We start from the raw sequence: 57,671 nt of genomic DNA, 5'->3' as shown, positions 1-57,671 counted from the left end.
ACGTCCCGCATCACCGGCTCTTGCTGCTTCAATGGCGGCATTTAGGGCTAGTAGGTTGGTTTGATCAGAAAACTCTTCCACCATTTTTAAAATGCTACGAATGTTTTCACTGTTTTCTTTTAAGCCCGAAATAGTTGCCGAGAAGCCGGTTAGCATATCGGTTATTAATTTTACTTGTTGCACTAAGGCCGACAACTCTGTTGCCGAAAGCTTAACAAAATTTAAATGCTCATTATTTACTTTATGCACGCTGTCGGTATTACTTACTATATTTTGTAAGCTCTGCGCTATTTGGTTGCTGGCATTTATAATTGTATGGCTTAAATGTATTTGTTGTCCGCTTAGTTGCTCAGTATGTTGCATAGACTGAGTTACTTGCTCGGTACTTTGCACGCCTGCTTGGGCGCTATTGTAGGTTGTGTTTAGTAGCTGATTTAAATGATCAGTAAAAAGATTGTATTGCTCGCTTAGCTCACGAAACTCATCATAAGTAAAATGGGGTAACTTTGCCGATAAGTCAGCATCTTGCTGGTTTATCTTTATCAGCGTGTCGCGCATTGCCTTTACTGGGCGCACCATTAAAAATCGCATATAAAATAGGGTAAAAATAAAGCCAGCCACAATCACTAAAGCTAATGCCCAAAATACCCCAGTACTTTGTTGGTTCAGGGTTAAGCTTTCATACAACCAAAATAAAGTAATAGCTTGAAATAAAAATACAAAACTTAAATTACCCACAATCTTGCGCGTTAAGGTAAAAAAAAGTGTTTTTTCTAAAAAATTATAAATTCGCATATAGCTACTCATTATGTACAGACCATTTGATTCTTATTAATCACCTAAGTAAGCTTTAGTTTGTGCCGGATAATTTGTAAAAATACCATCCACACCTAAATCTAGCATCAGCTTTATATCTTGTTGTTTGTCTACAGTGTACGCATAAATTATTAAACCACGTTGTTTTGCATCATCTACAAAGGCTTTATTTATAAAGTTTTTATCTACATGAACACTGTACGCGCCTAAGTCTTCAGCAAACTTTGCATAATTAATTGGTATAGATGACGTTAGTGCACCCATTTTTAGCCAAGGTAAACGTTTTTTTAACCAAGCTAGTTGATGATGATCGAACGACGACACTAAAATGTTATCTGCTGATATGCGTTTTTCTGTAATGTTTTTTTCAACTTGAGCAGCAAACTGTTCAAGATTAAAAGTATGTTTTAGCTCTAAATTTAAGAGTGTTTGATTATTATTCCAGTTAAAAAGTTGCTGTAAAGTCGGTACTTTTTCGCCATTACCAGCATTGAGTTGCATAATATGAGCAGCAGTAAAGTTACACACTTTACCTAGGCCGTCAGTGGTTCTATCAAGCCAAGTGTCGTGAATGATCATGTAATCATCAAGCGCGCTTTGTACATCTACTTCAATGCCATCAACGCCTATTTGTAAGGCCGCCATAATGGCGCTTTGAGTGTTCTCTGGAAAGTGCCCACTGGCACCACGATGGGCAAATACTTTCATTGGCGTGATTTCCGTGCAATAGACCAAGTTTCAAAACAAGCAGCGCTAACAATTAATGCACCACCTATAAAAGTGGCGATAGAAGGGCGCTCATGCAAAATAATAATAGCTAATAATGTGCCGTAAAGTGGCTGAAGGCAAGCAATTAGCCCCGCGGTTGCCGCTGATAAATGCTTTAAACTGGCAGCAAATAATGAGTGTGGAGCAGCGGTAAATATAACTCCCGCCACTAAAATGAGTGCCAAATCGTGATTAGTGGTTGAATAAATAGGCACTTCAATAAACGCGCAAAGCATTAGGCTGGCAACCAAGGTTTGATAAAACATGGTTTGCGGGCCACCGTATTGATTAAAATAGCGCTTATGAATGATATTACGAATGGCAAAAAAGAAGGCCGAAATAACCCCAGTGATCACCCCAAGTGTTACATCATTACCTAAATTAGCATTCGGTATTAATAAATAAATGCCAAGTAACACTACCGCCGCACTAATAATGTCTTTTGCTTTGGGCTTACTTTTATGAAAAAACGGCTCTAAAAACACGGTTATTACCGGATAGCTAAAAAAAGCCAACATACCAATGGTGATCCCAGCAAGTTGCATTCCCGCAAAATAAGTAACCCAATGTATGCCTACTGCTACACCGAGTAATAGGGCAATTAAGTAATCTTTACCTTGGTTTAGCTTAATCGGCTTTTTTTGCATGCTGAGCAAAATAAAAATAGCGATGCCGGCTATAGCTGCACGATACACGGTAATGTCGAGTGCATTTAAACCAATTAACTTTGCAAATAGCGCGGTGCCACCAAATAGTAATACGGCAATGTGTAGGTAAATTAAACTTTGCTGTTGCGACTGCATTACGTTTCCTTGTGGTTTTTTTTGCATCTTAGCATTACTGCCAAACCCTTAAGATGAAAATTTTTAATCTATGACAAATGTCAGCAAAGTTAATGACACATTACACTCTTATAACTGATTGAGAGCTGACATAGTTAAGCTAAGCAAATGGAGAGCCACTATGAATAGTTTAATTTTAATCAGTTTAACAATTAGCGAATTTTTTGAAATACACAGCTTTAGTATTTCAAGTGTAAGTTACTTTATGCTGTTAGGTGTTTTTGTGTTATTTAATAAAAAAATAACTATAACTAAAACAATATGCCAGAGGTCTTAGTATGAATTCACTCAACACGGTTTCGAAACAGATAAATAAAGACTTTTGGAAATATGGGCATTTAATTTTTACTAGTTTTTATTTACTGCCGTTAATCATTGATTTTGCAAACTTGACTGCGTCCACCATTATTATGTCTTTAGCCTTGTATATTGCTTTTATTTTGCTCTATGTAAAAGCAATCAATTGCGAAAATACAGGCACAAATAGCGGCACTACTAAGTTAGTAATCGCCATGCTACTGATTTGTTTTAGTGCGACGTTTTATACCACTGGTACACCGACCTTATTTGGCTTTATTGCTTATATTATCGGTTATGCTTATCACCTGCAGAGGCGTGTTTACTTAGCGTTAGTGCTCATTTTAACTGTGTTGTTAAGTACCTATTTGGCAGATGTTGGCAAAGCGGAGTATTTTTTAGCGGTATCATTAATTTTGACGGCGACCTTATTTAGTTACGGCATTGCCGCAAAAAGAGAGCAGCGCTATAAAGCGCGAGAACAACAAAGTGCGACACAACTAGAGCAGCTCTCGGCGATTGCTGAGCGCGAACGCATTGCACGCGATTTACATGATATTTTAGGTCACTCGCTTTCATCTATTGCGTTAAAAGCCGAGTTGGCGAATAAATTAAACCACAGTGAACGTTACACACAAGCAAATAGCGAAATAGCGCAGGTTGCAGAGCTTGCAAGGCAGCTGTTAAGTGATGTAAGGAATGCGGTGAGTAATTTAAAACAGCTTAATCTTTCTAGTCAAATATCTCAATTAAAACAAAGGTTAATCGAGCAAGGCTTTGAGGTTGAATGTAACGTAAGTTTAGCAACATTACCGGCTAAAGTAGAGGGTATAGCAAGCCTAATAATCACAGAAGCGGTGACTAATTTACTGCGCCATAGTGGTACAAAGAAATGTGTCGTTAATATAGCGCAAAGTCAGCAGCAATTACTAATAACCGTGATTGATACTAGCTCATGCAGTACATTAAAGCAGGGCAATGGTCTAAATGGTATTAAAGAACGAGCAGAGCAATTAAATGGCACGGCAACATTCAGCTGTGAGGATAACTTTAGTTTAAATGTAATGCTGCCATTAACTACTAAGGATTTAACATGATCACCGTGTATTTAGTTGAAGATCAGGCACTGGTAGGTGATGCAATCGCAGCATTGCTAGGCTTAGATTTCAATATAGAGGTTATTGGTCAAGCAAGTAACGGCCAAGATGCACTAGCAGCGGTAAGCATGCTTGAAAGTAATGCCCTGCCCGATATTATTTTAACTGATATCGAAATGCCGCACATGAACGGCATCGAGCTGAGTGAGCAAATAGCTGTAAAATACCCAGCTATAAAAATGGTTATTATGACCACTTTCTCACGTGCCGGTTACATTAGGCGTTCTTTAAGTGCTGGCGTAAAGGGTTTTATTTTAAAAGAAGCGCCGAGTGATGAATTAATAACAGCCCTTAAAAAAGTAATGCTGGGGCAAAAGGTAATTGATGCAGAGCTTGCTATTAATGCACTAAATGACTCAGATCCACTGACCGATAAAGAACGTAAGGCGTTAAAGCTTGCAAGCGACGGGCTTAAAACCAGTGAAATAGCCAAACAGTTATTTATAAGCGAAGGGACCACGCGGAATTACCTCTGTGATGCGATAGCAAAATTAAATGCCACAAATCGCATTGATGCGGCACGCATAGCTAAGCAAAAGGGGTGGTTATAAGCCAAAGCCCGAGTTTAAAGCAAAGTGACTTAGCTGCAGCGATGTTTAAAACAGTGAAAACGTAATAGTGGGTTTATAAATTTTATACAAGGTATTAGTATGCTACTGATAATCATAAAAGTAATGAAAATCGCTAAAAAAGCATCTAAAACACTCAGTGAGGGAATAAATGACACGTTTTATAGCAATAAAAACCGAAGAACACACGGCCGTTTTAACCATGAACACCACCGAAAATCGCCATAATCCAGGTTTTTTGGCCGAGCTTAATCAGCATCTAGATCAAATAGAAGCCGATAAAAATATTAAGTCGGTGGTGCTTACATCCAACAGTGAAAAAAATTGGTCGTTGGGAATTGACCTAGAGTGGATGGCTAATACGAGTAATACCCCAGAAATAATTGCGAGCTTTATGAGTGATGTAACCGCGTTATTAAAACGTATTGTTACGTTTCCTATGCCCATTATTGCCGCGTTAAATGGTCACACTTATGGTAATGGTGCGGTATTAGCCTGCGCTTGTGATTTTAGGCTAATGAAATCTGATAAGGGATTTTTTTGTTTTCCTGAAGTCGATGTGATGGTGCCATTTTTTCCATCAATGTTTCCTATTATTAATAAAGCTATTCCACAAAGCTTTTTTAACCGTTTAGCTATGTCGGGTATGCGAGTGGGGGCACAAGAGTTATTAGATAACAAAGTAGTAGAAGCTATTTTTGCTGATGAAGCTCAATTACAAGCAGGTGCCCTGGGCTTTGCACAACAATTTAATAAAAACCGTTGGATTTACGCTCAAAATAAAACCCAAATGAATAAACAAATAGTGTTAACCATGGAAGCAGAAGATCCGATCTTTATCGATAATATCAGTAAATTGCTATGGAAAAATTTACAGCAAAAATAATACTAACTTAGTGCTGAATAGGCTTTGATGAGTTTGTTTGAGCTACTAATTTTAACTTATAGTAGACTAAACCCGCCACAAAATTAAGGGCGGGTTAAGCCCTATTAGGCTAAGTTTTAAAACACAAAAAGTAAGGTGAAAGTGCTTTCTTAAAAGTTTAATAGCTTTTACCTGTCTCATTTTAGCTATATGGGTTAAAATACCTACATAACCAAACTAACAAGATAGTGAATGTCAAACCAAGATCCAAATCTCAGTCGAGAACAAGAAAAGTACGAAAACCCAGTCCCTAGCCGTGAGTTTATACTTACTCACCTTCAAGAGCGTTCAAAACCTGCTAACTATGCACAGTTATGTGAAGAACTAGCGGTAAACGATGAAGAACGGCAAATTGCATTTAAACGCCGCCTTCGTGCTATGGAACGTGACGGCCAGCTGTATTTTAATAAGCATAAATGTTACGCCCTAATTGACGAAGCCGGTTTAACTAAAGGCAAAGTAGTAGGCCACAGAGACGGTTTTGGCTTTTTAGAAGTTGAAGGCGAGAATAAAGATTGGTTTATTGCTAAACACCAAATGAACATGGTGTTACACGGCGACATTGTACTTGCTAAAGGCACTAAACGTGGCTCTGGCTCAAAATGCGATGCACGTATTATAAAGGTGCTTACTAACGAGCGCGCGCCCATTGTTGGCCGCTATTTTGTTGAACATGGTATTGCTGTTGTAGTTGCCGAAGATCCGCGTATTACCCAAGACATAATGATTTTACCGGGAAGCGAAAACGGCGCGCGTCATAACCAAATGGTGCAAGTTAAAATAACGCAAAACCCCACCCGAAATATGAACGCGGTAGGTAAAGTAATTGACGTACTTGGCGAGCATTTAGCCCCAGGTATGGAAATAGAAGTTGCCTTGCGTAACCACGATATTCCGCACGTTTGGCCTGAAGAAGTTGAAGCGCAAGTAGCCCACCTTGGCGAATTTGTTGACGAGGCTGACAAGCAAAACCGCGTAGATTTACGCGACCTACCATTAGTAACCATAGATGGCGAAGACGCACGCGACTTTGATGATGCCGTTTATTGTGAGCCTAAAAAGTCAGGTGGTTGGCGTTTATGGGTTGCCATTGCCGATGTGTCGCATTACGTAGGTATGAACACCCCGCTAAACAAAGAAGCGATAGAGCGCGGTAACTCAGTGTATTTTCCTGAGCAAGTAATTCCTATGCTGCCTAAAGTATTGTCTAACGGCTTATGTTCGCTTAACCCTGAAGTAGATCGCTTATGTATGGTTGCCGAAATGACAGTGTCAGATTCGGGCAAGCTTTCGGGTTATAAGTTTTACGAAGCGATAATGAATTCGCATGCACGTTTAACTTACACCAAAGTAAATGCCATTTTACAAAACGATGAAAAACTACGTAAAGAATATGCGCATGTAGTGCCACATTTAACTGATTTACAGCAAATGTATTTAGCGCTTAAATCGGCTCGCCAAGAGCGTGGTGCAATTGAGTTTGAAACACTCGAAACCCGTTTTGTATTTAACGCACAGCGTAAAATAGAATCGATAGTGCCGGTTATTCGTAACGATGCGCACAAACTTATTGAAGAATGTATGATTTTAGCCAACGTATCGGCGGCTAAATTACTTGAAAAACACGAAGCCAGCGCGCTATTTCGTGTGCATGACGAGCCAGATAGCGAAAAACTAGGTAACTTTACTAAGTTTTTAGGCGAACTTGGCATTGAAAGCACGCTAAGCGACGAGCCAACACCCAAAGAAATTACTCAAGTGCTAGCTCGTTTAGGCGATCGCCCAGAAGCAGAGCTTATTCAAACCATGCTGCTGCGCTCAATGAAGCAAGCTGTGTATCAACCAGATAACATAGGCCACTTTGGCTTAGCCTTATCTGCTTATGCGCACTTTACTTCACCAATTCGTCGTTATCCCGACTTAGTAGTGCATCGTGCAATTAAAGCGGTACTTAAAGCACAAGGCCAACATACTTCAGGCGAATACGCATACACAGATGACGAAGTAGATAAGTTAGGTGAGCAGTGTTCTACCACAGAGCGCCGCGCCGACGATGCTACTCGCGAAGTAGCCGATTGGTTAAAATGTGAGTTTATGCAAGATCACGTTGGCACTGAGTTTGACGGTGTTATTTCATCGGTAACCAATTTTGGTTTATTTATTCGTTTAGATGATTTGCAAATTGATGGCCTTATTCATGTTGCCAACTTAGGCAACGAGTATTTTGCCCATGACGCCGCAAAGCATTGTTTAATAGGCGAGCAAACGCACAAAGTATATCGCCTTGGCGATAAAGTAACGGTAAGTGTTGCATCGGTTAGCTTAGAAGACAGACGTATAAACTTAACCCTTAAAGGCGATAAAGCGCAAGATCGATACGCGCGCCGCCGTGGGCCAAAAGGCGCTGATAAATCTGAGCATGCACCTGCGAGCGTGCGCTCACAGTTAAAAGCAGGCAAAGTACCGGGTAAAAAATCGCATGGCGATGAAAAACCTAAAGGTAAAAAAAGGCCAGCAAGTAAAGATAAAGGCAAACCTGCAAATAAGTCGGCAACTAAACCAGCTGACAAAAAAGCAGTAGATGCCACAGCAAATAAAAAACCGAAAAAAAAGGCCGTTAAAAAGCCTAAAAGAGTAGGCAAAAATGCCCGCAAACGTAATACCCCAGGAGCAGAAAATACGTGAGTAATGAATTAATTTTTGGTTTTCATTCTGTTGAAGCGATTTTAGCAAGCGAACCAGAGCGTTTTGTAGAAATTTACGCGCTTAAAGGGCGTGACGATAAACGCTCAACCCCGATTATTGATGAAGCACTTAAATTTGGTATTTCAGTACAGTACATGCAACGCAAAGCCCTTGATAGCAAATCAAAAGGCGAGCAGCATCAAGGTATTATTGCCAACGTAAAAGCAGCACCAACGTTTAACGAAAAAGATCTTGATGCGATTATTGCGCGTGAAGATACCCCATTTTTGTTAGTGCTTGATGGCATAACTGATCCGCATAATTTAGGTGCATGTTTACGTAGTGCCGACGCCGCTGGCGTACATGCTGTAATAGTACCTAAAGATCGCTCAGCTAAGCTTAACGGCACAGCGCGTAAAGTTGCCTGTGGCGCAGCCGAAACAGTACCGCTTATTCAGGTTACTAACCTTGCACGTACATTGCGCGAAATTAAAGACGCTGGCGTTTGGGTTGTAGGCACTGCAGGCGAAACAGATAACCACGTATTTGATGCCAGCTTAACAGGGCCAATGGCTATTGTTATGGGTGCCGAAGGCGAGGGCATGCGCCGTTTAACCCGCGAGCATTGCGACTTATTAGTTAAAATACCTATGGCGGGAACGGTTTCAAGCTTAAACGTATCGGTAGCCACTGGTATTTGTTTGTTTGAAGTATTACGCCAACGTAGCGTTAATAACTAAGTTATTAACAGGCTCGTTTAAGCAATAAAAAAACCGAGATTGAAAATTCAACCTCGGTTTTTTTGTGTTCATAATTTAGTGCAATTGTTATAAACGGTTCAATAACAAGGCAATAATTTAGATATGTAGTACTTTCTACATAAAAATTATTAACGCTGTTAGTGAGCCGTTTAACCAGCTTTCAACCTAGAATGAGTAGCTGTAGCCCAACTGTAGGGTACGAGGCTTACCTGGTTGAATACCGCCATTAGCACGATTAGCAATGTAGGTTTTATCAAACAGGTTATCAACGCTTAAGTATACTTTTTGATTGTCGTCGATGCGGTATTTAGCGGCTAAATCCCATACTACACGGCTATTAATCGCATTTAAGCCAGAGTCAGTTAAATCAGCATGTGAGTCAGATACATAGCGCAGTTGGCTGTGTACAACAAACGCTGATAATTCTGCACCCATAGAGAGTGCTACTTGGTTTTTTGGTACGTAAGGCATAGCGTCACCTTTTTCTACTGTGCCCCAAATTTCTGAATCAAAAGTGTTTTTAAATTCAGAATCTGTGTAGGTGTAAGTTAGCTTAACCGGGAACATCACAGTATCTGCGTTAAAAGTATGGCCTGCACTAAATTCAACGCCAGAAACAGCTACTTCACCATAGTTATATTGATCGCCAATGTTCTCATCGCTACACCCTACAGCGGCAGTACAATTACCGTGCATGTTGTCGTAATCAGAATAAAACGCAATAATTTCACCATTAATACCGCTTACGTTATAGCGTGAACCAAACTCAATATTTACACTTTTTTCTTCTTCTTGGTCGGCATTACCCGGCGCGGCTGGTGCATAACCTTGTTGAATACCAGCAAGTAGAGTGATGTTGTCGTTTACTGTGTAAGTTGCACCGAGTGATGGCACTAAAATTTCGGTGTCGTTCGACACACTTTTAGTTAAACCATTGCTACGTGTAGGATCCGACTTTGCCCACTCTTCACGGGTAATCGTAATGTCTTCGAAGCGCAGGCCAGCACTGATCACTAATGCATCTAGCGTCCATTCGTCTTGAATAAATAAAGTACGTGCAGTGGCACTATCTACGCGGTTACTGTCTGAACCCGGAACTCCGCGCTCTGTTAGTGTCATGCTTAAATCTTGATTAAGCGTGTACTTGTCTTGCCACTGAAAGCGATCCATTTCGTCTTCATGGTAACGCATACCTAAAGTTATATAGTGATTGCCAGCAGGAATATGTAGCTCAGACTGAATCCCTTTAGCTTGGTAGTCGCGGTTATTTGCTTTTATAGCAATGCCTTCAATACCTTGTGCAGTAGGGTTGGCTTCAAATTCACTGTATTGCTCAAGGTAGCTTTCGCTTACTTTACTGGCTTTATACCAGTTACGATGAAAGTCGTTTAAATATGCCGTAGCAAGTAGTTCGTAACCGGCACCAAAGCGATATGCATAGTTAAGTTGATAAGCATTGTGACGGGTATTCATTTCATCATTTTGCGATGCCGCATAACGACGGTATGGCGTTGCTTGGTAATCGGCATCGGTTAAGCCCATGTAAGTTTCGTCTGATGTTTCGTCTGAATACTTAATTTTTAGCTCAAGGTTATGCGCGTCATTTTTACCAAATGTATGGCCTAACTTTAATAGTAAGTCAGTTTTTTCAAAGCCAGTGTTGTCATCGCCAACTGGCAGGTCTTTAAATCCATCTGCGCCGTAGGTAAATACTTCAATTAAACCCGCGGTATTGTTTTTTTCTTTGGCAAAATAAGCATGGCCTTTATAGTAGCCATCGCTACCTAGGGCAGCATCAAGCATGCCTGTTGAGCTATTAGGCTCGGTTGGTAAGCTGCGCGATAGTAAGTTTAAAACACCACCTGTGGTACGTGGGCCATATTTAACCGATGCAGCACCTTTTAATACTTCAATAGACTCCATACGCCCCATAGTAGGGAAGTAATAAGCCGAAGGAGCCGAGTAAGGCGCAGGTGCTACAAGTACACCATCTTCCATTACTGATATTTTGTCGTTACGACCAGTGCCAGTTCCGCGCATACCTATATTAGGGCGCAGGCCGTAGCCATCTTCTTCTTGTACGTAAACACCCGGTACAGAGGCTAAAACACGAGAAATGTCGGTAAATTCAAACTTTTGCAGCTCAGCATCCGAAATAAACGCTGCAGAGCCCGGAATATCGTTAATAGCTTGTTGTGAGCCTATAACTGTAATTTGTTCAAAGTTACGCTCTACCTTACCCATATCTTTTGCCATTGCAGTTGCACTAATAGACAAGGCAACCGCAGTTGCAAGGGTAGATACTAAAAACTTATGTGCCATTGAGACTATCCTAAATTGGGTCAATTAACTAAATTGGCGCAATTTAAACACGTTAACGAATGAGAATCAATGTTATTCAGAGTTTGCGTATGTAAGTTTTTATAACTAAAAATCTTTATATATATAACTTTTAATATATGAAGGTTTGTTAGCTAGTATGTATATAAAGCAGGTTAGCCTAAGCGAAGCTTAATAAATTCGGCCAATTTAAAAACGGCGTTTTCTGGCTCACTGGCCGTTTTTACTAAGCTAATGCCAATATCACCCAAGGATGGTAAAAATTTGGTTTTAAGTTGATAATTTAGCTCGTTAGGTACAGTGCTTTTAGCTAGCACTGTAATGCCTAAGCCTTCTTTTAGCGCAGCAATAAGCCCGGTTAAATCGGCGTTGCTATACACAATACGATACTTTATTCCCGACCTTTCTAGCGCCTCAATAGCTCGGCGTCTGTAAATACACCCCTCGGGAGCGGTGACCAAAGTAACAGTGTCGTTTTGTGCTAGCGACAAGTCGCCCACCCATACCAGCTGATCTTGCTTAAAAATAGGAAATTGCTCCGAGTCGAGCTGCTCGTTGAGTGCCAGTACTAAATCAAACTGATCTTGGCGTTCTTGCGATAATAAATGCTTACTTAAACGCGATTTAACTTCCAGCGATACCTCAGGATATAAAGCTACAAAGTCGCCAATAATAGAGGGCAGAATACGCGCTGCAAATTCGCTTGGAATACCCAAACGAACTCGGCCGGTAATACTTTCTGAGGTAAATAGCTGCAAAATGGCATCGTTGTGTTGCATCATTTGTTTAGCCATTGGCAATAATAGTTCGCCATATTGATTAAGCACTTGGCGTTGGCCTTGTTTTTTAAATAATTTATAACCAAGCAAATCTTCTAAGCGCTTTATTTGAAGGCTAACCGCAGGTTGCGATAAGCCAAGTAAATCGCCGGCTTTAGCAAAACCGCTGGCCTCTACTACCATTACAAAAGTGCGTAAACTATCTGTTGAAATGTTTTTCATATTTAAAATCACAATTAATATCGCCATATATATAAGCATTATTTATCAATTGATTAATAATTACAATTTGTTGTTGTACAGCGGGAGCAATATACTTTTGATATTATAAGTTTGATAGGTGTTTGTTATGACTTTTAGCCCCATTATGTTTGCCCGCCATAGCAAAGCTAACAGCGCGGTTATTAATTCTTTGCAGGCCAGCAACAACCACGTTGTAATAGACTTTAGCGGCACCGAAGCATCGGTATTTTTAAGTAATATACTAGGCCACGATTTAACTAAATTAACGGCCAGTGGCTTGGGCTTAATTGGCACCCTTGATGGCGACTTTAACTCTGATTATAGTTATGCCGTTTACTGCTTTAGCGAAACCGCCTTTAGATTTATATTACCGCACTGCGCCAGCCAGCAATTACAAGCACTTATAAACGAGCAACAACTGCGTTATGACATTGATTATGTTATGCGTACCGACCTAGCAAGCTTTATTTTAAGCGGCAGTAATGCCTTTGACTCAATTGTAGAAGCCTTTAAATTAACGCCGGGTTTACGTCTTTCAGATGCGCAATTATGTTACGGTACGCAAAGCGGTGACGTATTTATCACAGCCATAAATAAAAACGACCAGCAACAATTTGTGCTGGTGGCTAAAACCCCTGAGCTGCAAAAGTGGCAAGAGTATATGCAAGCCCAAGGCTTTGCCCTTATTCAAGGCGCCGCAGCGTAAAATATTCACCCTAACTTGGGTGCTCACAGCTTAGTATTAATATTTGGCTGTGTTTAATTACAATTTGGCAGGCGTTAAACGCAAGCCATATTATTCCCCCTCATTAAATTGAGGCCACGCCCAAATAACTGGGTTAATTTAAAAGTGAAGGAATATCATGACTTCTAAAACAGTACTTTATGCTAAGCACCTTGAAGCGGGCGCTAAAATGGTTGATTTTCATGGCTGGGAAATGCCTATTAACTATGGCTCGCAAATAGAAGAGCACAATGCAGTACGCAATGATGCCGGTATGTTTGACGTGTCGCACATGACCATTGTTGATATACAAGGCGAGCAAGCACAAGCATTTTTACAAAAACTAGTAGCAAACGATGTTGCTAAACTTACCGTACCTGGTAAAGCGTTATATACCCCAATGCTAAATGAGCAAGGCGGCGTAATTGACGACTTAATAATTTATTTTTTCAGTGACACCTCTTACCGCCTAGTTGTTAATTCAGCAACTCGCGAAAAAGACTTAGCTCACCTTGCTAAAATATCAGCCGATTTTGCTGTTACCGTTACAGAGCGTAACGAATTTGGCATGATTGCAGTGCAAGGCCCTAACGCTAAAGCTAAAACTGCCACATTATTAACTGCTGAGCAAAATGCAGCAATAGAGGGTATGAAACCGTTTTTTGGTGTGCAAACAGGTGATTTATTTATTGCCACAACGGGTTATACTGGCGAAGACGGTTACGAAATTGTAGTGCCAAAAGAGCAGGCTGCCGATTTATGGCAACAACTGTTAGACGCAGGAGTTGCACCAGCAGGTTTAGGCGCACGCGACACGCTACGTTTAGAAGCAGGCATGAACCTTTATGGCCTAGATATGGACGAAAGTGTTTCGCCACTAGCGGCTAACATGGCTTGGACTATTGCATGGGAACCACAAAGCCGTGACTTTATTGGTCGTGATGTACTAGTACAACAACGCGCCGACCAAAGCACTGATAAACAAGTAGGCCTAGTGTTAGAAGAAAAAGGTATCTTGCGCAGTGGCTCTAAAGTAATTGTTGATGGTGGCGAAGGTGTTATTACTTCTGGCACTTTTTCACCAACACTGGGTTACAGTGTAGCGCTTGCACGTGTACCACGTTCAACGGGCGACACCGCTCAGGTAGAAATGCGTAAAAAATTAGTTACCGTAAAAGTAGTAAAGCCTGGCTTCGTACGTAACGGTAAATCAATACTTTAAAGTATAAATAAATTTAATTTTGGTGCTATCACCCAATATAAACCAAAGGACAAAACAAAATGAGCAATATCCCTAGCGAGTTAAAGTATGCCTCTTCACACGAGTGGGTTCGCAACGAAGGTGACGGTACGTTTACTGTTGGTATTACTGAACATGCACAAGAGTTACTTGGCGACATGGTATTCGTAGAACTTCCAGAAGTAGGCGACGAAGTAGATGCAGGCGAAGAGTGTGCAGTAGCAGAATCGGTAAAAGCAGCATCAGACATTTACGCACCAATTGGTGGCGAAATTGTTGCAATTAACGAAGAGCTAGAAGACGCACCAGAAACAGTTAACACTGACGCGTTTGGTGACGGCTGGTTATTTCGCATTAAAGCATCAGACGAGTCTGAGCTTGAAAACCTACTAAATGCAGAAGACTACGCAAACACTATTGACGAAGATTAATCTTTAGTGAGTAAAAAGCCCCATTATTTAAAACATTGGGGCTTTTATGATTTTGCTGCTTACCTTTCCATACACTGTAAGTTATTAAATCATATTAATTTTAAGTTATTGCTGGTTACCCATTAGTAATAATCACATTTTTTGGATCATAGGAATCTGGACACATGTCAAACGCCAAATCTCTTGAGCAGTTAGAGCAAACGCAAGATTTTATTCGCCGCCATATTGGGCCAAGCCCAGCGCAAGTAAGCGATATGCTTAGCGCGCTTGAAGTATCGAGTGTTGAAGAGCTGATCGGTCAAACTGTACCTGCAGGTATTCGCCTTGAGCAGCCTTTAACCGTGGGCGAAAGCCGCACCGAAGTTGAAACACTAAGCTACTTAAAATCAGTAGCAAGCAAAAATAAAGTTTTCAAATCGTATATTGGCCAAGGCTACCACCCAACACATGTACCGCACGTAATTTTACGTAATGTACTAGAAAACCCAGGTTGGTATACTGCGTACACTCCATATCAGCCAGAGATAGCGCAAGGGCGTTTAGAGTCGTTACTTAACTTTCAAACTATGACCCTAGATTTAACCGGCCTAGATTTAGCAAGTGCATCGTTACTTGACGAATCAACCGCTGCTGCAGAGGCTATGGGTCTTGCAAAGCGTGTGTCTAAAGCGAAAAAAGCCAATGCATTTTTTATTGCCGACGACGTACACACACAAACAATTGACGTAGTAAGCACTCGCGCCGAGCAGTTTGGTTTTGAAATAATTGTAGGCAAAGCTGCCGACGCTGTTAACCATGAGATTTTTGGCGCGTTATTTCAATACCCATCAACAACTGGTGAAGTGGTAGACATTACCGACCTAATTGCTGGCGTACAAAGCAAAAAGGCAATTGCTTGTGTTGCTGCCGACATTATGAGTTTATTACTATTAAAAGCACCGGGTAAATTAGGCGCAGACGTAGTATTAGGTTCGGCGCAGCGTTTTGGTGTACCTATGGGTTACGGTGGCCCACATGCTGCATTTTTTGCAACACGTGACGCGTACAAACGTTCATTACCAGGTCGTATTATTGGTGTATCTAAAGACCGTTTAGGTAACGACGCACTGCGTATGGCAATGCAAACGCGTGAGCAACACATTCGCCGCGACAAAGCCAACTCAAACATTTGTACCGCGCAAGTATTACTGGCCAACATGGCAGCGTTTTACGCTGTGTACCATGGCCCACAAGGCTTAAAAACCATTGCTCAGCGCATTCATCGCTTTGCCGATATTTTAGCAGCAGGCTTACAAGCTAAAGGCGTGAGCCTTAAACACAACACTTGGTTTGATACCCTAACGGTAGTAAGCGATAGCAAAGCCGACGTTATTGCGCGTGCACTGGCAAGCGGTGTTAACTTTGCCACTAACCGCGATGGCGAATACTCAATTGCCGTATCAGAAACCACCACACGTGCAGACGTAGCGCAGTTATTTGATATTGTATTAGGCGAAGGCCATGGCCTAAGTGTTGATGCAATTGCAGCCGATATTGAAAACAATGGCAGCACGTCAATTCCAGCAAGCTTAGAGCGTGATGATGAAGTATTAACGCACCCTAACTTTAATTCGTACCACAGCGAAACTGAAATGCTGCGTTATATTAAGCGCCTAGAAAACAAAGATTTAGCGCTTAACCACTCAATGATCTCGTTAGGTTCATGTACCATGAAACTAAACGCGACCGCTGAGATGATCCCAATTACTTGGCCTGAATTTTCAAACTTGCACCCATTTTGTCCGCTAGATCAAGCACAGGGCTATCAAATTATGATGGGCGAACTGCATGATTGGTTGGTAAATATTACCGGTTACGATGCGGTTTCATTGCAACCTAACTCAGGTGCTCAAGGTGAATACGCAGGCTTAATCGCCATTCGTAAATACCACGAGTCACGCGGGGATGCACACCGTAACGTATGTTTAATTCCAAGTTCAGCGCATGGTACTAACCCAGCGTCGGCACAAATGGCCAGCATGAAAATTGTGGTTGTTGATTGTGATAAAAACGGTAACGTAGACATGGCCGATCTTAAAGCGAAAGCAGAAGCAGTAGCCGAAAACTTATCGTGTATTATGATCACTTACCCATCTACACACGGCGTATACGAAGAAACAATTCGTGAAATTTGCGACATTATTCATCAGCACGGCGGCCAAGTTTACATGGACGGCGCAAACATGAACGCGCAAGTTGGCGTAACTAGCCCAGGCTTTATTGGCTCAGACGTATCGCACTTAAACTTGCATAAAACCTTTTGTATTCCACACGGTGGCGGTGGCCCAGGTGTTGGCCCAATTGGTGTTAAATCGCACCTTGCGCCATTTATGCCTAACCACAGCATTATTAACGTACCAGGTACTAACGAAGGTAACGGAGCGGTATCGGCAGCGCCATATGGTTCAGCGTCTATTTTACCTATTTCGTGGGCTTACATTACCATGATGGGCTCAGAGGGCTTAAAACAAGCCACTGAAATGGCAATTGTAAATGCTAACTACTTAACGCATGAGCTAAGCAAGCACTTCCCAATTTTATACCGTGGCCGTAACAACCGCGTTGCGCACGAATGTATTGTTGACTTGCGTCCGCTTAAAGAGTTGTCGGGCATTACTGAAATGGACGTAGCTAAACGCCTACAAGACTACGGCTTCCATTCACCTACTATGTCGTTCCCAGTAGCGGGCACGTTAATGATAGAGCCTACCGAGTCTGAGTCTAAGGTTGAGATCGACCGCTTCATTGAAGCAATGGTGTCAATTAAGAGCGAAATCGACAAAGTAATCTCTGGCGAATGGTCAATCGAAAACAACCCGTTAGTGTTTGCACCGCACACCCAAGGCGACGTGTTAGGTAACGAATGGGATCGTGCATACGACCGTTTTTACGCTGCATTCCCAGTGCCTGCAGTGGCTAAAAACAAGTTTTGGCCAACCGTAACACGTATTGACGACGTATACGGCGACCGCAACTTAGTGTGTGCTTGCCCACCGGTTGAGACATACCGCGATTAAGAGCAGATGTCAACTTTCAATTAAGTTTGTGACTCTTGCAATAGAGCTTGTGAATTGAATTAAGTTTGTGACTCAGAATTGACTAAAAGGTGAGCTAAATGCTCACCTTTTTTGTATCTGATATAAAGTTTTTTCTTTAACGTTGTTTGTAAGATTGTTTTAACTTTATAATCTTAAGTATTACTCAAATTTGAAGTTCCTCATATACCAGCATTTATGCTCAAGGATAGAGACTCATGGTAAAGCAAGATAAGCGAATTATAGTTTTAAGCTTCTTTCGGGATAAAGAAAGAAAAAAACTTTCTTTTACATATGCTGAAGCAGCGCTAGCAACTGGCAATAAAGTCAATTACATTCAAAAATTGGTAAGTGAGAGCTTAAAAGGTAAATATATTTTTCAAGACAAAAGACCAAATTGGTATTGCAAAGGTCTATTGGCTATTAGTGATAATGATTTTATTAGGATTACCTCGCAAAGTACACAAGCTAAAATATTAACAGATGACGAAAAACTGTATTACAAACTTATCAAGAGAAGTTTGAATGCATTTACTGTTGCTTTAGAGGTATACAACAGACCAAGTTTGGAAAATAGGGTCGAAGCATTCGCCATTATGATGACTAATGCTTGGGAGCTTTTATTAAAATCACAAATTTTGAAAGCTAAGGGGTTTGACTCATTAATAGACCAAGATGGCAAAAGCATACCTTTAAGCGAAGCTGTTAATTTTAAATATCCAAATGATAGTGCAGATAAAGATAATTTAAATCAGCTAATATCTTTAAGAAATGATGCTATTCATCTTCTATTACCTGAGATTCAGCCCCAGTTATCTAGGCTATTTCAAACCACTGTTTTGCTTTATCAAGAAGAGTTTGCTCATCAAGAAGGTTATGCTCCATTGGCAGATCAAAACGTAGGGATGTTGAGTTTGGTTATTGATGGCCCAGAACCAGACATTGCATTGGTTAAAGAAGAGTACGGAAAGAAAACAGCCAGCCAAGTAAATGAATTTTTAAAAAAATTCAAAAAACTTGAACAAAAACATAACTCTAATCGTTTTGCTATTCATATTGAGTATAAGTTGGCACTTACTAAAAAACCAGGATCTGAAGATTTGACTTTTGGCACTGGTCCTGATGGTAAACATACTGTTTTTGTTGATCGTCCGAAGAACTTAAAGATTACGCATCCTTTTTATGAAACTACTGCAATAAAAGAAATCAACGAGAGACAAGCAGACTGCATTATTAATAATTATTCTTTTAGAGCTGTTGTTAAAAAACACAAAATAAAGAATAAAGCAGAATATTTTGATTTAACTGATAGACCAAGATATTCAGTTGCTTTCATTGAATGGTTTATTGAAAGGTTAAAGCAGCCAAATTGGTTACAAAAAGCGTTACCTAATAACATGAAGAAAAATAAATGACAGCTTTATTTCTAGGAGCTGGATTTTCTAAATGGGCATTTGAACTACCATTGGTAAATCAGCTTTTCGATTTTAATATCAACACTATAAATAACTCTGAGCAAAGGAAGCTAGAGCTACTGAAGTCTGATTGGGTTAATTGGCTAAAAGATAACTTAGACAACTCCCCTGAACGTTTTATTTATTGGTGTATGAATAAATCTTCCCATAGGCGAAGCAGAGTTATTTGGTATGTTAATAGAAGGCTTACAGAGCCATTCATGACAAGAATTAGTGGCTCATATACTTCCGCTATGTTTGATGAGAGAGCGGTAAGAGAAAACGATAAAATAATTAAACTAAATCAGTTTTTATTGTCATTAAACCAATACGGCTTAAAAGGGATTATTACTTGTAATTACGATACATTAGTGGAGTGTGCTTTAGGTACTTCAGGCTTTAATTATGGGGTCGTTGGCGAGCAACTGTATGGAAGAGGGTTAAACCCCCAATTTCCATGGCAAAACGCACATGTTCACGTAACAGGTAAAATTCCATTAGCTAAATTGCACGGGTCTCTTTCTTGGGAAAGAGACATTAAATATACAAGCGGAAAGCCTGGTCGAGCTGGTAAATCTTTAATTATTCCACCAGTTCCAGAAAAAACACCACCAACTGAACTTGAAGACGTCTGGTCTCTTGGTGGGGAAATACTGTTAGATAGCAAAAGTTTAATTTTATTTGGGTTTGCTTTTAATCAATATGATAAAGCCTTGCTTGAATTCTTAAAAATAAAAGGTAAGAACATAACTCGTATTTTTTTAATTGATCCCTTTCCCAATATAAATGCAGCAAAAGAACTTTGGCCAGATACCAACATATATACTATTGACCCTAGAAAGAAGTTTGATTTATCTAACTATCTAAGTAAAAGGAAATAAATCAGATTGTATAGTAGTTCGTACTTAATGGTAGAAAAGTACTCAACTACGAACTAACTCTAAAAATCAGATTTATCATCACGAAAATAGGAGAATTTAGCCGTTTCTTATGTTTTCTTCCTAAAAAACAAAAATAATTAAATTTATTTTCAAAGCTCAAAAAGACCACTCCAGCATAGTAACAATAATTTACCTTAAAATATCTCCAAAAATATTTGAATAAAACTGCCCTAAATATCAATGAGTTCCAATTCTAAAAATTAATAAATATTATAATATCTATATATTTTAATGTGCATTAATTCCTTTTAAATCAGTGGTTTGCCTCTAGAGCGTTCTTGATTTTTTAATTTTTATAGCTAATAATTTTTTAATGAACTCTAAATTAGCTAGGTTAAAATGAAATCAAATCAACGTAAGATAAATTTAAAACTGAAAGCTGAGTCGTTTTCAACCATCAAAGGGTTTTGCATTGACGCATTAAACTCTCACTGCTTAGTTGTAAAGTACATATCAATACCGAAATTGGCTAGCAGAGGGGGAATATCAGTATTAGCTAATAAGCTTGAGACATTAGTTCACATCAACAATGTGGGGTATATAGTCATCCCAGCAAGCGCTACAAAGTATCCCGCACTAATAAAAATCCTATCATTGTTGCACCATTTATCTATACAAGCTCGTTTCGATCCTAAACTCACACCGAAACAAGCTTCCCGACTTCCACTCACTTTATTACGCTCAATCATTGGTGATTAAGATGAAACAGCCAGTAATTACCGAAGAAGTTATAGCAAAAATTGAAAAGTGGAACGAAGCACTTGCTGCTAGCGAGGATATTCATATTCCTTGGGTCACTGTTAAACAGGTTAACAAGGTAGGTAGACGTCACTTACATAAATGTCCTAAACAAAAACGAAAAGTTCATTTGCTCAGTGATGGTGAAAGGCGAGCGTATAAAATATTGATGTGGCGTCCTGAAACTATTCAAATTGATGAGCAAGTACCATTAGACCTTAACGAAAATCTAGCAATAGCGGAAGAGCTTGGCTACATCCACCCTCGAAATTGGGAGACTAATACTGCTCATGTTATGTCGAGCGACTTGGTTGCTCATACAGTTGATTTTAGTACTGGAGAAGTTACGAAATCAACTTATTCATTTAAGTATTCGGATCAAATATGGGTAGTCGATGAAGATGGCAGCCAACAGGAAAAACACTATCGAGTTTGGCAAAAATTTCATATAGAACAAGTTTACAGTGAAGAGCATGTTGGCGATTATTCTGTAATTACTGAGCAAGATGCCACCAAAGAACTTGCTTGGAATATAGATTGGTTTACTACTGAGGCTACTGCCATTGTTTCAGATAGTGAAAAACTTGAGTTTGTTGAAATATTTGAAGATTTCTGGGTAGGAAATCCTTTCGCATCATTGAAAAAGCACATCTTAAATACTGGCAAAGTAATGTCATTAGACTTTAAACGTAGTCAAACCATATTCAAGCATGTTGCTTTACACCGCATATTAAAACTCGATTTGTCTCAAAAACTATTCCTTTTGTAGTGGTCAATAAAATTTGGCCACAGTTTTAGAATCTTTGTATCTAATCTCAGATTCATTTGGTGCTAAACCTGCATTATAATGATGCGGCCTAACGTTGTTGTAATATCCGTTGATATAATCACTAACGCTATATTTAGCATCTATAAAATTTCCATATCCAACCTTTGGCATCCATTCCGTCTTAAAGCTTCTAAAAAATCGCTCCATTGGCGCATTATCCCAACAGTTTCCACGCCTACTCATGCTTTGCGTAATTTTATAGCGCCATAAACGTTGGCGAAATTTTAAGCTTGTATAATGACTACCTTGGTCTGAATGGAACATCAGTCCTGTCGGTTTTCCTCTGCTTTCATACGCGAGTTCAAGCGCTTTTAGCGTTAAATTAGTATCTGGCGACAACGACATTGCCCAACCAACGACTTTACGCGCAAATAAATCGATAACGACCGCTAAATAAGCCCAGCGATTGCCTGTCCAAAGATACGTCACATCACCACACCACACAGTATTCGGTTCAACAACATCAAACTGCCTATCTAGCAAATTTGGGATTTCAAGATGCTCATTACCACCACGTTTATATTGATGTTGTGGTACTTGGCAGCTCTCTAATTTTAGTTTAACCATCAGCTTAGCGGCACGATAACGGCTTAATTCAAAGTCATTATTCGTTGCTATTGTAGCGATTGTCCTTGCACCTGCCGAGCCTCCACTCATTCTATGTATGGCTTTAACCTCTGCTTCTAACCTTACTTGCTCAGGTGTAGGCGTTGTATCCCGTATAGCCCAATATTTATAGCTGCTGCGATGCACATTGAATACGTTGCATAACACGCTAATAGGGTAGCGCTCTCGTTGATTTAATTTCTCGATTAACGAGAATTGTTCAGGGAGTCGGACATCAAGAGAGCGGTAGCCTTTTTTAATATATCCTTTTCTAATTCAATGCGTTGGATTTGCTTTTTAAGTTCACGAATTTCAATCTGTTCGGGCGTCATTGGTGAAGCGGATGGTGCTTGGCCATTCCGTTCTTGCTTTAATTGAGTAACCCACTTACTTACAGTTGATTTACCAACACCCATAGCCTTGGCTGCATCTTCTTGCGTGTAACCTTGGTCGACTACAAGCTGAGCTGTTTCTAATTTGATTGCCGCAGAATATGTTGCACGTTTTAATTTCTTCATTTTTTCACCCAAATTTGTATGCTTATTAGCATAACATTTCTTTCTTAATGGGTGGCCAAAATCACTGTACCACTACAACCCGAATATATTCTCGCAGGTTTGAAACGACCATTTGAAATAGGGAGTTTGGAAGAGTTAGAATCAATAGGGTTTGTGGCTAATGTAATTCATGAGTGGGAACAAAATAATTCACTTAATTCAGATAGCGCATTATTAGAAATAAAAAAATTTCTGAAGTCTAAAGTTGTAGACTTTAAAATTACTAATAGAGATTCATTTAAACAGGTCCAAATAAAGAAAATAGCCAGTTTCTTATGTAACGGACCAAATGGAAAAATAATGAGGTTGCCAAACTCTACTAGAGAGAGATGTTGGTTTCTTTTAAATTTATTTAAGAATAGATCGTTTGAAGAGTTATTAAGTATTCCTGAAGTTATAAACACTAATGCAAGTAATCAAAAAGAGCTGATAGAAAAATATGTTACAGAAAAAATAAAAAAATACAATGGAGCCTGTGAACGATTATTTATAGGCATGGGGGATGAACGGAAGGTTAAACAATCAATATATATATTAGCTTGTTTTGATAAGATATCTGAATCTGAGTGGTATTACCTTGATGAAGAGAGGGTAGAGCCTTTTGAAAAACTAGCGAAACGAGGGACGATGCTTTATGTCATAACAGATGAACACCAGGAGCGTTATTTAGTATTAAAAGATCATGTTAAATCTTTAGTATCTGAATCAGATGATTTATACAAAATTATACGGAATGATCTAGAAGTAATATATAGGCATGTAAAACCGATATTGTCGACATGTGAGAATAATGAAAGCAATAGTCATTTATTTATGAGAAATATTTCACTAGCTTTAGATTGTTTTAAAAGTGCAGCTTATCTTAGAGAATTTGATGTTGGATATTGGTCAGTTAGTGAAATTACTGGATTATTAAATTGGATTAATAAAACAAAGCTTTTAGATAAAAATGAATGCTTGGAATTCGATAGTATTAACAAGAAGTCCTTTGAAATTTTTTTACTGTTTTTTATAAGGCAGACAAATGAGAAACCTACTTATATAAGAGATATGGTTGGAGCTGATAATTTAAATGAATTGATACGTGGGCTTGCCAATATAGTCGAATACTTTTCTGTTTTTGGTAACATTAGGTATATTGATTTAAAAGTTAGAGCCGCTTTATCTGATATTCGTTCACGATTAAAGACAGAAATAAATAAATACCGATATGCATATTCTTACAATGATGAATTAGGACTGTTTTCAGATATACCGCATAACAAAAATGTGCCTTTAAACTTAAGCCTAATAGTTGAAGTCTTTAATAGTGTTACCTCTTTAAACGATAGATTACAAAAGTGGAATGTTATAAGTGACAATACTCAATCTAATCGTATTGTCACTATAGATAAAAATGAAAAAATAGAGCTACACTCCATCGTATTTCATGAATTATCTAGACTATATTCAAATAGGAACCTTATTGATTTAGAAGAGTTAAACATTAAATGGCACAGTTTATTACAAACTCTCAATTCGTATCAATTCTCTGATACTAAAGAGTATATTCAAGTTGCAAAGGTGCTAAGAAAGCTATCTAGCTCACTTGCGTCCAAGAATTTTCAAGTCGCGCCAAATACAATAACCATTCAAAAGTGTGAGGGCGAGATTCTTCAGCCTTTCCTTGATTTATTGTCAAAAAAAAATATAGCAGATGATAATGAATTTAATGGAGTTATAGCTTGGTATAAAGCAAGAACTCTTACCTATTGGATTTTAAATATAAGGTCTAATCACTTTAATTTAAGTGATAGCAATTTAATTGAGGAGTGGAGGAGTTCTCTTAAACTTACAGGAAGATTCATAAACTATCTTGGAGATGGAGAGTTTAATAAAGTGATTTCTACACTGGATGTGATTCAAGAAATAGACCCTAGTGAGGTCAATAATATTGTCATAATAATTAAAGAAATGCCTTTAGCTGAACTTAAATGGCCAACTTGTCTCATAACTCTTACTAATATGGCTAAGTATGTTAAGGAGTTGGCTAATACAAGCATTAGTGATGAAGTTTACTTACTATTTTCAAATTACTTATTGTCTATAATTTCATATATTGATACTCAAAATATAAATGATAAATTAAAATCCCATCGAAAAATTCGAGTTCTGTTTAGTGGTCTAGCATTTTGTAAAAGTGTACCTAAATCCCACCTTTGTACCGAAATATCAAATAAAATTAAAAGAAAGTATATTCTTGAAGTAATTGAAAACTTAAATAATAAAATATTATCAAACCAAAATAAAAGGGAAGTGTTAGATTCTCAAAATGATTTAATCCGTAACGCGGTTGAGAAATTTAGTCTTAATGTTTTTGAAGGAGATGATGAAATTTTTCAAGAAATACTGCAAGTGCTATCTTTATTCAATTTAGATAATAGCTCATGCGTTACAGGAGACTTTGTTGTAGTTCAAGTAACTGAAGTTGATAGTTCAGGTGTGAAATTATTTATTCCAAATTCAAATTTAGAAGTGAAAATTGCTAATAATTTGTTACCAATACAATTGTATAATGCAGTTACCTCTGAAGATGGCAGCCCTAATTTTAGAGACTACTGGAAAGGTAGGTTCTTATTAGTCAGCATCTTATATGATCGCAATCAATCCCCAAAAATAAGAAAAGCTACAGCTAGAGGTGCACATTATATTGGGGACTGTATGCATTTGTTTTTTCCAACGTCTAAAAATTGGAAAGATACCAATCCTCGCTCATCACGTATCGATACTGTGCATGAAGACCAGAAGATTGAATGGGATGGTGATTTATGGTTAGGAGCTTCAAATAGTTGGGCCGTGATGCGCTCTTCAGCAATAAATAAGTCTTTATTATTATCAAATAATGGGACATTAGTTAAGGAATTGCAGAATAATGTTTACTTGAGACGAATAACAATATTTGAAAAGTCAAAGATTGTAGAAGATATAGATATTAGATATTTTGAACAACGAGAGATAATTCAATTTACAAACGATGCATACTCAGACTTAGATATATTTTTTGGTGAGAATGATGAGGTAATCTTTTGTAATTCAAAATTATTTGATAGTGACCCAAGGAAAAATAGAACATTTTTATCTATGTTTAATAAAATATTTGATTTACCAGCCTCTATATATGGAACTGAGGAAAAAGTCTAAGTTACTACAGTCCTTATATAAATAAACCTATTTTTAGGGGGACTATCTAGCTTTATTTTTGTAGCCAGTTTTTGATGTTGTTCTTTAAAAGCTTCAAGCTTGTTCCGACAAAAATTTCGATATTAAGCTCGTTTGCCCTTGCTAGTTCACTTTTGTTTAATGGAAAAAAAGTGACAAGGGCTGCCTTGCATTTTAATCCCCCTAAACGTTCAGCTAGCGAGTCTATTTTATATAGCATGTTGGAGCCTTCTCCATTTTTAAATTTTTTAGTTTTACATTCAATAACATGAAGCTTGTTGTTTACTAGCGCAACAACATCTAATTCATTTTTAATTGTTTTTCCATTGATTGAACGTTCAATTTCAACACTATGGCCATTATCTTGTAGCTCAGGTATTTCACTACTTAAACTACGGATATAGCTAAATGTGATTTCTTCAAGCCAACCACCGTTAGCAAAAAAACGCGTTTTTTCATTTTGAAAGTGTACAGATTTACCATCAACTTTAATTAGATCTAAAATTTCTAAATCATTAAGTAACCACTGTAATGATTCATCATTTAGCATTGCAATATCTTGCTCCTTGCCTATAAAAGTATCGCCATGGGTAAATTGTGCAAGGTAATTAAGTTTAGCTAGTCCTGTTTGTAGTTTATCTGCTTGCTTTAGCCAGTTTTCGCCTATTGCTCTTAGGTCGAGAGATACTCCATTCTTATTTTGTTGTGATGTTAAAGTAAAGCCATTAACAGAAAGGAATTCATGTAATTTAATTTTATCAGCAACGGGTGTCATTTCTCTATTTTCAGGTGAGAGCCAACATAGTGCATCGTATTTTGGTTCAACAATATAAATTTTGGAATCATACGCTCTTGCGACCTCATATGCGGCCAGTATTTGATAGCGAGAACCATTGCTCGCATTTAGCCAAGTATCACTTGGGTGAGTGTTCTCTTGTTCAAATAGTTGCATGAAATTTAATTTAATTTCTTCAGTATTAAATGTTGTTGGTAATAACCATTTATCAACTTTATAACCTCTGGTTTGAATCACTTTTTTAAGTTGTTCAACTTGCTCTTGTTGATGCTTCTCATGAGCAATGATGACTCTATCACTAGGGATATCTTTATCAATAATGGGCGTGAGATTAGCTGTTGGATCTTCTCCAATTAAACAAATGTGTGTCACTTGCTTTGTATTAGTTTTCATTTTATTCGCTATATTTTTGAATTATTACTATGAATTTTAATATGATATTTTTAAGATATGGTGAGGTAATCAATAATAACTCAACATTTAAAAATAACTCTTTATTTTTGAAATATATAAAATGATAAATACAGCGGAAAAGATGTACATAAATAAGAAAAATCCGCTGGTAGTGTCATTATTCTTACCAAATCTATCTTCGTAGTACAGAAAATCGGGTATGTCGCTTGCTGGCCTAAGTAGTGTTAAACAACTAGGAATAACTAGAATTGCTGCGGTTATAAAAGCGGGTTGAAGTGAACTCATTGATGCTTCTACTGAGTCAGAAAAACTCAGTTTTTTTGTAGTTAATCCAAGTAACCCCATAAATAGGCTTAAAATTACACCAAACAAAGTACAAACTAGACCTATTAATGCAAAACCTAAAAATAAACTTAAAAATGAAATCATTACTTAAATCCTTTTATTGAGCTTATACATTTGTATGAAATTTAATCATAAAGTATTTAGGCTAACATTCAAGCAATTAGAAAATATAACTTGAATTTTAATACGGTGAATTAGTCACAAACTTAATTAAAATTAAGAAGAACAAATTGAGTGGAGTTTACTTTCTAGTCACAAACTTAATTGAAATATTGTTTTGTTGTAGCTCTTTGTTTTTAAAGGCCGATTCACAAACTTAATTAGAGCATGACAGCAGAGATTAATAATTTTTAATCTTTGATGGTAAGTAAGTCCCGTTATAGTTTGGGAATTTATAAAAATTTAAAAAGCCGTTGCATTGCTGCAACGGCTTTTTTGTGTGTATGTTTTTCGTAATTTTAATGCTTACGTAGGTTGGGTTGAGTGAAACGAAACCCAACAAATCCCAAATATACTTACTCGCTTAAAAGCCAAGAGTATGTATTATTTATTGTAGGCGTTTAGCTTGCTGCCGCGTTGATTGTTAAATCAAAATTCGGTATCCCTTAAATAAAATTGCACGCATGTAGCCTTTGGGCTACAATTGTTTTATGAAATATCGTATTAAGAAAACCGACGAGTTCGATAAATGGCTTAAAAAGCTCAAAGATCGTCAAGCTTTTATGGCAATAGCTAAACGTATTACACGTGCTATAAATGGTAACTTTGGCGATAGTGAATCTGTTGGTGGTGGCATATTTGAAATGCGAATTTTCGTAGGGAAAGGCTATCGTGTTTATTACATAATTAGAGGCGGTGAAGTTATTTTACTACTCAATGGTGGACACAAAGGCACACAAGGCAAAGACATTACCAAAGCAAAAGCCCTTTTAAGTGAATTGGAGTAATTATTATGGCGCTACAAACATCAGATTTTAATCCGTTTGATTATATGGAAACACAGCAAGAAATTAATACATTTTTAGAAGAGTGTTTAGCTGATGATGATCCAAATACCTTTATTGAAGCACTTGGCTTATTAGTTAAAAAGCATGGCGTGAGTGATATTGCTAAAGCAACAGGGTTAAACCGTGAAAGCTTATATAAAGCAGTTAATGGTAAAACCAAACCACGTTGGGAAACTATTTTTAAAGTGATGAAAGCACTTAACTTTCGCCTTACAACGCAAATAGCGTAGGTCGGATAAGCGGCGCAGTCGCGCCATCCGACAGTTCACATAATTGCTTTAATAAGCTTAAGTTAGCTTACGCTTCAACCCCCAGTAAACCATCAATATAAACGAGTTCTTCGCTAAAAATACCATTAATGAATGCACTTTGTTCGCTAATTACAGTGTCATGAGATTGGGCTTTATAGTCTTGTTGGCACCTTACAAGTTCGGTGGCTAACCATTGGCATGTGTTGTTTGCTGTATTTATGGCTGTTTTTAAAAAAGATGACCATTTTATTTTTTGTAGATTAAAGCGGTATAGCGCGACAGCAATTAAGCTATAGGCTTGTTGCTTGGGCGATGGTGCGTTATTACTCTTTAATGTATAACTGTTTAGAAGCTTGGTGCTGATAAGGGCTTGTTGCAGTGCGACTTGCTGTAATTGGCTTAAAAAAGTAGTTGTCATAACGTGTTGTGCCTCTGTGAGCTTAATAACCTGAGCTTCGGATAATAAACTTATCTCAAGCAGCTATTTTCAGCGCTAACTGCGTTGAGTTTTCTTGCAATAGGCCAGCTATTGACGCGTAAATTAGCCTTGTTTTCACTGAAAACCTCTGGCTAGAGAAAATAAAATTAAATATAAATATGATTCAATACGTAAGTGAATCTCTTAACCAGAGTTCAGGTTTAATAGTTAAGGTTAAGCAAGGCGTTTTATGACTCATGCAGTACCGAAAAATACAGCAACATTGATAGCAAAATAAGGCTGACTCTTTACTGAATTAATCAAACACAATTGTAATTGGATAGGGGGAGCAGGTTTGTAGTTGTCTTTTTTATGGGGAGCGCAGGAGCCTGTGTTTTATTGCTGAAAAAATCACGAACTAAAATATTACTTCCTTGAAGCTTAAAGCCTTTCACTTTTCCTTTGTATGAATTTCATCTACAACTGCGTTATTATCTAAACGGTATTAACCAAATCTGAGAACACGTTGAATTATTTAGCTCATCTTTATTTAGCACAGCCTACGGCCGATTCGCACTTTGGTAATTTGCTGGGCGACTTTGGTGGTCAGCGGCATTTAAACCAGGTACCTATAACGGTAAAAAATGCGCTCGATAATCACTATTTGGTAGATAAATTTACTGACTCTCACCCTATAGTTAAAGAGGCTAAACAGTATTTTTCACCTAAGCGTAGGCGTTTTGCAGGGGTGGCTATTGATGTGGTGTTTGATCACTTTTTAATTATGCATTGGCAAAAATATAATCTACAGCCATTAAACGACTTTAAACAAACTAGCTTTGCGCTTTTAGATAAGCGTATGCCTGTAATGCCGCCGCGAATGCAGCATGTTGTAAAACACATGACCGATAACGATTGGTTTAAAGAGTACGAAACCCTTGATGGGGTGGGCCTAGCACTTGATAATATAGCCAAACGCATTCGCTTTACTAACACCTTTACTGGCGCTGTTGATGATATAGCAAAGCATTATGATGAATTAAATGCTGTGTTTTTAGCATTTTTTCCAGAGCTGATTGAGCATGTAAATCAGTTTAATCTTGAAAACGCTAAAAACACCCGTGGGCTTTATACTTTATAGCCGGGGGATTTAATCCCCGAATCTACTTTTTATTTTTATCCTCGGTAATAAACCTGATTTAGCTATCGGGTGCTTCTAATGTAAATACTAAATGTTTACGCATATCTTTTAAAATAACGCCTTTTTTAAGCATGGCTGCGCTTAAGCGTTTTTGCCATTTTAGTAACTCTGGTTTTGCTGCAGCTAAGGCTTGCTCGCTGTCAAATTGAAAGCACAGTAGTAAGGAGCCAGGGAATAAGTGATATTGAACGTCAAACCAGCATTGCAGCATACCAGGGAGCTCTGCTAGGCCTTGTTTTTCGAGTGTATCGGCAATATTAAGGACAAGCGCTTGCTGTTTTATTTGCACTGCAGAGAGTTTTTTCATTGTTTTATCCAAGTTGTAGGCTAACAAATACAGCCATAAGTGCTCATTATACCCAAGCTTTTAGGTGAGCAACAACAGGGTTAAAATAAAAGGCGCTATTCAAAGTGATTTTTAAAGGCTAATCTGGGCTTATTGTAAAAAGACGGTAGTAATAAGTTAATGAGTAAAACCACGAGTGGTATGCAGGCTTATCAGCGGCAAGAAGAAGGTTATCGAATTAAAGCGTTAAGATTGTACCCTTGGGTATGTGGGCGCTGTGCTCGTGAGTTTGAGTATTCTAATTTACGAGAGTTAACGGTGCATCATATTGATCATGACCATAATAATAACCCTGATGATGGTAGTAACTGGGAGTTATTGTGTATTTATTGCCATGATAATGAGCATAATAAATATCACGAATATGTGTTGTACGGCGGTACTACAGAGCAAAAAGTGGTGGCGGCTACACATAATCCGTTTGCCGATTTAAAGGCGCTGCTAAACAAAGATAAATAATGGGTAAAGCCGCACTTAGCCAAGTGGTTAGTTTGGCTTACTTATTTCAAAGTTTGAATCTTTACTAAATACGGCGCAGTCGCGGCCTTGTTCTTTTGCTTGATACATAGCATCGTCTGCGCGTTTAAACCAGCTAGCAACTGTGGTGCCCGGTACCCAAGCTGCAACACCAAAAGATACAGTAACTGAGTTACCTGCAGGTGTTTTTAACTCGTTTTTTATTGTTTCGCGTAGCTTGTTTATAAAGCTAACTTGCTCTTTGGGCGGGATTTCGGGAATTATTAACACAAACTCTTCGCCACCAAAGCGGTATAGCTTATCTGATTCTCTTATATGTGAATTGGTAATTGACACTAACTGCTTTAGTACTCTGTCTCCTTCGGCGTGGCCGAAATCGTCGTTTACCTTTTTGAAAAAGTCTAAGTCTAAAAACGCTAATAAATAAGTGCTGTTATAACGCTCTGCTCGCGAAATGGCGGCTAGTGTATCGTCGTTAAGCGCACGGCGATTTAATGCCCCAGTTAAAGGATCTGTACTGTTTAGTTCTGCAAGTAAAGCAAGCTGCTTGTTGCCAAAAGAGGCATATACAAAAGCACAGGCAGCTAGCATTAAGTTGGTTGTAAAGTAAGAGTTTAGCGGTATAACATCGAATAAATTAGGTATGCTCGCAATAATTGCCACATTGCTTAGGGTGAGTATGAGTGCTTCTATTGGCTTTACTAAAAAAAACGTAACGGCTACTACCGGATAAATCCATAGCATGCTGTTAATGCCGTTGGTAATTATAATAGCGATAACGCTAATATTAACAAGCAATGCAATAACGGCGCTAATAACACGCGGCTTTTTAGTGTAATGGGCATAACCGACCAAGGTTAAAATACCGCTTACAATGGCTAAGTCAATTAGCGCTGCGACTATGTTATTTTCTATAAAACGAATAATAATAAATGGCGTAATACCAAATACAGACACAATACTGAGTATAAGCAGTATAGAAAGCTGATGTTTTTCTTGTAGTTGCTTGAACATAAATGCCTCAAGGTAATAAGTATAATAATGCCAAACCTAAACTAGTGATAGCTTAAGCAAGCGGTGCGCTTTTAAGTTTTTATTTACTACTTTGTAGGTTGGCACAGCGCAACGTGTTACAAGTTATAGCGTTGCGCTATAAAATAGTCAACTAAGTTAGAAGTTTAGCCTAAAGTAAAGTTAACTGAGGCAAAACAAAACTGCAGGAAGAACTAGCTTGAACTGCAGAGCACTTTAGCTAGTTTTTAATAAGGTGTATTTACGCGGGGCCAACTAATTGCATTGTCACAATAGATAAAATAAGTACGGCTAAACCAAAACAAACAACCCAGTTTAATTTATGACCAAACAACAACCAAGTTGCCAGCGCAGTGCCGCTAATTGAAAGGGCTCCCCAGGTGGCGTAGGCAATAAACAGTGGGATGCCTTGCACAGCAAGGGTAAGCAAGGCAAACGCGGCCATAATAAAAACAATGGCAAGTATGCCAAAACGTTTGTGCTTAAACCCGTGCGACATTTCTAAAAATACGTTGGCGGCAATGTCAAAAATTACTGATCCAAGAATATAAAGCCAATACACTGTCATTGTTTTTGCTCTTGATTTTGCATAGCGTGGCCGCTGTTAATTATAACAATGCCGATAATAGCTAATAAAAGTGCAAACATTTGCCCAATAGAAATAGCTTCGCCTAAAAATACAAATGACACAGATGCAATTAATATCATGCCCAAACCTTCCCAGAAGGCGTTAGCAAGTGCGATAGGAATTTTGCTGGTGGCCTGGCTAAGAGCAAGGTAAGCTAAGCCAACCATTAAAGTTACAAATAAGCTACCTAATAGTAACTGGTCTTCGTTTACCAGCCACTTCATTACTGTTGTACCTATAACTTCAAGAGTTACAGCTATTATTAAATATATCCAATGCATTTTTCCTGCTCTTAATACTAAAACATTGTGCGTATAATACTGCTTATTATTTTTATACTATAATTACTCAGAGTCAAAAAAATTGACACTAAGGGGGCTTGATGAAGTTAGAGTCGCTACAGTACTTTGTGATGATTGCACAAACTGGCTCTATTGCTAAGGCAGCAGCGCGCTTGTCGGTTAATCGTAGCACTATGAGTATGGCGCTATCGACACTAGAGGATCAGTTGGGTACTGCGCTATTTATTCGTACTGGCAATAGTATGCAATTGGCCCCCGCGGGTGAAAAAATTATAGACGATAGCATTCGCTTAATTAACCTTGCTGAGAGCATTAAGCACCGCTGCTTGCACGATGACGAGCAACTGCCACACCGCTTGGTTATTGGCCGTGATGACGCTTTACCCGAAGCCTTTTGGCGCGAAATAATTCGCAGTATTCGCAAGCGCTACCCTGGTATATCGTTAGAAATGCACTATGCCAGTGCAAATGCGTTGCAACAAATGGTTGAAGAGGGCTTTATGGACTTAGCTTGCTGTTTAGATCAGAGCTTGTATGCAAATACTCAGCTACCTTTACAGGTTTTGGGCTGGGTGGCATTGCATATGGTTATTGCCAAAGATCATCCGTTAACGCAAATGCGTTATGTAAGTAATGAAGACTTAGCCAGTGTGCCGCAAATTGCTTATTTAGATTTAAGCCAAAGTGACATTCAAACTAATGTATCTGAGCGTTACGATATTGCGTTAAGTAGCTTTGAGTTAATTAGAGATGCAATACGCGACAAGCTAGGTTGGGGTTATGTGCCAGAGCCGTTATTAAAAGGGTTTCAACCACAAGAAGTGGCGCGCATTGCTCATGGCTATAATGTTTCGTGGCATGGTTATGTGGCTATATCGCAGCAAGTAGTTGAAAACGAGCAGCCAATAATTCGTGACATTCGCCGCCTTATTAGCGATCAGATGGTGGCTTTACCTGGTATTGATATGAGTTTGCCGGCCTAATAAATGGGCTGTTTGTGTACTTATACACAAAAAATAATAGCTCTCTTTCAGCTTTTTAATCAATACAAAAACGACAAGCTAGAATGGCGAAGGTATTGCGAGTATTATAGCCTTTGGCAGTAGCGAAGAGGTGCTCTTTTCGTCTTAGCAATAATATATTAATGGAAGTAACGAATGACAACCAGTGGTCAAAATAACAGTAAAGGTAAAAAAAACAATCCATTATTTGAGGTCGTTTTTAATATTATAGTGCCTTCAATTATTTTAATGAAGTTTTCGGGGCCTGAGTATTTAGGAACTGTTGTAGGGTTAATTGTCGCGCTTATATTTCCTGTGGGTTACGGTATTTATGATTTTATTAAAGCACGCTCGTTAAATTTTATTTCATTATTAGGTTTTTTAAGTACTTTATTAACGGGTGGCATAGCGCTGTTTGAGCTTAATGTGGAGTGGTTGGCAATAAAAGAAGCGGCTATACCGGGTATTATTGGCCTTACTGTTTTAATGTCGGGCTTTTTTGGTAAGCCATTGCTGGCAAAAGTGCTGTTAAACTCGATTTTATTTAAGTTAGATGTAATTTACGATACGTTAGATGCGCGCGGTAATACCCAGCGTTTTAAACAGCAAATTACCAAGGCTAATTATATTTTAGCGCTTACTTTTGCTTTTTCATCAACCATGAATTACGTACTTGCTAAGTGGATAGTGACCAGCCCTGCGGGTACGGTTGAGTTTAACGAGCAACTTGGCGAAATGACCTTGCTCAGTTACCCTATAATTGCTATTCCGTCTATGTTGGCAATGATTGGTATTTTCTTTTATGTGATTAAAGTAATTACTAAATTAACCGGCATGAAGTTTGAACAAATGGTTCATTCACAGTAATTTAAGTTACTAAGTTTTTAGTATAAAAAGGCTTACAACTATGTGTTGTAAGCCTTTTTGTGTTTATAGCGGCTCGGGTTTTGCCTCATTGGTATGAGCTTCAAATAAGGCGACTTCGTCGGTAGGCTGGCTTACGCTATTTTTTTGTAGCGCAACATAGAGATCGGAGTGAACATAAATACCATTTTTACCCGATACCATTCCGGCAATTTCAAACCAGGATAAGAGCTGGCGTTTTCTGCCGGCTAGCTCAAGGCTAATGCCGCGCTTTTTAAATATAACGTTTAAATCGGCAAGCATGGCCATAACGCTTAAATCTAAATGGGTAAAGCAAGGTACGGCATCAATAATAACGCATTGGGTATCGTCTTTTTGTTTTGCGTATTGCTCAAGTAATCTGCGTTTAAAGTAACTGGCATTAAAGTAAGTTAATGGCGAATTAAAGCGGTAAATAAATACCCCTTGCACGGCTTTTGCCTTATCGGTGGCGTCTAAGCTTCTTACCACGCCTTTTATATCTACGCCTAATATATTGTCGGTAGGGCGCATTACGGTGCGAATAAATTGAAACAAACCCAGTAATACAGCAAGTGTAATCCCCGGAATAACACCTATAAACAGCACTGCAAACAAGGTGGCTAAGGCAAGGTAAAAGGCCTGTTTATCTTTAAACTTTAGTTGCCATACCGCTTTTAAATCTAACAAATGCACAGAGGCAATAATAAGTACCACACCGAGTGCTGCACTAGGTATAAACTCTAGCGGGGCAGTTAAAAAAATAGCAATTATAGCAATAATAGTGGCGGCTATAATCGACACTAATTGCGTTTTACCGCCATTAGCGTCGTTAACCGCGGTGCGAGAGTCGGCGCCACTAACGGCAAAGCCTTGCGACAATGCAGAGGCGAAATTGGCAATACCTAGGGCTCTAAATTCTTTATCGGCATCTATGTCGTAGCCATTTTTTGCGGCAAAACTACGCGCGGTTAGCATCATACTTACAAAGCTCACTATGGCTAAGTTAAGTGCCGGTACAACTAGTTCACGAATAATACCAATATCAAATACTGGGGTGTTAAATACCGGCAGCCCACCGGTTACTGTGCCTATGGTTTTAATATTAAATTGCTCTAAATTAAAAAGCCACACTGATATTGCGCCCAAGGTAATGGCAAACATTGATGCCGGCCACGTAGGCTTTAGTCGCTTCATAACAAAGTAAATAACCACAGTAAATAAGGCCATCAATAAGGTGGGAATATGGGTTTGTGATAAATAAGTAGGCACACCACCTAAGCGTTCAAGTAGGTATCTTTCATCAAAGGTAAAACCAAATACTTTAGAAAACTGACCCACAATAATAGTAATGGCTACGCCGTTTAATAAACCCATTAAAATTGGTTTAGATAAAAAGTCTGCTAATACGCCTAATTTAAATTTACTGGCTATAAAACACCAAAAGCCGGTCATGGCGGTCATGGTGACAACTAGCTGCCAGTGCTTAAAACTGTCGCCTGCGGCAAGCGGGGTTACTACTGCTGCTATAACCGCACAGGTTGCGGCATCGGGGCCAACTATTAATTGTTTTGAGGTGCCAAAAAGCGCATATAGCATCATAGGTAGTATGCAAGAATACAGCCCTACAGCAGCATTAACGCCGGTTAACTGTGCATAAGCAATAGCAACGGGTAGCGCTACGGCGGCAACCGATAATGCCGCTCTTAAATCATCAGCAAACCATTGTCGTTCATAATGAAGTAAAGTATTTAAACCAGGCATAAAATTATATAAACGCGACAGCACTACCTTTCCTTATTAATAGTAATTGCTCTTTGATATTAAGTTTTATATTAAGATAAGTATAGCTAGGGAGAGGGTTTTTTATGCAATATAAAGCTACTTTTGTATAGGCATAAAAAAGCCTGCATAAAAGCAGGCTTTAGTTTCCAGGGAAAATTAAAATTTAGCGCGAATGCCTAAGCTATAACGGCGATCCGCCTCAGTGTACTTCCAAGCACCACCTAGTTCAGATAGGTAGATTGAAGGTTCACCGGTTAAGTTTGTTGCGTTACCTACTAGGGTAACATTTTCGTTAATGTCCCAACTTGCAGAAAAGTCTAACTGGCCTCTGTCATCACGGTAGTTATTACCATAAACAGTGCCGTCTTGTGAAAATGCACCATTATATAAATGGTTTGCTAAATCAACACCGCTACTTGCTTCAAACGTCGATTTTTTCGATTGAACGTAATGTGAACTCTGAGTCAGGTCTTATGCTTTCTGGCGATACAACTTCACCAGAAATTTTGATGCGTTCGGTAAGGTTGCATTTTGCACCAAGTGCATTTGAAAACGAGTCAATGTCACGAAAGTTACTGTATGTTTTAGAAATACGAAATTCGTTAGTTAACTTATAGTTGTTTACGCTGTTTGGGTAATTGTGTTGATGATGTGCTTTGGTTTGCCAATTTTTAGGTACTTTATTTTTAATTCGTTTGCTGAGCGCGCCATTATTTAGTGGCTACTTGGGGGGGAAACTTTTTAAGAGCAAAATGCAGATATTTTGCTACGTAGACGTGTAATTAGCTTAGAAGGTTATTATTTTATTAAGTTATTAGCACTTAAAAAGCCCGCATTATTAAATAATGCGGGCTTTTCTTAATTTTAAATTATCAACTAACAATAAATATTTAGTTATTTATGCCAGTTATAACAGTGGATCTACTTTTGTAGTTCACCTGTTGATGATTCAAGATGAGCACGAATAAACCATTGAAATTGCTCTAGCTCGGCTAATTGGCTGGTGATCATGTCCTCAGAAACCGGATCAAGATCAGCAAGCGTATCTATGGCTTTACGATGATCGCTATTAATACCGCTATACACATTATCGAGTGCACTTAAATGCTCGGTAACGAGGGCTTTACCAATTGAGTACTCATCCCATGTACGGCGATCAACAATTGATTTTGGCGTACCAACAGGTACGCCACCTAGCGTTGCAATACGCTCTGCGATGGTGTCTGTCATTTCGCGTACAACCGCAACTTGTGGGTCTAGCATTTCATGCACGCCAATAAAATTAGGACCAACCACGTTCCAGTGAATATGTTTAAGGGTAAGTTGTAAGTCAATTAGCGCAACCATACGGTTGTCGAGCGTAGCGATAGTTTTTTCTGCTGAATCGTTACTCATACCTGGAGCGGTAAATTTAGCTGTTTTGTTACTATTACTCATAATTTCTCCTACTTAATTATTTTGCCCATTAATTACTATATGAACATACTTTACTTTATTTAAAGCAATCGCCATGCCGAGAAGTAAATAAAAATAAAGTTGTTTATATACAAATAGATAGAGGTTTTAATTTGAGGGGGAAGTGATGTTAAGTATTACATATTTGAAAACTGTGCACTTTTTTGTAAATTATGCACAGTGTAATAAATATAATAGTTAAAGGGCTTAACTATTATATTTAATTGCTAAGCCCTACAAAGTGCTGTTTATTAATTTTACGAGTTACTCAATTCGCAGTGCCATACAGTCACTATGGCCATTAATAATCATGCTTTTATCGACTCGCACACCCGCACCAGAATATTTACCTGCTGTGGTAAAACTGCATATTTGTACAAAGTAATCGTCTACTTTTGGTAGCGCAAATAATTGCTGATATATTTGCTCTTGGGATGCAAAGTGTCCGGCGGTTTCCTCAATGGTTTGTTGTTGCTGATCGACTAGTTGAATATTTGCTCCACAGCGGCCAACAATGGGTTTTACTACATAGCCGGTTTGTAATAATTCATCACTGAGCTCAAACGCGGTATTGAGCAAATATTTATGATTAGGAAATAAACTCCACAGTACAGGTAAGATTGCTTTATTACTGGGGATCAGTGTCCATAATGGTTCAAAAACCATGACATTTTTACGCAATAATACATCAGCCAACCGCGGGGTTGCGCCTGCTTGCCATTGCGGCTCAAAATTATGATTTTGAGCTTGATCAGCCTCGCATTCATCACGAATTTGCTCAAGTGCTGTTTCCCACGACCAGGTTTTCCATACGTAATTAAGTTTATTGCCATCGGCATCAATTATATTGCCAAAGTCGTCCCAAGACAGAGTACTTAAACCAATAATAATTTTGCACTCAAAGCCTGCTGCCGCAATTGTTTCTTTCATAAATAAAGCATGGTAATGCTCTTCTGGGTCGTCATCTTGAAGAATATGAACTAAACCTTTTACTTCACTTTTTCGCCATGCTTTTACTAAGTCTTTAAATAAATCTTGCCCTGCATCAATACCCGTTTTAACTCCAAAGTGCTTTGCCCACTTACCCTGAACTTTACCGCTTTCCATATAACACGAAGCGGAGTCGCAGTTGTATTCATACACTTTTAAGCCTGCAGGGGTTAGTGCAAAGTCAAAGCGACTGGTGATCAATTGGTTTAAGCGGTTATCCCACGATTGACGAATTTTATTGAGTACTACTTCAGGTAAATTAAACTTTTTTAATAGCTCAGGGTGCTGTAACACATAGTCGGTGGCATGCATAAATAAGCCATGCAGCTCATTGGTGGCGTGCTCAATAGTTTGTTGGGCTGTGTGTGAAATAGTAAAGTAGCTATGTTGATCCTCTGCATTTGAAGTAAGCTTGTGGCCTTGCATCATATCTACATAGGCGGCTTCGTCATCATTAGCAATATTTAACCATGACTTTGCTGCTTGGCCTGTATCGGCAATGTAATTAGATTTTATTGTAAATAAATCGGTGTTTATTTCAGCGGTAGGTTCTGCGTGTTCAATTTGATCAGTTTGGGTCATCCAGCCTAAAATAGTTGCATCGTTATAAGAGCATTCAATCCAATAGTCGCCATCTTTGGTTATTTTAGCTTTAAGCTCGCGGCACCAATTTTGACCTTGTGGCCATGTTTGATGGCCAACATTTTGCTCAGCAAGACGAATTTTATCAGGGTGAACTTCTACTACAATGGCAACATGGCCGGTTTCTTCAAACTCGCCGCCTTCTTCCCAAATAAGTAAACTACCAACTTGAGGGTGATGCTTTGCGCCATTTTTAAATGCTTGTAAGGGGAGTCTATTTTGGCTGTTAACGTCACGTACTGAGCGTAGCTCGAAAATATCGTAAGCCATGGCTATGTCATCAAAAATATAACCATGATTGAGATACATCCAACGCCTAGCAAATTCAACGCATTGCCATTTATAGCCCATATAAATGCCATCTAAATAACTGCGATAGGCACTGCGGTTGGGGTAAATGCTTTCGTCGGCAGAGTCGTAGTCAGACGAGTAAACAGCAACATTACCAGGTGCGTAACCTAATAGTTCACCAAAATCACGAGCTGGAGTGCTAGTTTTCATAACAAGTTTGTTCAAAATAAAGGCCTATAATCTGCTGACTATAGGAGCGAAGTAGCTTGATAGCAAGATAAAATGCTATGCCCTTATTTATGTTTTTATTTGCGACAGATAAAGGCAGTATTAATTGAGTTTAACAGCGAGATATTTAATTACATCATCACTAATTTGCGGTAAAAAATAAATGTCATCATATTTAAAGTACTGCACCGAGCTAATAGTTACGGGCTTTGCTGCCGTTGGTAGCGAGTCGTAAAACTGCCCAAGCTTATAGCTGCTGGTGTTGTTTACTTTAATTGCTTGGTTAACCTGTATTTTAGGCGTGTCTACTACTGTGTAGCCGTTATTTTCGGCAATATAATATACATTTTGATAGGTATAATAAGTGTTATTGCGATGCCTTAAACGTGAGTGGTATCTGGGCAGTGATCTAATATGTAAACCTCTTGGTGGCATTACCTCTCGATAGCCTCTGCTGTGTTTACGATAGTAAGTGCCATTATGGGTATTAAATACTGCACCATTAAAACGTACAGATACACTATTACTAGGAATATGACGTATCACTTTACCTGGTTTATGGTGTTTGTTATGTACATTTTGCGGATTCGCAAAGGCGTTACTTGAGAGCATAGTAAGTGCTAAAAATACTGCTAACAAAACAGTTAAGTTAATAGTGTTTAGCTTTATAGGTGCTAGTTTCACAGTTATAGGTTTCACAGTTATTTGTTTCATAGTAATGCCTCGCTTATGTTTTTTATACATAACCGATATTAGAGCCTGAAACTGAATAGCAACTGATAGCGGCTGTAATTACACAAAGCTTTACATATGTTTACATAGCTATAATGCTTGCGGATAGGGTTTTGAGCGTGCTAAATGAGCTGGGAAGTGGTTGATTAAGGGCTGTTTTGCGGGGTATATAATAGTAGCGCAGTATAAAAAGCCCAGCAAAGCTGGGCTTAATTATTAATTAGTCTTGCTGTGGCGTTTTCATTATTTTACTAGTGATCACACCTGAAGTAATAGAGCCCGACACATTGAGCGCAGTACGCGCCATATCAATTAATGGTTCTATTGATATAAGTAGCGCAACAATTTCTATGGGCAATCCCATTGTTGGTAATACCACTAGCGCTGCAAAAGTTGCGCCGCCGCCTACACCGGCAATACCAAAAGAGCTAATCACTACAATACCTATTAAGGGTAGAATAAACTCAAAAGTCATCGGGTCAATTCCCACACTAGGTGCAACCATCATTGCTAGCATTGCAGGGTAAATTCCTGCACAGCCGTTTTGACCAATCGTAGCACCAAAAGAGGCTGATAAATTAGCAATAGCAGGGGGAACTTTAAGTTGGTTTACTTGGGTATCTATGTTCATTGGAATTGACGCCGCAGAACTGCGCGAACTAAAAGCAAAGGTCATCACTGGCCAAATCTTAGTAAAATAATGCTTTGGACTAACCCCAACCAAGCTTAACAGTATGCCGTGCACAACAAACATTAATAAAATAGCGACATAAGAGGCGATAATAAACGCCAATAAATTAAGAATGTCGTTACCACTAGAGTTTGCGACTACATTCGCCATTAACCCTGCAACACCGTAAGGTGTTAAAGCTATAACCATTTTAACTAAGCTCATTACAGTGGCTTGTAAAGCGTTTACACCGGTACGAATAGGCGCTGTAAGTTCGCTGCGCTCTAGCATTACTTTACGTGCTGCAATGCCTATTAACACGCCAAAAATAACGACGGCAATAATAGAGGTTGAACGTGTATTACCTAAATCGGCAAATGGGTTTTCTGGAATAAAGCTAAGCAACATTTGTGGCACATTTAAGTTAGCAACATTAGCCGCTTTACTCTCTAAAGTAGTCATTTGTGCCGCTTCACGAGTGCCGGCCACTAATCCTTCTACGCTTAAGTTAAAGCCATAAGTAACGGCAATACCAACCAATGCAGCAAGAGCTGTGGTAATCAGTAAAATAGAAATACTTACAAAAGAAATCTTACCTAAAGAGCCTTGGTTTTCAAGTTTGACTACCGCGGCAATCATAAACACTAATACCAAAGGCATAATGACCATTTTTAATAGCCCAACATAGCCTTTACCAACAACGGCAACCCAACTTAAAACATGGTTAATAACTTGGGGTTGTTCAGCAAATAAAAATTGTAAAACCAAACCAAAAGCACTGCCCAGTACTAGGCCAAATAAAACGGTGCGTGATAACGTTTTACTTTTTTGCGAAAAAAGATAAATCGCGAATAACAGACCAACAAACAATGCCAGCATTAATAGTACAGCAAGCGACATAATATCCTCTTCATTAGCTGTGATTTAGCGGCGCACTTTAACGCTTTAAACCTATTTAAGAAAATACACTTTTGCTATGACTTAGAAGAAATTGTTATGTATTGCTAATATTTGGTTATAAGGGGTTGCAAGCGCTTGTAAATATCTTCAAAGATGTATGGCGAAATGTTATATTATCAAAAGAGTAATCGCTGTAATTGCAGTAAACTAAACGAGTTTGTCAGGATATATGATGCCTAATATTTATATTATTTACCGTGCTATGTTTGATCAGAGCGGCACTATGCATACCATTGGTGGCATTGAAAACTATATCTTAAGTTTGTGCGATGTTTTTACTCGCCAAGGTTGGCCATGTCATATAGTACAACCGGCTAAAAAAGCGTTTACCTTAACAACTCCCCAGTACACTGTTCATAGCGTAACTACCGGTTTATATCGGGGTAACTTAAAAAAAATAGCCCTTGCAAACTGGGTCAGTAAAAATGCTGACAAAAATAACGATATTATTATTTTTGCTACCGACTCTTATTCAGTGAAAATGCCTGATTATAAAACGCTAGCGATTCAGCATGGTATATCTTGGGATAAACCTCGCGCAGCAAAATCAGCCATCTCACAATATTGCTCCTCGCTCTTAAGTCAGTATAAGTACTTATCCTATATAAAATCAGACTGCAGTTTAGTGTGTGTAGATCATAACTTTGTTAACTGGTATCGCACTTGGTTTAATATTGAGCAGCAACATATGAAGGTTATTTATAACTTTTATAGTGAAAAAATTAGCGAAAGTGAATTTGCCAAAAAATGGTCAGATGATAATGCAACACTAAATATTATTATTGCTCGTCGTTTTGTTGATTACCGTGGTATTAAATTAATAGCACCTATTATTAAGCAGCTTTTACCGCAATATAATATACAAGTAAGCTTTGCCGGAGATGGGCCATTAAAACCATATTTAACAGAGCTATTTGCTAATGAAGCAAAAGTGAAATTAATGCAGTACGGACCAAATGAAAGCTTTAGCGTACATAAAAGCCAACACATTGCCATTATTCCAACACTAGGCTCAGAAGGTACTTCGTTATCTATGATAGAGGCAATGGCCGCAGGTTGTATGGTTATAAGTAGTAATGTTGGAGGCTTATCTAATCTTATAATTAATGGTTTTAATGGTCGATTAGTGATGCCTAATACTGCAGAGTTTACCCAAGCGCTAACAACTAGCTTAAATGACTATCAGCAAAGTAAAATGTTGGCATATAACGGGTTAACATCAATAGCGCAAGTGTGCTCTAAAGAAAACTGGGCGCAAGATTGGATTGGTATGATCAAGCATAAACAAGGCTAGTATGCAGTGCATTCGGCATTAATTGCACCGTTATTTATTAAAGCACTTAACTAAATGTTAGGTGCTTTTTTGTTTGTACGTAAATTAGTTATTGGTATTAATCTAAAATAGGTTTGCTATGAATACGTGAACTTTTAAACAGGGCTTTATTGCCTGTATCGGCTTCGGCCCAAAAGTTGATATTAAATTGTGCGTCGTCGCTTAGCTCTACTTTATGCCAATATTGTGGTGGGCTGGTAGCAAATTGCCCCGCGTTAATTACAATGGTTTGCTCAGGCTCTGTGGCGGCTTCATTTGCAAATCCGTAAAAGGTAACCGTGCCTTGCATAACGCAAATTTGGCCAAACACACCTTCGGCTGTGTTGTGGTGAGTAAGTAACGCTTTTGGAATGTTGTCTTTAGTAAAAAAGTGAGTGGAGCGTTTTATTTTCCAGTGACTTGGTATAATTAAGTGACTCATAACAATTCCTTTTTTGTATTAGTGGAACAAATATAAATGTTTAAATCATTTCTGCATCAATATGGCGCATTAAATTAGTTACCCAATTAATATACTGACGATGTATTTTACTACCGTTGTAATTAAGGTTAGTCGAATCTTGGTAATTAATAGAGTAGGCTGTTTTGTCATAATTAATATTAACGATTAATTGATGAGTACGAATATTAAGAATTCCCTTTATTTTACCTTCACTAACAGGAGCGCACTGCCAACCTAGTTGAATGCAGGCTTTTAAAATACCTGTTTCAACATCTGCCGTGTTATTTATTATTTTAGATGTTTGTGGAATAAGGTTTTGTTCAAAGTTTTTAATTGGTACTGAGGTTGAACAACCCGCTAGTGCGAATAACGCCGTGGCTATAAAAAGTGTTGCTTGCTTTTTCATGTTAATCCTTTTGTTTAAATATGCAGCGTATCAGTAAATATTATTAAGGGGTAGATACTAGCAAAATTTACTAATGATTTTGCAAATAAGTGCCACTAATATTTATAAATAAACACGTGTTTATTTTATATTACCTGCCAATTTAGACTAACCTTTAAGGAGAACATATAACGAGGAGCACACTATGGCGGTATCAGCTATTCCAAAAGGGTATCATTCAATAACCCCTTATTTAATTATAAACGGTGCACAACAAGCAATTGATTTTTATTGTGCGGCTTTTGATGCGCAGCTAGTTATGCAAATGCCTATGCCTGAAGGCGGCATTGCTCATGCAGAAATTAAAATTGGTAATTCACATATTATGATCTCAGATATGTGCCCAGATGCTCACTTTAAAAGCCCTGCAGAGCTAGGCGGTACACCCGTAAGCATAATGTTATATGTTGATGATGTAGATAAGATATTTGCAAAAACTATTGCGTTAGGAGCGAAAGAAATACGCCCCGTTCATGATCAGTTTTATGGTGATAGAGCAGGTACGCTGCAAGATCCTTTTGGCCACGTATGGACCATTGGTACTCATAAAGAAGATATTAATGAGCAAGAGCTCAGAAAAAGAATGGTAGATCTTATGAGTAAAGATCAAGATGCTTAGCTTTATAAAATAAAGGTAAGTAAACAAGGCTTTTACAAACAGCTAATCCTAAATTCGTCATCTAGGTTTATTGGCAAAACCAGTGTACTAAATTGCCTATTAATAGCATCATCACACATATTGTTTAGTTCAGTGCTGCCATGACTATACTTACTATTATATTCAACATGAAAAATAGCTTTATTGCTATTTATAAAAGGGGTGAGTAATTCGCACTCTTGATACTCATAGCATTGCTCGTTTACTGCAAAATCAAAATAATTATGCAGCTCATTTACCTGATGAAGGTTGTTTTTTAAGCCAACTGCCAAGCCACGAGTATGCGCCTGATTTGCTATAAAGCGAGTAAACACAAGCTGATCGTTTGCAGTTAAATTAAAGCCGGAATTATTCATATAACCGTCAACGTTATCGGGCTCTACGCCATCACATCCTTTTTGTACTGCTAAATCTAGCCGACTAGCCATTATTGCTTGCACATTAGGAGATCGAATATCTAACCAACGCTCTCCTTGCCAATTAGCTAAAGAGTTACCTAATTCGTTGATTAAAAATTGGCTTTTATCGCTTCGCCACGATTCATAAGAACCCGCTGAAAAATAGCAAATAACCCGCTTGCCTTGGGCTTGTAATGTTTGTATTAACTGTTCTGAAGAGTCGAATAGGTCTATGTCATAAATACTAACATTATAGTTAGTATTTATTGTGCCAGTTAGCTGCCACTGCCAGCTGCTCCCTAATGCGGGTTTATACCAGTTACCAGTAGTAATAGGGGCAATTGCAGGCTCTGCTTGGTTGAGGGAAGTTGCTGGTGTATTGTTATTTTTACCGCAGCTACTCATACTTATTAGCAGCAAAAATATAACACAGTGGCCTGCGGTTTGTTTGTTAAATGAACACAAAAACATAACATACTCAAACGGTATTAGTAGTTATTAATTTAGCTTAAAACTATTGATATTGCATTAAGGATGTCGGTTTTTATATAGAGTATTAGGCCTTCCGTGGCCTGCTTAAATTAAATGTTTTTATAGTATGGATAATCACTATACCCAACCTCTGTGCCGCCATACATAGTGGCTGCATCAGCTTCATTTAAAGGCCATTGTTGTTTAATACGCTCAGGTAAATCGGGGTTCGCAATAAAAGGCCGACCAAAAGCAAACAAGTCACCGTAGCCATTATTTAAAATACGCAGTGCTTTATCTACCGTGTATTTTCCCGCATATATAATTCGACCAGAGAACTGCGCTCTAGCTGCTTTATAAAACTGCTCTGGTAAATCGGGGGCATTATCCCAATCGGCTTCAGCAATCGATAAGTAAGCAATACCTGCTTGCTCAAGTAGCTTAATCGCTTCTATGTAGGTGTTTTGTGGATCAGATTCGACCAAACCCAAATAAACGCGGGTTTCATCTGTGCTGCTAAATAGTGGTGCAAAGCGAACGCCTAAACGATCAGCGCCTACAACCGCGCTCACAGCAGCAACAATTTCTTTTAAAAAACGCAGACGATTAGTAAGTGATCCGCCGTATTGATCGTCACGCATATTAGTGTGCTCTGAAATAAACTGATTAACTAAATAACCGTTAGCACAATGTAGTTCAACGCCGTCAAAGCCGGCTTCTAATGCATTTTTTGCAGCTTGCGCATACATATTAACTAACTCGCTCACTTCATCAGTACTTAAAGCGCGCGGTGCACTTGGTTCACTTAAGGCACCTTGGCCTGGGCCAGTTTCAATAAATACTTTAACGTTGTTGGCTGTAATTGCCGAAGGAGCTATTGGGCTGGCTTCATTAGGTTGCAAATTGGTGTGCGATACGCGGCCAACATGCCACAGTTGAGCAAATATAGTGCCGCCTTTAGCATGCACTGCTTGAGTTACTTTTTTCCAACCTTCAATTTGCGCTGCAGAATATATACCCGGAGTCCATGCATAGCCTTGGCCTCTAGGCTCTATTTGCGTACCTTCGGTAACCATAAAACCAGCGCTGGCACGCTGCGCATAATAGGTTGCCATTAAGTCGTTTGGAATATTACCTGGCTGGGTGCTACGAGAGCGTGTAAGTGGTGGCATTACTATACGGTTTTTAAGTGTATAAGGGCCAAGTTCTACAGATGAAAATAACGAGCTGGTATCAGAAATAGATTGATTCATTAAAACTCTCTCTTAAAGCAAACTTAGTGGCTTATTACCTCGTAATTAACAAGGCAAAGTATGTTGATGCTTAGCTGTTTAAGCAATGTTGGTAAGCGTAGAGCTTTATGGGTACAATTTGAAACAACACTTTATTGTTTTAGATACAATTATGAATGGTATTAACCGGCTCGATATTAAACAGCTCAGGGTACTAAATGCCTTGCTTGATTTAAAAAATTTGTCGCAGGTTGCACGTAAAATGGGCTTAACCCAGCAAGCTATTAGCGAGCAGCTGCGTAAACTACGTGACTTATTTGACGATCGTTTGTTTATTCGCCAAGGAAATAGCATGGTGCCAACACCCAAAGCGTTATCTATGCAGCAACCTATTTGCCATATTTTAAAGCAACTTGAAATGCTGTTAGAGCCCGAAGTATTTATACCGCAAACATATAAAGGTGTATTTACTATTAGCGCGACAGACTACGCAACGCAAGCCTTGTTACCGCAGCTTTTTAATATAACGAGACGAGAAGCACCCGGGTTAAAACTAATCGTGCGCGACTTTGCCTCAGATAATGTTAACCAACTAATTACGGCGGGTGAACTTGATTTACTGATTAGTTTTCCTGAATTTATTCCAGATAACTTAGCTTATGTTACTTTGCTTGAAGAGCAGCATTTATGCGTTACAGGTTGTGGCAACAAGTTAACAAATGAGCCGTTAACACTGGCACAAATTGCAGCTTATCCGCAGCTAGTGGTATCACCTTCGCGTGCCAATTTACGTGGTTCTCACGATCAGTGGTTTGCAGCAAAGGGCTTTAAACGTAATATTGTTATGTCGGTACCTAGCTTTTCGGCGGTACCAAACATTCTTCATACAACCGATATGATCGCGTTTTATCCGTCGCGATTATTACCAAATAATAAAGTACAAGAGCTAACCGTTGAAGCATTGCCGCCGCCTTTTAAAGTAATAGCCGCATGGCACCCACGTACCAGTGAAAGCCCAATTCATCGCTGGATACTGGAGCAATTAAAAGTAATTTGAAGTATAAATAAGTTTTAGCGAGCAACACTTGTTTATAGTGTTACTCGCTATTTAGGAGCTAACGATAAAGTAAGCCGTAATTTTAGTGCTTACCTATCGACAAAGAGCGCACATCATTCCCTGTTGGCGACTCATGCGCTTTAAGGTAAAACACCGGTAAAATAGCCAAAATATGGTCAAAAATATCAGCTTGAATACCTTCGTATTCGGCCCAAGCAGTAGTATTAGTAAAGGTGTAAATCTCGATAGGTAAACCTTTATTCGTTGGCTCTAATTGCCTTACCATTAGGGTCATGTTTTGATGGATTTTAGGGTGCTGTTTTAACAGCTCTATTAAATAATGCCTAAAGGTTCCTACGTTAGTTAAACGGCGGCCATTAAGTAGGCAGCTCATATCTTTACTGGCGTTTTCGGCGCTAATAGATGATATTGTGGTATCTATATATTTGGTGAGTAAATTTGCTTTTCTAAGCTCACTGAGTTCTTGCTCATTTAAAAAACGCACGCTGTTCATTTCTAAATGAATACTACGTTTTATTCTACGACCGCCCGATTCCGACATCCCGCGCCAGTTTTTGAATGAATCAGAAATAAGCGCATACGTAGGGATTGTAGTGATGGTTTTATCCCAGTTTCTTACCTTTACCGTGGTAAGTGCAATGTCAATTACATCGCCATCAGCGCCATACTTGGGCATTTCTAGCCAGTCACCTACGGCTAACATATTATTAGCAGAGAGCTGAATACCTGCTACTAAACCTAAAATAGCATCCTTAAACACCAACAGCATAACGGCTGATAACGCACCTAAACCACTTAGTAAAATTAATGGTGATTTATTCATTAATAACGACACAGCTAAAATACCGGTTAATACACTGGCAATTAACTTAATGGTTTGTAATAACCCTCGTATCGGGAAGTGGGCTCTGACTGCGCGCCTATCAGAAATAACCTGAAAAATATCGAGTAACGAAAACAGTGATAGTAAAGAGAAGAGAATGATCCATTGGTCGGTAACCATTTCAATAATATGTAATAAGCCACTCCCTTCGGGTAGCCAAAGCCTAGCTTGGATAACGACAACCGCACCTTGAATTACAAAAGAGATATGTTTTGCAAGTTTAAATGCTAACTCGGCGGGAGTTTTTGCATCAGGCTGAACAATTCTTTCGCTAAAGCGACCTTTAAGAAAGTGCTTAGCTGAGTTTCTGATAATTAAATGTAAAATTATGGCAAAAATGGCGAGCCAGCAAAGTACTAAAATGTCGTACCATAAAAGAGGGTTGGCGGGTAAATATTGGCCAAACCACTCCAGTAAATACTCACGTAGTTCAGCTCTTATATCTGTCATTTAATCTCCGTTTACATCATAAAGTTATTTATTTATTCCAAGGTTATTTAAGCAGAAGGCGTAGTTAAAGTCTATCTTCACTCGGTGCCGATAGACTTTAACTATAAACAGTTAGTTTTATTTTTCAGCAAGTTGTTCACTTAACTCGGCAAAAATACTGGGGTCGTCTATCGTTGATGGAATTTGCAGTTCTTCGCCATCAATAAGCTGGCGCAAGTTTTTGCGTAAAATTTTCCCTGAGCGTGTTTTAGGTAAGCGCTCAACACACATAATATTTTTTAAACACGCGATAGCACCAATTTGGTTACGTACAGATTGCACAAGCTGTTGTTGTACTTCTTGATGAGAGCCGGTAAAACCGTCTTTGAGCACTATCATCGCCATTGGGTTTTGCCCTTTAAGCGCATCGTTTACACCAAATACAGCACATTCTGCAACCGCAGGGTGGGCGGCAACAATTTCTTCCATTTCACCGGTAGATAGCCTGTGGCCAGCAACGTTAATTACATCATCGGTACGACCCATAATAAATAAATAGCCGTCTTCGTCTATGTAGCCACCGTCTCCCGACAGGTAATAGCCTTCATATTCGCTCAGGTAACCTTGTTTATAGCGCTCGGTATTTTGCCAAATTGTTGATAAACAACCCGGTGGTAATGGCAGTTTTATTACTACAGCGCCACTTTCGTTAGAGGCGCATTCTTCGCCATCCATATTTAAAATACGCACGTCAAAGCCCGGTGTAGGAACGGTTGAACTACCTGCTTTGGTTTCTAAGTGTTCAATGCCAATAGGGTTGCAAGCAATAGCCCAGCCGGTTTCTGTTTGCCACCAATGATCAAGCACAGGTAGACCGGTTTTTTCTTTTAACCAACCGTAAGTAGCGGCATCAAGGCGCTCACCGGCTAAAAATAACCGTTTTAAGCTAGATGTATCATATTTTTTAAAACCCTCAGCTTCAGGGTCTTCTTTTTTAATTGCTCTAAATGCAGTAGGCGCGCTAAACAGGGCCGTTACTTTATGATCCTCTACTACTCGCCAAAATGCACTGGCATCTGGGGTACGCACTGGTTTCCCTTCGTAAAGTACAGTTGCACAACGATACATTAACGGCGCATATACTATGTATGAGTGACCCACCACCCAGCCAATATCAGACGCAGCCCAAAATACTTCGCCAGGCTCCATACCGTATACGTTTTTCATACTGTAATTAAGGGCAACAGCATGGCCGCCATTTTCACGTACTACACCTTTAGGTAATCCTGTGGTGCCTGAGGTATATAAAATATATAGCGGATCACTGCCACTTACAGGTACAGGATCAACAGCTTGTGCCGTTTGCATAGCCTTTGCCCAATCAATATCTTGGTCGTTATTGAGTGTTGCGGTTACTTGTTCGCGTTGATAAATTACGCAGTGATCAACTTTATGTGTGGCGCGCTTTATGGCGTCATCTAATAGCGGTTTGTATTCAATAATATTACTCACTTCTACACCACAAGAAGCACTTAAAACTAATTTAGGTTTAGCATCATCAATACGCACCGCTAACTCATGAGCTGCAAAGCCACCAAAAACCACAGAGTGTACTGCACCTAAACGAGCACAGGCTAGCATGCCAATCACTGCTTGTGGGATCATGGGCATGTAAATAACCACACGGTCGCCTTTTTGCACACCTAGCGATTGCATTACACCGGCAAACTTAGCCACTTCTTGTTGTAGCTGTGAATAATTATAAGTTTGTTTAGTGTTGGTAACAGGAGAGTCGTAAATAAGCGCAGTTTGCTCGCCAAAGCCGGCTTCAACATGTTGGTCAAGTGCTAAGTAGCTAGTATTAAGCTGGCCATCATCAAACCAATGGTATAAGTCATCGCTGTCTTGTGTATAGGCATTTTGGGGTGTTTTATACCAAGGAATACACTTACTTTGTGCTAACCAAAATTCAGCTGGGTTTTGTTTGAAGGCGTTATAATGCTGTTTATATTGACCTGACATAAATGATCCTAAAACTAAAAAAGAGTGTGAGAGACATTAAAAACTAAGTGTTTTTGCCTAATTATTATATTAGACCTTGGTCGGCTAAAAGCTGAGCAAAGTGGTTAGTTTTTAGTTTGTTTTGCAAGGCTTAATTACGACTTAATACATAGCAAGCTGATTGAAATTGTTATGTTTTTATAAAAAACGTCAATTAAACTCTATTTGTATGGCTTTTTCTTTATTTTCGATAGAAAACTGGCTTGCTTAATTATCAAACTAAGCGTAAAATGCGCGCTCATTTCGGCTTTTAAACTATTAATTCCTTGCCTTAAACCGACCGGCCGAAACGGTAGAAGGCTCTATTAACCGTAAGGAATATCCATGCGTCATTACGAAATCGTATTCATGGTTCACCCTGATCAGAGTGAGCAAGTAACTGGTATGATCGAACGCTATACTGGTTCTATCACTGAAGCTGGTGGTGTTATCCACCGTCTTGAAGACTGGGGCCGTCGTCAACTGGCTTACCCAATCAACAAGCTTCATAAAGCTCATTATGTTCTTATGAACGTTGAAGCACCAACTGAAGTAATCAGCGAGCTAGAAACTACTTTCCGCTACAACGATGCAGTGCTTCGTAACTTAGTTATGCGTACTAAAAACGCGGTAACTGAAGCGTCTCCTCTTGTAAGAGAAGAGAAGAAAGAAGCACCAGCTGCTTAATTGTTTTGAGTCCTAGCATGGCGTTTAACTGGTGATGAATATAAATGGTTAGCCCTTTTATGAATCAACTGGTTTTATCTGGGGTAGTTTGTAAAACTCCCAAGTTAAGCCAAAGTCCTGCTGGTATACCGCATTGTATTTTTGTTATTGAACATAAATCAATGCAAACAGAAGCAGATCTTAACCGTAATAGTTACGTTCGGCTTCAAGTGGTTGCCAGTGGAAAACAAATGCAACAACAGACTCAACATTTGCACGTTGGGCAGGCATTGCAAGTGAGTGGTTTTTTAAATCGCCACGAAGGTCGTAACGGCCTTAGCCAATTGGTTTTGCATGCTCAGCATATCGAAAGAATTATTTGAGGAATTAATCTCATGGCACGTTATTTCAGACGTCGTAAGTTTTGCCGCTTTAAAGCGGAAGGCGTACAACAAATCGATTACAAAGATCTAGCTACTCTTAGAAACTATGTTACAGAAAGTGGCAAAATCGTACCTAGCCGTATCACAGGTACTAGCGCTAAATACCAGCGCCAGCTAGCAACTGCTATTAAGCGTGCTCGCTACTTAGCCCTTCTTCCATACACTGACTTACATAAGTAAGCAGCGGATTAACACGTTTTTAAAAGGTGTAGAAACATGCAAGTTATTCTACTAGATAAGATCGCTAACCTAGGTGGCCTAGGTGACCAGGTTGTTGTTAAATCTGGCTTCGCACGTAACTTCCTTTTCCCGCAAGGTAAGGCAGTTCCTGCAACTAAAGCAAACATTGAAACATTTGATGTTCGTCGCGCAGAACTTGAAGCGAAAATCGCTGATCAGTTAGTTGCTGCACAAGCACGCGCTGACAAACTTGAAGCATTAGCAGAAGTTACATTAGTATCTAAAGCTGGTGACGAAGGTAAATTATTTGGTTCAATCGGTACTCGTGACATCGCTGACGCTATCTCAGCTGTTGGTGTTGAAGTTGCTAAGTCTGAAGTTCGTCTACCTCTAGGTACTATCCGTGAGACTGGCGAATTTGACGTATCAATCGCAGTACATTCAGAAGTAACGGCTACTATTAAAGTAATCGTTATTGCTGAAGCTTAATTTTTAATTAAGCAAAAAAAGCCGTGCTATTTAGCGCGGCTTTTTTGTGCCTAAAATTTAGCTAACTGTAGAACTAATACCACGTTTTATAAACCTGCTCTAAATCCTCTTTCCTTTTTGTAATTATTTTTTCATTTCATTTAAACCTTTTCAAACTGTCATTACGTCTAACTTATCAATACACTTAAACGCTAACCCAATAACTATAATTTAAAGGCGACATTACGGATGTTACACGTTAAACCCGAACAGTCGCAATTGTGCGAAGCAGCACTCATTAAGCGTGTTAAGTCGGGGGATCAAGCTGCATACGCACTACTTTATGAACTACACATAAAGCGGGTATACGGGCTATGTTTACGTTTATTAGCTGATCAGTCGCATGCTGAGGATGCAGCTCAAGAAGTGTTTGTACAGGTGTGGCATAAAATAGCGCAGTTTGATGGGCGCTCGCAGTTCTCTACTTGGCTTTACAGCGTAGCGAGTAATGTTGCTATTAATTACTTACGCAAACAAAAAAATTGGCTGCAAAAAGTAGTGAGTATTGAGCACAGCGGGATGGATGAGCAATCAGCTAACGACTGTAAAGGTTTAAATGGCCTAGATAAATTAATAGTAAGGCTTCCTGAGCGAGCACGTATGGTATTTGTGCTGTTTGCCATTGAAGGTTACAGGCACGAGGAAATAGCTGAGCAATTAGGTATGGCTGTTGGCTCAAGTAAGTCGCAATATCATCGTGCTAGGCAGTTATTACAAGAGTGGTATGAAAATGAGTAAAGTAAATTTTGACGACTACTTAAACGAGTCACTCAACACACTTGATAAAGACATAACGCCACGCAAAAATTTATGGCCAGGGGTTGAGCGGGCGATTATTAATGCTGAACGCGCTACACAAAAACACACGACTATTTGGCCAAAGTTAACGGCTGTAGCCGCATGTAGTGTTGCGGTTTTAATTGCAGTAAACATCATTTTTATAACGCCTGAACCAAAGCCTGTAGTGGCAATAAGTGATTACTTTTTGGCGCAAAAAAATAGTTTGTTAGTTGCGTATAAAAATCAAGACGCACTTACCAGTAATTGGCAAGTGCAATTGCAAGAGCTCGAAGAAGCAGAGTTAGCTATAAAGCAGGTTCTTGAAAACGAACCACAAAACCAAGCGCTATTAACTATGTTAGCGCAAATATATCAACAACAACTTGATTTGATTAATAAGGTGCACGCACCTCGTTGGCAGCATATTTAGGAGCATAACATGAAAGCGATTTTACTAGGGTTGAGCTTATTTCCACTGGCGGTATTGGCGGGTGAAAAAATAGATAAGCAAATAGAGGTGGCCAATGGCGGCACTATTTATATTGAAAACCAACGCGGTGATATAAACATAACGGGCTGGGATAAAAGCGAATTTAAAGTATCGGGCGAACTTGACGACAAAGCCGATGGCTATGAGCTTAAAACCAGTGGTGATAAAACCCAGTTTATTGTAAACATGCCACGTAATACGGGGTGGGGTAACAGTGGTGATGGTTCAAAGTTAACTATATTTATGCCCAAAAGTAGCGCGCTTGAGTTTGCTGGTGTGAATGTATCTGTAATTGCAAAAGAGCTACAAAACAGTGCAAAAATAGATGTGGTTAATGGTGAGATAAGCGCAAGTAATTTAGCGGGCAATATTAAACTTACCAGTGTTAATGGCGATGTAAAGGCACAGAACCTAAGTGGTAATATTGCATTTGAAACCGTAAATGGCGAAATTAACGATAAAAACTCAAGCGGGAAGTTGCGTTTTAGCGCCGTAAATGGCTATATTAAATCAAATTCAACAGCAAGCGATGTACGCCTGGAAAACGTAAATGGCGATATAGATTTTACTTTATCGAGCATTAAAAATTTACGAATTAATACCGTTAATGGTGAGGCCGAAGTACATATTAAAGAGTTGTTAAAGGGTGCAGATGTTCGTTTTGAGTCGGTAAGTGGCGATGGCGAATTTTACTTTGCGGCAGATGTATCGGCTAAGTTTGAAATTGAAGCGCATGCGAATGGCAAAATAATTAATGAAGTGACTAGCGATAAAGTCAGTAAAGCTAAATATGGCCCTGCCAGTAGTTTAAAATTTAGTATTAATGGCGGTAATGCTAACGTTGAAATGAATACAATTAGCGGGCGACTCGAACTTCATACTAAATAACATTAGCTACAGCCCATGATTACAAAAAGCAGGAAAAGATTTCCTGCTTTTCTATTTGCACAGCCCCTGCAAGTAGATAGAATAGGCACCATTGTATTTTAGTACTGTGAAGTCATGGCCAAACGAGATAAGCAAGTCGATACCCTTAAAGTTCCTCCCCATTCAATAGAAGCAGAACAATCTGTTTTAGGTGGCTTAATGCTTGATAACCAAGCATTTGACCGCGTAGCAGAGCTTGTTGTATCACAGGATTTTTATACCCGCACGCATAAGCTTATTTTTGAAGCGATGACAACGCTTGCTGAAATTGGCGATCCGATCGATTTAATTACTATTTCAGAGAGCCTAGAAAAAAATAATAAATTAGCAGGAATTGGTGGTTTTGCTTATTTAGCCGAAATCGCTAAAAACACCCCAAGTGCAGCTAACATTGACGCTTACGCAAGTATTGTGCGCGAACGTGCTGTGGTACGTGAAATGATTGGTGTAGCGAATGAAATTGCCGAAGCAGGTTTTAATACCGAAGGGCGCACCAGCCACGATTTACTCGACTTTGCTGAGAGTAAAGTATTTAAAATTGCTGAGCAACGCACAAAAAATAATGAAGGCCCGCAAAGCATTCATAGCATCCTCGAAAAAACAGTTGATAAAATAGAAGAGCTTTATCAATCACCACAAGATGGTGTAACCGGTGTGAGTACCGGCTATGCCGACCTTGATAAAATGACTACAGGCTTACAGCCATCTGACTTAATTATTGTTGCAGCGCGTCCTTCAATGGGTAAAACCACTTTTGCGATGAACCTTGCAGAACATGCAGCAATGACCCAAGACAAGCCGGTATTAATTTACTCACTAGAGATGCCTTCTGAACAAATTATGATGAGGATGTTGGCGTCTCTTGGGCGTATTAACCAAACTAAGGTACGTACTGGTCAGTTAGATGATGACGATTGGGCACGACTTTCATCAACCATGGGTTTGTTGATGGAAAAAGGCAAAATGTACGTTGATGATGCCTCGGGTTTAACACCTACCGATGTACGCTCTCGTGCACGACGTATTGCCCGCGATCATGGCGGTATTAGTATGATCATGGTCGATTACTTGCAATTAATGCGTGTACCTAGCCTTGCTGATAACCGAACGCTTGAAATTGCCGAAATTTCGCGTTCACTTAAAGCATTAGCAAAAGAGCTAAAATGCCCGGTTGTTGCACTTTCGCAGCTAAACCGTACGCTTGAGCAACGTGCCGATAAACGCCCAATTAACTCAGATTTACGTGAGTCAGGCTCTATTGAGCAAGATGCCGATTTAATCATGTTTATTTACCGTGATGAAGTGTACAACGAAGACAGTACCGATAAAGGTATTGCCGAAATAATTATAGGTAAGCAACGTAACGGCCCTATTGGTAAAGTACGTTTAACCTTCCAAGGTCAATTTTCTCGCTTTGATAA

General features: G+C 38.9%; 56 protein-coding genes and 1 pseudogene (2 of these 57 only partly in view). 32 read left to right on the top strand and 25 right to left on the bottom strand.

Annotated features, from left to right (window positions below):
* The 3 genes in view from PTRA_RS13040 to PTRA_RS13030 are tightly spaced (at most 24 nt apart) and all read right to left on the bottom strand, a layout consistent with a single transcriptional unit that may run on beyond the window.
* Positions 1-807 carry the 5' portion of a methyl-accepting chemotaxis protein gene (locus PTRA_RS13040; protein WP_058374103.1) on the bottom strand. Its footprint begins 414 nt before the window's first position, so only the first 807 of its 1,221 coding nucleotides appear in the window; the start codon lies at positions 805-807; its stop codon lies beyond the left edge, outside the window.
* Between the two features lie 24 nt (positions 808-831).
* Positions 832-1,524 (bottom strand): glycerophosphodiester phosphodiesterase, encoded by a 693-nt coding sequence (locus PTRA_RS13035; protein WP_058374102.1) that lies wholly within the window; start codon positions 1,522-1,524, stop codon positions 832-834.
* Positions 1,521-2,387: a DMT family transporter gene (locus PTRA_RS13030; protein ID WP_058374602.1), complete on the bottom strand. Its 867-nt coding sequence runs from the start codon at positions 2,385-2,387 to the stop codon at positions 1,521-1,523. Before PTRA_RS13030 ends, PTRA_RS13035 begins: the two co-directional genes overlap by 4 nt.
* Before the next feature lie 317 nt (positions 2,388-2,704).
* Here PTRA_RS13030 and PTRA_RS13025 point away from each other — a divergent pair, with 317 nt between their 5' ends.
* The 5 genes from PTRA_RS13025 to rlmB all read left to right on the top strand — a co-directional run bounded on the left by PTRA_RS13025 (position 2,705) and on the right by rlmB (position 8,799).
* The gene (locus PTRA_RS13025) at positions 2,705-3,820 is read left to right on the top strand and encodes a sensor histidine kinase (protein ID WP_058374101.1); all 1,116 of its coding nucleotides are present in this window, start codon (positions 2,705-2,707) and stop codon (positions 3,818-3,820) included.
* Positions 3,817-4,431: a response regulator transcription factor gene (locus PTRA_RS13020; RefSeq protein ID WP_058374100.1), complete on the top strand. Its 615-nt coding sequence runs from the start codon at positions 3,817-3,819 to the stop codon at positions 4,429-4,431. Before PTRA_RS13025 ends, PTRA_RS13020 begins: the two co-directional genes overlap by 4 nt.
* Positions 4,432-4,600: 169 nt before the next feature.
* The gene (locus PTRA_RS13015) at positions 4,601-5,335 is read left to right on the top strand and encodes an enoyl-CoA hydratase/isomerase family protein (RefSeq protein ID WP_058374099.1); all 735 of its coding nucleotides are present in this window, start codon (positions 4,601-4,603) and stop codon (positions 5,333-5,335) included.
* Positions 5,336-5,566: 231 nt separating this feature from the next.
* Complete coding sequence (gene rnr, locus PTRA_RS13010; RefSeq protein WP_058374098.1) at positions 5,567-8,059, top strand: ribonuclease R; 2,493 nt, start codon at positions 5,567-5,569, stop codon at positions 8,057-8,059.
* Positions 8,056-8,799, top strand: coding sequence for a 23S rRNA (guanosine(2251)-2'-O)-methyltransferase RlmB (gene rlmB / locus PTRA_RS13005; protein WP_011329127.1), 744 nt, complete (start codon positions 8,056-8,058; stop codon positions 8,797-8,799). The genes rnr and rlmB overlap by 4 nt, the downstream gene beginning before the upstream one ends.
* A gap of 186 nt (positions 8,800-8,985) precedes the next feature.
* On the opposite strand, the gene PTRA_RS13000 is transcribed toward rlmB, so the two are convergent.
* Both PTRA_RS13000 and PTRA_RS12995 read right to left on the bottom strand, forming a co-directional pair.
* Complete coding sequence (locus PTRA_RS13000; RefSeq protein ID WP_058374097.1) at positions 8,986-11,142, bottom strand: TonB-dependent receptor family protein; 2,157 nt, start codon at positions 11,140-11,142, stop codon at positions 8,986-8,988.
* 173 nt (positions 11,143-11,315) lie between these two features.
* Positions 11,316-12,161, bottom strand: coding sequence for a LysR family transcriptional regulator (locus tag PTRA_RS12995; protein WP_011329125.1), 846 nt, complete (start codon positions 12,159-12,161; stop codon positions 11,316-11,318).
* 127 nt (positions 12,162-12,288) lie between these two features.
* On the opposite strand from PTRA_RS12995, the gene PTRA_RS12990 reads away from it, so the two are divergent.
* From PTRA_RS12990 to PTRA_RS12955, 8 genes are all read left to right on the top strand, one after another.
* Positions 12,289-12,888, top strand: a complete 600-nt coding sequence (locus PTRA_RS12990) for a hypothetical protein (protein WP_058374096.1) — start codon at positions 12,289-12,291, stop codon at positions 12,886-12,888.
* 157 nt (positions 12,889-13,045) lie between these two features.
* The gene (gene gcvT, locus PTRA_RS12985) at positions 13,046-14,128 is read left to right on the top strand and encodes a glycine cleavage system aminomethyltransferase GcvT (protein WP_058374095.1); all 1,083 of its coding nucleotides are present in this window, start codon (positions 13,046-13,048) and stop codon (positions 14,126-14,128) included.
* 59 nt (positions 14,129-14,187) lie between these two features.
* Positions 14,188-14,577, top strand: a complete 390-nt coding sequence (gcvH, locus tag PTRA_RS12980; protein ID WP_011329122.1) for a glycine cleavage system protein GcvH — start codon at positions 14,188-14,190, stop codon at positions 14,575-14,577.
* Between the two features lie 164 nt (positions 14,578-14,741).
* The gene (gene gcvP, locus PTRA_RS12975; RefSeq protein WP_058374094.1) at positions 14,742-17,633 is read left to right on the top strand and encodes an aminomethyl-transferring glycine dehydrogenase; all 2,892 of its coding nucleotides are present in this window, start codon (positions 14,742-14,744) and stop codon (positions 17,631-17,633) included.
* A gap of 236 nt (positions 17,634-17,869) precedes the next feature.
* The gene (locus tag PTRA_RS12970) at positions 17,870-19,066 is read left to right on the top strand and encodes a DUF3644 domain-containing protein (RefSeq protein WP_058374093.1); all 1,197 of its coding nucleotides are present in this window, start codon (positions 17,870-17,872) and stop codon (positions 19,064-19,066) included.
* Positions 19,063-19,986 carry an SIR2 family protein gene (locus tag PTRA_RS12965; RefSeq protein ID WP_058374092.1) on the top strand — a complete coding sequence of 308 codons (924 nt, stop codon included), beginning with the start codon at positions 19,063-19,065 and terminating at the stop codon, positions 19,984-19,986. Before PTRA_RS12970 ends, PTRA_RS12965 begins: the two co-directional genes overlap by 4 nt.
* A 399-nt stretch (positions 19,987-20,385) precedes the next feature.
* Positions 20,386-20,745 (top strand): hypothetical protein, encoded by a 360-nt coding sequence (locus PTRA_RS12960; RefSeq protein ID WP_058374091.1) that lies wholly within the window; start codon positions 20,386-20,388, stop codon positions 20,743-20,745.
* Position 20,746: 1 nt separating this feature from the next.
* On the top strand, positions 20,747-21,553 hold the full coding sequence (locus tag PTRA_RS12955; RefSeq protein ID WP_058374090.1) for a PDDEXK family nuclease: 807 nt from the start codon (positions 20,747-20,749) through the stop codon (positions 21,551-21,553).
* A gap of 3 nt (positions 21,554-21,556) precedes the next feature.
* On the opposite strand, the gene PTRA_RS12950 is transcribed toward PTRA_RS12955, so the two are convergent.
* Positions 21,557-22,737, bottom strand: a protein-coding gene (locus tag PTRA_RS12950; protein WP_099046601.1) for an IS3 family transposase whose coding sequence is annotated in 2 segments (ribosomal slippage) — positions 21,557-22,479 and positions 22,479-22,737 — 1,182 coding nt in all. Because the reading frame shifts where the segments join, the coding sequence is not laid out codon by codon here.
* Positions 22,738-22,863: 126 nt separating this feature from the next.
* Between PTRA_RS12950 and PTRA_RS12940 the strand changes: the two genes are divergently transcribed.
* Positions 22,864-25,956, top strand: a complete 3,093-nt coding sequence (locus PTRA_RS12940; RefSeq protein ID WP_157756052.1) for a hypothetical protein — start codon at positions 22,864-22,866, stop codon at positions 25,954-25,956.
* Positions 25,957-26,008: 52 nt separating this feature from the next.
* On the opposite strand, the gene PTRA_RS12935 is transcribed toward PTRA_RS12940, so the two are convergent.
* Complete coding sequence (locus tag PTRA_RS12935; RefSeq protein ID WP_058374088.1) at positions 26,009-27,163, bottom strand: Card1-like endonuclease domain-containing protein; 1,155 nt, start codon at positions 27,161-27,163, stop codon at positions 26,009-26,011.
* 87 nt (positions 27,164-27,250) lie between these two features.
* Complete coding sequence (locus PTRA_RS12930; RefSeq protein ID WP_058374087.1) at positions 27,251-27,613, bottom strand: hypothetical protein; 363 nt, start codon at positions 27,611-27,613, stop codon at positions 27,251-27,253.
* Positions 27,614-28,179: 566 nt separating this feature from the next.
* On the opposite strand from PTRA_RS12930, the gene PTRA_RS12925 reads away from it, so the two are divergent.
* A complete protein-coding gene (locus PTRA_RS12925) occupies positions 28,180-28,476 on the top strand; it encodes a type II toxin-antitoxin system RelE/ParE family toxin (protein ID WP_058374086.1) in 297 nt (98 codons plus the stop codon).
* 5 nt (positions 28,477-28,481) lie between these two features.
* Positions 28,482-28,766 carry an addiction module antidote protein gene (locus PTRA_RS12920; RefSeq protein WP_024596316.1) on the top strand — a complete coding sequence of 95 codons (285 nt, stop codon included), beginning with the start codon at positions 28,482-28,484 and terminating at the stop codon, positions 28,764-28,766.
* 67 nt (positions 28,767-28,833) lie between these two features.
* On the opposite strand, the gene PTRA_RS12915 is transcribed toward PTRA_RS12920, so the two are convergent.
* The gene (locus PTRA_RS12915; RefSeq protein ID WP_058374085.1) at positions 28,834-29,205 is read right to left on the bottom strand and encodes a hypothetical protein; all 372 of its coding nucleotides are present in this window, start codon (positions 29,203-29,205) and stop codon (positions 28,834-28,836) included.
* Positions 29,206-29,731: 526 nt separating this feature from the next.
* Here PTRA_RS12915 and PTRA_RS12910 point away from each other — a divergent pair.
* A complete protein-coding gene (locus PTRA_RS12910) occupies positions 29,732-30,346 on the top strand; it encodes an acyl carrier protein phosphodiesterase (RefSeq protein ID WP_058374084.1) in 615 nt (204 codons plus the stop codon).
* A 58-nt stretch (positions 30,347-30,404) separates the two neighbouring features.
* On the opposite strand, the gene PTRA_RS12905 is transcribed toward PTRA_RS12910, so the two are convergent.
* Positions 30,405-30,713 carry a hypothetical protein gene (locus PTRA_RS12905; RefSeq protein WP_058374083.1) on the bottom strand — a complete coding sequence of 103 codons (309 nt, stop codon included), beginning with the start codon at positions 30,711-30,713 and terminating at the stop codon, positions 30,405-30,407.
* Positions 30,714-30,872: 159 nt separating this feature from the next.
* Here PTRA_RS12905 and PTRA_RS12900 point away from each other — a divergent pair, with 159 nt between their 5' ends.
* Entirely contained in the window at positions 30,873-31,211 is a 339-nt protein-coding gene (locus PTRA_RS12900; protein ID WP_058374082.1) for a YajD family HNH nuclease, read from the top strand.
* 27 nt (positions 31,212-31,238) lie between these two features.
* Here the strand turns inward: PTRA_RS12900 and PTRA_RS12895 are convergent, their stop codons facing one another.
* From PTRA_RS12895 to PTRA_RS12885, 3 genes are all read right to left on the bottom strand, one after another.
* Positions 31,239-32,243, bottom strand: a complete 1,005-nt coding sequence (locus PTRA_RS12895; RefSeq protein WP_058374081.1) for a GGDEF domain-containing protein — start codon at positions 32,241-32,243, stop codon at positions 31,239-31,241.
* Between the two features lie 259 nt (positions 32,244-32,502).
* Positions 32,503-32,829 (bottom strand): SMR family transporter, encoded by a 327-nt coding sequence (locus PTRA_RS12890; protein ID WP_011329111.1) that lies wholly within the window; start codon positions 32,827-32,829, stop codon positions 32,503-32,505.
* Entirely contained in the window at positions 32,826-33,170 is a 345-nt protein-coding gene (locus tag PTRA_RS12885) for a DMT family transporter (protein WP_058374080.1), read from the bottom strand. The genes PTRA_RS12890 and PTRA_RS12885 overlap by 4 nt, the downstream gene beginning before the upstream one ends.
* A gap of 101 nt (positions 33,171-33,271) precedes the next feature.
* On the opposite strand from PTRA_RS12885, the gene PTRA_RS12880 reads away from it, so the two are divergent.
* Positions 33,272-34,174, top strand: coding sequence for a LysR family transcriptional regulator (locus PTRA_RS12880; protein WP_011329109.1), 903 nt, complete (start codon positions 33,272-33,274; stop codon positions 34,172-34,174).
* A gap of 174 nt (positions 34,175-34,348) precedes the next feature.
* Positions 34,349-35,059, top strand: coding sequence for a VC0807 family protein (locus PTRA_RS12875; RefSeq protein WP_011329108.1), 711 nt, complete (start codon positions 34,349-34,351; stop codon positions 35,057-35,059).
* A gap of 63 nt (positions 35,060-35,122) precedes the next feature.
* On the opposite strand, the gene PTRA_RS12870 is transcribed toward PTRA_RS12875, so the two are convergent.
* Entirely contained in the window at positions 35,123-36,862 is a 1,740-nt protein-coding gene (locus PTRA_RS12870; protein ID WP_058374079.1) for a SulP family inorganic anion transporter, read from the bottom strand.
* A gap of 153 nt (positions 36,863-37,015) precedes the next feature.
* Positions 37,016-37,243 (bottom strand): annotated as a pseudogene (locus PTRA_RS18940) (hypothetical protein); the annotation flags it as partial.
* On the opposite strand from PTRA_RS18940, the gene PTRA_RS12865 reads away from it, so the two are divergent.
* Complete coding sequence (locus PTRA_RS12865; RefSeq protein ID WP_058374078.1) at positions 37,228-37,476, top strand: hypothetical protein; 249 nt, start codon at positions 37,228-37,230, stop codon at positions 37,474-37,476. The pseudogene PTRA_RS18940 and the gene PTRA_RS12865 overlap by 16 nt on opposite strands.
* A gap of 304 nt (positions 37,477-37,780) precedes the next feature.
* Here PTRA_RS12865 and dps read toward each other — a convergent pair whose 3' ends face one another.
* From dps to PTRA_RS12845, 4 genes are all read right to left on the bottom strand, one after another.
* Positions 37,781-38,296, bottom strand: a complete 516-nt coding sequence (dps, locus tag PTRA_RS12860; RefSeq protein WP_058374077.1) for a DNA starvation/stationary phase protection protein Dps — start codon at positions 38,294-38,296, stop codon at positions 37,781-37,783.
* Positions 38,297-38,578: 282 nt separating this feature from the next.
* Positions 38,579-40,447 carry a bifunctional glutathionylspermidine amidase/synthase gene (gss, locus tag PTRA_RS12855; protein ID WP_058374076.1) on the bottom strand — a complete coding sequence of 623 codons (1,869 nt, stop codon included), beginning with the start codon at positions 40,445-40,447 and terminating at the stop codon, positions 38,579-38,581.
* Positions 40,448-40,567: 120 nt separating this feature from the next.
* On the bottom strand, positions 40,568-41,179 hold the full coding sequence (locus PTRA_RS12850) for a DUF6515 family protein (protein ID WP_058374075.1): 612 nt from the start codon (positions 41,177-41,179) through the stop codon (positions 40,568-40,570).
* A 238-nt stretch (positions 41,180-41,417) separates the two neighbouring features.
* A complete protein-coding gene (locus PTRA_RS12845) occupies positions 41,418-42,767 on the bottom strand; it encodes an L-cystine transporter (RefSeq protein WP_058374074.1) in 1,350 nt (449 codons plus the stop codon).
* Positions 42,768-42,996: 229 nt separating this feature from the next.
* Between PTRA_RS12845 and PTRA_RS12840 the strand changes: the two genes are divergently transcribed.
* On the top strand, positions 42,997-44,121 hold the full coding sequence (locus PTRA_RS12840) for a glycosyltransferase family 4 protein (protein WP_237113457.1): 1,125 nt from the start codon (positions 42,997-42,999) through the stop codon (positions 44,119-44,121).
* Between the two features lie 97 nt (positions 44,122-44,218).
* On the opposite strand, the gene PTRA_RS12835 is transcribed toward PTRA_RS12840, so the two are convergent.
* Both PTRA_RS12835 and PTRA_RS12830 read right to left on the bottom strand, forming a co-directional pair.
* Positions 44,219-44,581: a TehB family protein gene (locus PTRA_RS12835; protein ID WP_058374072.1), complete on the bottom strand. Its 363-nt coding sequence runs from the start codon at positions 44,579-44,581 to the stop codon at positions 44,219-44,221.
* 40 nt (positions 44,582-44,621) lie between these two features.
* Positions 44,622-45,008 carry a hypothetical protein gene (locus PTRA_RS12830; RefSeq protein WP_058374071.1) on the bottom strand — a complete coding sequence of 129 codons (387 nt, stop codon included), beginning with the start codon at positions 45,006-45,008 and terminating at the stop codon, positions 44,622-44,624.
* A gap of 184 nt (positions 45,009-45,192) precedes the next feature.
* On the opposite strand from PTRA_RS12830, the gene PTRA_RS12825 reads away from it, so the two are divergent.
* Positions 45,193-45,666 (top strand): VOC family protein, encoded by a 474-nt coding sequence (locus PTRA_RS12825; protein ID WP_058374070.1) that lies wholly within the window; start codon positions 45,193-45,195, stop codon positions 45,664-45,666.
* A gap of 32 nt (positions 45,667-45,698) precedes the next feature.
* On the opposite strand, the gene PTRA_RS12820 is transcribed toward PTRA_RS12825, so the two are convergent.
* Together PTRA_RS12820 and PTRA_RS12815 are read right to left on the bottom strand one after the other, a co-directional pair.
* Positions 45,699-46,574 (bottom strand): endo alpha-1,4 polygalactosaminidase, encoded by an 876-nt coding sequence (locus PTRA_RS12820; protein WP_058374069.1) that lies wholly within the window; start codon positions 46,572-46,574, stop codon positions 45,699-45,701.
* A gap of 110 nt (positions 46,575-46,684) precedes the next feature.
* A complete protein-coding gene (locus PTRA_RS12815) occupies positions 46,685-47,827 on the bottom strand; it encodes an alkene reductase (protein WP_058374068.1) in 1,143 nt (380 codons plus the stop codon).
* A gap of 118 nt (positions 47,828-47,945) precedes the next feature.
* Here PTRA_RS12815 and PTRA_RS12810 point away from each other — a divergent pair, with 118 nt between their 5' ends.
* A complete protein-coding gene (locus PTRA_RS12810; protein WP_208855508.1) occupies positions 47,946-48,863 on the top strand; it encodes a LysR family transcriptional regulator in 918 nt (305 codons plus the stop codon).
* A gap of 82 nt (positions 48,864-48,945) precedes the next feature.
* Here PTRA_RS12810 and PTRA_RS12805 read toward each other — a convergent pair whose 3' ends face one another.
* The gene (locus tag PTRA_RS12805) at positions 48,946-50,217 is read right to left on the bottom strand and encodes a mechanosensitive ion channel family protein (protein WP_058374067.1); all 1,272 of its coding nucleotides are present in this window, start codon (positions 50,215-50,217) and stop codon (positions 48,946-48,948) included.
* A gap of 117 nt (positions 50,218-50,334) precedes the next feature.
* On the bottom strand, positions 50,335-52,218 hold the full coding sequence (locus PTRA_RS12800; protein WP_058374066.1) for a propionyl-CoA synthetase: 1,884 nt from the start codon (positions 52,216-52,218) through the stop codon (positions 50,335-50,337).
* 363 nt (positions 52,219-52,581) lie between these two features.
* Here PTRA_RS12800 and rpsF point away from each other — a divergent pair, with 363 nt between their 5' ends.
* The 8 genes from rpsF to dnaB all read left to right on the top strand — a co-directional run.
* A complete protein-coding gene (gene rpsF, locus PTRA_RS12795; protein ID WP_011329092.1) occupies positions 52,582-52,923 on the top strand; it encodes a 30S ribosomal protein S6 in 342 nt (113 codons plus the stop codon).
* A gap of 44 nt (positions 52,924-52,967) precedes the next feature.
* The gene (priB, locus tag PTRA_RS12790) at positions 52,968-53,285 is read left to right on the top strand and encodes a primosomal replication protein N (protein WP_041454555.1); all 318 of its coding nucleotides are present in this window, start codon (positions 52,968-52,970) and stop codon (positions 53,283-53,285) included.
* Between the two features lie 12 nt (positions 53,286-53,297).
* Positions 53,298-53,525 (top strand): 30S ribosomal protein S18, encoded by a 228-nt coding sequence (gene rpsR / locus PTRA_RS12785; protein WP_002962753.1) that lies wholly within the window; start codon positions 53,298-53,300, stop codon positions 53,523-53,525.
* Between the two features lie 36 nt (positions 53,526-53,561).
* Positions 53,562-54,014: a 50S ribosomal protein L9 gene (gene rplI / locus PTRA_RS12780; RefSeq protein ID WP_058374065.1), complete on the top strand. Its 453-nt coding sequence runs from the start codon at positions 53,562-53,564 to the stop codon at positions 54,012-54,014.
* A 228-nt stretch (positions 54,015-54,242) separates the two neighbouring features.
* The gene (locus PTRA_RS12775) at positions 54,243-54,791 is read left to right on the top strand and encodes an RNA polymerase sigma factor (RefSeq protein ID WP_058374064.1); all 549 of its coding nucleotides are present in this window, start codon (positions 54,243-54,245) and stop codon (positions 54,789-54,791) included.
* Entirely contained in the window at positions 54,778-55,263 is a 486-nt protein-coding gene (locus PTRA_RS12770) for a hypothetical protein (RefSeq protein WP_058374063.1), read from the top strand. The genes PTRA_RS12775 and PTRA_RS12770 overlap by 14 nt, the downstream gene beginning before the upstream one ends.
* Positions 55,264-55,272: 9 nt before the next feature.
* A complete protein-coding gene (locus PTRA_RS12765) occupies positions 55,273-56,211 on the top strand; it encodes a DUF4097 family beta strand repeat-containing protein (RefSeq protein WP_058374062.1) in 939 nt (312 codons plus the stop codon).
* A 114-nt stretch (positions 56,212-56,325) separates the two neighbouring features.
* On the top strand, positions 56,326-57,671 hold the 5' portion of the coding sequence (dnaB, locus tag PTRA_RS12760) for a replicative DNA helicase (RefSeq protein ID WP_041454554.1). It continues 34 nt past the right edge of the window; 1,346 of the gene's 1,380 nt are visible here — the first part of the coding sequence; it begins with the start codon at positions 56,326-56,328; its stop codon lies off the right edge, out of view.

The sequence above is a fragment of the Pseudoalteromonas translucida KMM 520 genome, assembly GCF_001465295.1.
Lineage (GTDB): Bacteria > Pseudomonadota > Gammaproteobacteria > Enterobacterales > Alteromonadaceae > Pseudoalteromonas > Pseudoalteromonas translucida.
Note: the sequence above shows the minus strand (reverse complement) of the source record. Positions and strands in the feature narration are given on the sequence as shown.

What these genes read in the sequence shown, in the direction of transcription:
- PTRA_RS13035 (WP_058374102.1), bottom strand. Translation starts at nt 1,524, where the DNA reads ATGAAAGTATTTGCCCATCGTGGTGCCAGTGGGCACTTTCCAGAGAAC.
- PTRA_RS13030 (WP_058374602.1), bottom strand. Translation starts at nt 2,387, where the DNA reads ATGCAGTCGCAACAGCAAAGTTTAATTTACCTACACATTGCCGTATTA.
- PTRA_RS13025 (WP_058374101.1), top strand. Translation starts at nt 2,705, where the DNA reads ATGAATTCACTCAACACGGTTTCGAAACAGATAAATAAAGACTTTTGG.
- PTRA_RS13020 (WP_058374100.1), top strand. Translation starts at nt 3,817, where the DNA reads ATGATCACCGTGTATTTAGTTGAAGATCAGGCACTGGTAGGTGATGCA.
- PTRA_RS13015 (WP_058374099.1), top strand. Translation starts at nt 4,601, where the DNA reads ATGACACGTTTTATAGCAATAAAAACCGAAGAACACACGGCCGTTTTA.
- rnr (WP_058374098.1), top strand. Translation starts at nt 5,567, where the DNA reads ATGTCAAACCAAGATCCAAATCTCAGTCGAGAACAAGAAAAGTACGAA.
- PTRA_RS13000 (WP_058374097.1), bottom strand. Translation starts at nt 11,142, where the DNA reads ATGGCACATAAGTTTTTAGTATCTACCCTTGCAACTGCGGTTGCCTTG.
- PTRA_RS12995 (WP_011329125.1), bottom strand. Translation starts at nt 12,161, where the DNA reads ATGAAAAACATTTCAACAGATAGTTTACGCACTTTTGTAATGGTAGTA.
- PTRA_RS12990 (WP_058374096.1), top strand. Translation starts at nt 12,289, where the DNA reads ATGACTTTTAGCCCCATTATGTTTGCCCGCCATAGCAAAGCTAACAGC.
- gcvT (WP_058374095.1), top strand. Translation starts at nt 13,046, where the DNA reads ATGACTTCTAAAACAGTACTTTATGCTAAGCACCTTGAAGCGGGCGCT.
- gcvH (WP_011329122.1), top strand. Translation starts at nt 14,188, where the DNA reads ATGAGCAATATCCCTAGCGAGTTAAAGTATGCCTCTTCACACGAGTGG.
- gcvP (WP_058374094.1), top strand. Translation starts at nt 14,742, where the DNA reads ATGTCAAACGCCAAATCTCTTGAGCAGTTAGAGCAAACGCAAGATTTT.
- PTRA_RS12970 (WP_058374093.1), top strand. Translation starts at nt 17,870, where the DNA reads ATGGTAAAGCAAGATAAGCGAATTATAGTTTTAAGCTTCTTTCGGGAT.
- PTRA_RS12965 (WP_058374092.1), top strand. Translation starts at nt 19,063, where the DNA reads ATGACAGCTTTATTTCTAGGAGCTGGATTTTCTAAATGGGCATTTGAA.
- PTRA_RS12960 (WP_058374091.1), top strand. Translation starts at nt 20,386, where the DNA reads ATGAAATCAAATCAACGTAAGATAAATTTAAAACTGAAAGCTGAGTCG.
- PTRA_RS12955 (WP_058374090.1), top strand. Translation starts at nt 20,747, where the DNA reads ATGAAACAGCCAGTAATTACCGAAGAAGTTATAGCAAAAATTGAAAAG.
- PTRA_RS12935 (WP_058374088.1), bottom strand. Translation starts at nt 27,163, where the DNA reads ATGAAAACTAATACAAAGCAAGTGACACACATTTGTTTAATTGGAGAA.
- PTRA_RS12930 (WP_058374087.1), bottom strand. Translation starts at nt 27,613, where the DNA reads ATGATTTCATTTTTAAGTTTATTTTTAGGTTTTGCATTAATAGGTCTA.
- PTRA_RS12925 (WP_058374086.1), top strand. Translation starts at nt 28,180, where the DNA reads ATGAAATATCGTATTAAGAAAACCGACGAGTTCGATAAATGGCTTAAA.
- PTRA_RS12920 (WP_024596316.1), top strand. Translation starts at nt 28,482, where the DNA reads ATGGCGCTACAAACATCAGATTTTAATCCGTTTGATTATATGGAAACA.
- PTRA_RS12915 (WP_058374085.1), bottom strand. Translation starts at nt 29,205, where the DNA reads ATGACAACTACTTTTTTAAGCCAATTACAGCAAGTCGCACTGCAACAA.
- PTRA_RS12905 (WP_058374083.1), bottom strand. Translation starts at nt 30,713, where the DNA reads ATGAAAAAACTCTCTGCAGTGCAAATAAAACAGCAAGCGCTTGTCCTT.
- PTRA_RS12900 (WP_058374082.1), top strand. Translation starts at nt 30,873, where the DNA reads ATGAGTAAAACCACGAGTGGTATGCAGGCTTATCAGCGGCAAGAAGAA.
- PTRA_RS12895 (WP_058374081.1), bottom strand. Translation starts at nt 32,243, where the DNA reads ATGTTCAAGCAACTACAAGAAAAACATCAGCTTTCTATACTGCTTATA.
- PTRA_RS12890 (WP_011329111.1), bottom strand. Translation starts at nt 32,829, where the DNA reads ATGACAGTGTATTGGCTTTATATTCTTGGATCAGTAATTTTTGACATT.
- PTRA_RS12885 (WP_058374080.1), bottom strand. Translation starts at nt 33,170, where the DNA reads ATGCATTGGATATATTTAATAATAGCTGTAACTCTTGAAGTTATAGGT.
- PTRA_RS12880 (WP_011329109.1), top strand. Translation starts at nt 33,272, where the DNA reads ATGAAGTTAGAGTCGCTACAGTACTTTGTGATGATTGCACAAACTGGC.
- PTRA_RS12875 (WP_011329108.1), top strand. Translation starts at nt 34,349, where the DNA reads ATGACAACCAGTGGTCAAAATAACAGTAAAGGTAAAAAAAACAATCCA.
- dps (WP_058374077.1), bottom strand. Translation starts at nt 38,296, where the DNA reads ATGAGTAATAGTAACAAAACAGCTAAATTTACCGCTCCAGGTATGAGT.
- gss (WP_058374076.1), bottom strand. Translation starts at nt 40,447, where the DNA reads ATGAAAACTAGCACTCCAGCTCGTGATTTTGGTGAACTATTAGGTTAC.
- PTRA_RS12850 (WP_058374075.1), bottom strand. Translation starts at nt 41,179, where the DNA reads ATGAAACAAATAACTGTGAAACCTATAACTGTGAAACTAGCACCTATA.
- PTRA_RS12845 (WP_058374074.1), bottom strand. Translation starts at nt 42,767, where the DNA reads ATGTCGCTTGCTGTACTATTAATGCTGGCATTGTTTGTTGGTCTGTTA.
- PTRA_RS12840 (WP_237113457.1), top strand. Translation starts at nt 42,997, where the DNA reads ATGATGCCTAATATTTATATTATTTACCGTGCTATGTTTGATCAGAGC.
- PTRA_RS12835 (WP_058374072.1), bottom strand. Translation starts at nt 44,581, where the DNA reads ATGAGTCACTTAATTATACCAAGTCACTGGAAAATAAAACGCTCCACT.
- PTRA_RS12830 (WP_058374071.1), bottom strand. Translation starts at nt 45,008, where the DNA reads ATGAAAAAGCAAGCAACACTTTTTATAGCCACGGCGTTATTCGCACTA.
- PTRA_RS12825 (WP_058374070.1), top strand. Translation starts at nt 45,193, where the DNA reads ATGGCGGTATCAGCTATTCCAAAAGGGTATCATTCAATAACCCCTTAT.
- PTRA_RS12820 (WP_058374069.1), bottom strand. Translation starts at nt 46,574, where the DNA reads ATGTTTTTGTGTTCATTTAACAAACAAACCGCAGGCCACTGTGTTATA.
- PTRA_RS12815 (WP_058374068.1), bottom strand. Translation starts at nt 47,827, where the DNA reads ATGAATCAATCTATTTCTGATACCAGCTCGTTATTTTCATCTGTAGAA.
- PTRA_RS12805 (WP_058374067.1), bottom strand. Translation starts at nt 50,217, where the DNA reads ATGACAGATATAAGAGCTGAACTACGTGAGTATTTACTGGAGTGGTTT.
- PTRA_RS12800 (WP_058374066.1), bottom strand. Translation starts at nt 52,218, where the DNA reads ATGTCAGGTCAATATAAACAGCATTATAACGCCTTCAAACAAAACCCA.
- rpsF (WP_011329092.1), top strand. Translation starts at nt 52,582, where the DNA reads ATGCGTCATTACGAAATCGTATTCATGGTTCACCCTGATCAGAGTGAG.
- priB (WP_041454555.1), top strand. Translation starts at nt 52,968, where the DNA reads ATGGTTAGCCCTTTTATGAATCAACTGGTTTTATCTGGGGTAGTTTGT.
- rpsR (WP_002962753.1), top strand. Translation starts at nt 53,298, where the DNA reads ATGGCACGTTATTTCAGACGTCGTAAGTTTTGCCGCTTTAAAGCGGAA.
- rplI (WP_058374065.1), top strand. Translation starts at nt 53,562, where the DNA reads ATGCAAGTTATTCTACTAGATAAGATCGCTAACCTAGGTGGCCTAGGT.
- PTRA_RS12775 (WP_058374064.1), top strand. Translation starts at nt 54,243, where the DNA reads ATGTTACACGTTAAACCCGAACAGTCGCAATTGTGCGAAGCAGCACTC.
- PTRA_RS12770 (WP_058374063.1), top strand. Translation starts at nt 54,778, where the DNA reads ATGAAAATGAGTAAAGTAAATTTTGACGACTACTTAAACGAGTCACTC.
- PTRA_RS12765 (WP_058374062.1), top strand. Translation starts at nt 55,273, where the DNA reads ATGAAAGCGATTTTACTAGGGTTGAGCTTATTTCCACTGGCGGTATTG.